This window comes from Histidinibacterium lentulum (assembly GCF_003789055.1).
GTDB lineage: Bacteria > Pseudomonadota > Alphaproteobacteria > Rhodobacterales > Rhodobacteraceae > Oceanicola > Oceanicola lentulus.
On record NZ_ML119082.1, the window covers coordinates 333,940 to 390,888 of the forward strand.

The following is a 56,949-nucleotide window of genomic DNA, read 5'->3' on the forward strand; positions in this document are numbered from 1 at the left end:
CTCTTCGGGCAGGCCCGGAACTTCGGCTCGCTGGCGCGGCGGCTGGCGGATCGGTTCGAGGTGACGGTGCCGGACCTGCGCAACCACGGCCGCAGCCCCTGGACCGAAAGCCACGGCTATCCCGACCTCGCCGCGGATCTGGAGCCGCTGGCGGGGGGTGCGGTGCTGGGGCATTCCATGGGCGGCAAGGCCGCGATGTGGCTCGCGCTGACCCGGCCCGAAGCGGTGGAGCGGCTGATCGTGGCCGACATGGCGCCGGTGGATTACGGCGGCACGACCCATCCGATGCTGGAGGCGATGGCGGCGCTTGACCCTGCCCAGCCCTCGCGCGCGGCGGCGCGGGAGAAGCTGGAGGCGCCGGAGGAGCTGAAGGATTTCCTGCTCCAGAGCCTGGATCTCGGCGCCGGGCAGTGGCTCGTGAACCTCGGGACGCTGCGGCGGGACATGCCGAAGATCCTGGGCTGGCCACCCATCGAGATGCGCTACGAAGGCCCTGCGCTGTTTCTGTCGGGCGCCGAGAGCGATTATGTCCGCCCCGAGCATCGGGAGGACATAACACGGCTGTTCCCGGCGGCGCGGTTTGCCCGGATCCCCGGAGCGGGGCATTTCCTTCACGCCGAGAAGCCGCGGGAGTTCGAGGCGGCGGTGCGGACCTTTCTCGACGGCTAGACCTCGCGGTGGTCCGGGTCGGGCACCCAGCCGTCGACCTCGTCCTTGCGCTTCTCGTTCCAGAACGGATCGTTGGCCTTGATCTTGCGCGAGATCCAGTAGGCCGCGGGCCAGCAGAGGATGAAGCCCACCGTCCAGGATCCGGCGAAGGCCCACCAGGTGTAGTAGCCGAACATCAGCAAAACGACGCCCACGGCGTAGGAAATCACGGCCGCGGTCATCAGGGTGAGTACGATCGACAATCGGTCCATGGCGGTCTCCTTTCGGAGGCTCAACGCCGAAGCAGGAGGGGCGTTCCCCGACAGGATGCCCGGTCAGCCGAGGATGCGCTTCGCCACGAGGAGGCTCGCCGGGATCGCAGCAAGAAAGCCCAAGGCCGCGGCGGCGAGGATCGGCGCCAGCGTGCCGTAGCCCGCCACGAGCACGGCCGTGACGAGGGAGCCGGCAAGCGTTGTCCCGATGAGGGAATGGAGCGTGACGGCAAGGCGGATCATGGCGTTCTCCGACAGTCGAGTTGCACCTGTGCCGCGTGACACGGGCGCCGGCCGCGCGCCTTGATGTCGCTCAAGCCCTCAGGCCGCGCCGCGGGCGCCCCGGTCCGGCAGGGCCCGGAGGCGCTGGCTGACCCAGACCACGTCGCAGGCCTCCTCCGCCTCCCCCTCGGCGCTGGCCGCGGCGCGGGCGAGGTCCGCAAAGGCCTGGCGGGCCCGGCAGAAGACCGGCAGGCCGCGGCCGCCCTGGTCGAGCCAGCCGGCGCAGATGTCGGTGTTGCCGCATTCGGCGCAGGCGAGAACGGTCGCCCGGATTTCCCGCGACAGCGCAACGGCCAGGTCCGGGTCCGGCGCGATGCCCATGCGGCCCATCATCCGGCGCCTGAGTTCGAACCGGTGCGAAACCCTTTGCGACACGTCCTGAAGCATCTGAACCACTTTCGCGCCCTCCCAAGCCTCTCCGCGACAGTTGGGGTTTTTACGGGGGGTGCAAGGGGATGGATCAAAAACTGTATCAGAAAGTTTACAGCGACACCTGTCGCCTGGACGTGACAGGGTGACGGTCACGTCGCACGGCGGGGTTAACGTCCCTGCCCCGCCGCGCGCTCAGTCCTTCAGGGGGTCGTGGCCCCAGTTCATCAGGCTGTAGCGCCAGCGGGTGTCGGTGACGTCGCCCTCGGGGCGCTGGGCGGTGTGGCGCCTGATGTAGCCGGTGACCTTGGCCATGTGGTCCCAGTCGTCGCCGGCGAGATCGTCCTTGCGGGTGCCGAGGAGGCGGAGGATGCGGCGGCCGGACCTGTGGCCGGTGGACTCGCCGTCGTCGGTATCTCCGACGGAGCGGCTTTCCCGGGTCTCGAGCCAGTCCTCCAGCTCCTTCGGGGTCATGTTCACGAGCGCCTGCCACTCGGACCAGATCTCGTCTCTCGATTTCGCCATGTCGGGGCCTCCGGTGTCGCCGGACCCCAACAGAAGCAGGGCTTCCGGGGTTCCGCGCCCCTTGACGCGGATCAAGGCGGGCGGGGCCGCGCCATGGCAATTTGACGCGATCGGGCGCCAGGGGGAGGAACCGGCATGATCAACATCGACGACATCGAGGACATGACCTGCCTCACGCGGGGCGAGATCGCGGCCATCGCGGAGCACGAGCATGTGGGCGAGCTGAACGCCGCCCTCCTGGGGGAGTACCTGATGCATGTCCATCACGGCGCGCACCGGGTCAACGAGATGATCTGCGAGGACATCCGCGCCGCCCTCCACCGGGGCGAGACGGGCCATGCGCGGGAGCTCTTCGCGGTGCTCCGGACCTTCATCGCGGACCATCCGGAGGCGGCGCGGGGCTAGCCCGAGACGTTACCGCAACGCCCGCCCCGGCGGCCGCGGCGCATCGCCGGACGGCGCGCCGGGCGGCACCCCGCCCGACCGGCAGTGATGCAGGGCGTGCACCGCGCGTGCACAGGACGGCGCGCAGGGGCCGTGTTAACCCCGTCCGGCGAGGATGTCCGCGCCTTCAGCGGAGTCCTGCGCCATGTCCGACCGTCCCCTCTCGAAAACCCAGCGCCGCCGGTTCGGCGAGCTGACCGACCTGATGATGTCGCTCGCCAACGACACGGTGCACCCGGACCTGCTGCGGGGCCGCCTGCCCATGGGCTGGGAGGACATCCGAAAGGAGCCGGACGGGGACCGCCTGCGGGTGACGCTTCGGGTGGACCGCGACGTGCTGAAGTTCTTCCGCTCCTACGGCAAGGGCTACCAGGAGATCGTGGCGAAGGTGCTGCGCAGCTACATGCTCTCGCGCCTCTGCGAGCTGTTGCCGGAGCCGGGGGACGACATCGAGCCGGTGACGGAGAAGCAGAGGGAGCAGGCCAAGGGCGAGCACCAGGCGATGCGGTATCTCCAGATGATGCGGAGCGACCGTCTGCCGATCCGCCGGCCCTTCCGCGACCCCGAGGAGGTGGAGCAGGAGCTGGCGGAGCGGGACCGGGCGCTGGCGCGGGAGGCGGACCGCGAGGCGCGGGAGCGGCGGGAGCTGCAGAAGGAGGCGCTGGGGGACAAGCCGCTGTGGGTGGTGGAGCGGCAGGAGCGGAAGAAGGCGGCGATGAAGCGGCTGAGGGCGGAGGTGGGGAAGAGGCTGCGGGGGGAGTTTTGAGGTCCTCGGGCCAGTTTGGCGGAGGCGGTGCGGCGGAGCTCCGCGCGGTTGGGGAGGAACTGGAAGCATGACGCTTCTCACGCTCGCGTGAGTGATCGGGGTGTGGCAGGTGTACGGCGGAACCAAGATTGCAGGGGCCTCGGCAGCCGACTGGACCCGCTAAAGACCACTAACGCGTCAGGCTGACGATGCAAGCATCGTCAGCCTGACGCGTTGTTTAGTCAAGCAAAAACAACTATAGCCACCCGAAGGTGGCTATAGGACTTGTCGCCTGCTACGCAGTTCGACTACTAGCGATTGCTACGCTCAGATATGATGAGCGAAGCCCGCAGTGTCAACGATCTTCCATAAGATTAGGTGAATCCCGAGTGAGAATCTGCTACATAGACGAGGCAGGGTGTACTGGGGCGCTTCCTAGCGCAACATCTAGTATCCAGCCTTCGCTCGTGGTCGTCGGTGTCTTCATCGACTACGGGTCGCTCCACCAGCTCACGAGTGATCTGATCGACCTCAAGCAGCGATTCTACCCTAAGTTGCTTCCAAGCACGGCAACGCACCTCGATTGGATTCGTGAAGAAATCAAGGGCTCCGATATCCGGAAGCGAGCCTGCAGCGGGAGCAGAAATGATCGACGTCATTCATTCGGCGTCTTGGACCAGGTCACGGTAACTGCAGATAAATCAGATATAAGAGTTGTCGGCAGAGTCTGGATCAAAGGAATCGGTCAACCTATGAAAGGAATGGCTGTTTATACATCGTCTATCCAATCCATCTATACGGACTTCCAACGATACCTCACCCAACACGATGACTACGGATTTGTTGTAGTTGACAGTCGTGTTCAACACCTCAACACGCAGGTAGCACATTCCGTTTTTACCCAAAAGTTCAAAGGCACGGGAGACGCATATGACCGTATAATAGAACTTCCAGCATTTTCCCACTCCAACAATCACGCGGGTCTTCAGCTAGCAGATCTCATCGCATCAGCCATTGTTACACCAATCGCGCTCTCAACGTACTGCGATGGCATCATAAAGTCCATTCACGTTCGGCCGAGATACCACGTCATCAAGGACAAGTATCGAACATGGCTGAAAGGTCGGCAGTTTCGATACAACGAGGCGAGCGGTCGCAGCCGTGGCGGTTTTGTAGTAAGCGATGGACTTACTAAACGCCCTGGCGGTGAACTCTTTCGGTCACGAAGGAATCACGAGGATGCCACCTCATAGGGCGCCAAACACAGGCTGAGGTGCTGTGCCCAATGGTGTGGGCACGCGATTGCGGGGCAATCGCTTTCGTCCACCGCCCTCATCAGCGCCGCGCGACCGTTCCGTGAGCGTCACCCCCGGCGCGATCCTTGCGGATCGCGCGTTCGAGCGCGAAATCGCTCCACTGGAGCGATTTGCGGTCGCTCTCACCCATCCATCTTCAGCGCGGAAATAAACGCCTCCTGAGGAATATCCACCTTGCCGAACTGGCGCATCTTCTTCTTGCCGGCCTTCTGCTTGTCGAGGAGCTTGCGCTTGCGGGTGGCGTCGCCGCCGTAGCATTTGGCGGTGACGTCCTTGCGGAGGGCCGACAGGGTCTCGCGGGCGATGACCTTGCCGCCGATGGCGGCCTGGATCGGGATCTTGAACATGTGGCGCGGGATCAGCTCCTTGAGCTTCTCGCACATGGCCCGGCCGCGCATCTCGGCGCGGTCGCGGTGGACCATCATGGAGAGCGCGTCCACCGGCTCGTCGTTCACGAGGATCTGCATCTTGACGAGGCTGTCCTGCCGGTAGCCGATCATCTGGTAGTCGAAGCTCGCATAGCCTTTGGTAACGCTCTTGAGCCTGTCGTAGAAGTCGAACACCACTTCGTTGAGGGGGAGGTCGTAGACGACGAGGGGGCGCGTGCCGGCATAGGTCAGCTCGAGCTGGATGCCGCGGCGGTCCTGGCAGAGTTTCAGCACGTCGCCCAGGTAGTCGTCGGGGACGAGGATCGTGGCCTTGATCCGCGGCTCCTCGATGTGGTCGACGATGGTCGGGTCGGGCATGTCGGCGGGGTTGTGCAGCTCGATCATCTCGCCCGAGCGCATGTGGACATGGTAGACCACCGAGGGGGCGGTGGTGATCAGCTCGATGTTGTACTCGCGCTCGATCCGGTCGCGGATCACCTCGAGGTGCAGAAGGCCGAGAAAGCCGCAGCGGAAGCCGAAACCCAGCGCGGCGGAGGTTTCCATCTCGAAGGAGAAGGAGGCGTCGTTCAGGGCGAGCTTCTCGATCGCGTCGCGCAGGTCCTCGAATTCGGAGCTGTCGACGGGAAAGAGCCCGCAGAAGACGACGGGAATGGAGGGCTTGAAACCGGGCAGCGGCGTCTCGGTGCCCTTCTTCTCGGTGGTGATCGTGTCGCCGACGCGGGTGTCGCGGACCTGCTTGATCTGGGCGGTGATGTAGCCGATCTCGCCGGGGCCGAGCTCCGCCACCTCCTGCATGGCGGGGCGGTAGACGCCGATCCGGTCGATGTCGTAGGTGCCGCCCGTCTTCATCATCTTGATGCGCTGGCCCTTCTTCAGCACGCCGTCGATGACCCGGACGATGACCACGACGCCGAGGTAGGGGTCGTATTTCGAATCGACCAGCATGGCCTTGAGCGGCGCCTCGCGGTCGCCCGAATGCGGGGGCGGCAGGCGGGTGACGATGGCCTCGAGCACGTCGGGGATGCCGAGGCCGGTCTTGGCGGAGATCAGGCAGGCCTCGGAGGCGTCGATGCCGATGATGTCCTCGATCTGCTCGCGGATGCGGTCGGGCTCGGCGGCGGGCAGGTCGATCTTGTTGAGGACGGGCACGATCTCGTGGTCGGCGTCGATGGCGGCGTAGACATTGGCCAGGGTCTGCGCCTCGACGCCCTGGGTGGCGTCCACCACGAGGAGCGAGCCCTCGACCGCCTGCATGGAGCGGGAGACCTCGTAGGCGAAATCGACGTGGCCGGGGGTGTCGATCAGGTTGAGGATGTAGGTGTGACCGTCCTTCGCCGGGTATTCGATGCGGACGGTGTTGGCCTTGATGGTGATGCCGCGCTCGCGCTCGATGTCCATGGCGTCGAGGAGCTGCTCCTTCATGTCGCGCTCGGCCACGGTGCCGGTGAGCTGGATCAGCCGGTCGGCGAGGGTCGACTTGCCGTGGTCGATATGGGCGACGATGGAGAAGTTGCGGATGCGGGCGAGGTCGGTCATGCGGCCAGTCCTGAAAGGGTCCGCGCTCACATATCCGAAAACGCGGCGGTTTCCAGTAGGCGCGGGGCCGCCGCGGACCGTGGCGGAGGGGATCCCGTGGAGTGCCTGCGGCACCCATGATGCGCCCGGCCCCGCCTGCGGCGGGCTCCGGGCAGGCCGGGGGGCGCTGCCCCCCATGGCGAAAGCCGCGGCTTTCGCCATTCCCCCCGGGATACTTCAGGCCAGAAAAGGGAGGGGGCCGGCAGAGAGGCCCGGGCCGGGGCGGCTGCGGGCAGGCGGAGGCAGTCGGGCGCCCCGGGGAGACCGGGACGCCCGAGGCGCTAGCGCAGGAGCGGGGTGATGTTGCGGACCACGGCCCGGCGGTTGGCCGGCTCGGCGGCCTCGGTCTCGATCCTGAGGCGGCTTTCGCCGTAGCCCTGGGTGATCAGGTTCTCGGGCGGCACGTCGAAATACTCGGTCAGCGCGAGGGCCACCGACTCGGCGCGGCGGTCCGAGAGGGCGAGGTTGTAGGCCGCATCGCCCACCGCATCCGTATGGCCCTCCACGAGGAAGACCGAGTCCGGATCCTCGTCGATGATCGCGGCGATGATCCGCCCGATCAGGGAGAGGTCCTCCGCCTCGGAGGGCGGGATCGCCGCCGAGCCGGTGCGGAAGTTGATCGCGTCGAGCTCGATCTCGGGCGCCAGGACCCGGACCTCGTAGATCTGCCGGATCTGCCGGAGGGAGAAGGCGCGGTCGATCCCCGGCGTGGTCCGCGTGGCGAGCGCCCGGCGCAGCGCCTCGGTATCCGTGGCGGTGAGCCTGCGGGCCTCGCCCGCGGGAGGCGCGGGAAGGGCCGAGACATCCACGGGCGGAACCTGGGCGGTGTCGTCGAAGATCACCGTGCGGGTGCCGTCCGGAAGGATCCGGACCCGGCGCAGCACGGTGCCGTCGGCGGCGCGGAGGGTCACCACCTCCACCCCGTCCGGGCGGGTGATGACGGTGCGGGTGGAGCCGTCCTCGTAGGTCTGGGTGCGGATCTCGCTGCCGGGCTGGCGCAGGATCACGTCGTCGTTCTTGAGCACATAGAGCTCGTCCCCCTCGCGCACCACGAGGCGGTCGCCGGTATTGGCCACGACCTCCTCGCCGGAACTGAGGATCGAGCCCACGGCCACGGCGCCGAGGCCGAGGATCACGGCGCGCTCGAAGGCGGAGAGGCCCGAGCGGTCGCCGCCGTCGGCCGCCGCGCCGGTTCCGGCGCTCTCGCCGGCGACGAGGTTCGGGAAATCCTCGGTGGAGTCGCGCGTATCGGCCTCGGTCACCTCCTCGGTGCCGACCTCCACCGGCTCTGCATCTTCGCGGGCGGCGGCGGGTGGAGGCGTCGGCCGGTCCGCGGCGCGGGGCGCGGCCGGCGGAGCGGCGGCGGGCGCTTCGGCCGCCGGGGGCCCGTCCGGCGCGGGGGCCTCGACCGGCTCGTCCGGCGCCGGAGGTTCGGGGGTGTCGCCGGGCGCGGGGACGTCAGGCGCGGCGGGCTCCGCCGTGTCGCCGGGGGGCTCGGTCGTATCGTCGGGAGCGGGGGGTTCCGCCGTCTCGCCGGGCAGCTCGGTCGTGTCGTCGGGCGCGGCGGGTTCCGCCGTGTCGCCGGATGCGGGGCGCTCGGGTGCGTCATCGGCCGCGGGGGCGTCTGTGGCGTCGTCCGGTGCGGGGATGTCGGGGGCGGGGTCCTCCGTCATCTCGGGCGCGGCCTCGGGGTCCGGCATGTCGGGGGGCGTCACCTCTCCGTCGGCGACGGGGTCCGCCGCCTCGGGAGCGGGGTCTTCGGCAGGGGCATCGGCGGAGGTCTCGGCGCCCTCTCCTGTCCCGTCTGCGGGGGCCTCGTCCGGGGCGGAGGGGTCCGGGAGATCGGCTTCGGGCGCGTCGTCGGGGGCCGCGAGCCCGGCGGGCGGTTCGGCGGGCTCCGGGGCGGGCGGCTCCTCTGCCTCGGGGGCGGGCTCCGCGGGCGGTTCGGGGGCGTCCGCGTCGGGCTCGTGTTCGGCAAGGTCGGCGGCTTCGGGTTCGGGATCGGGGGCTTCGGCCTCGGGCCCGGGGTCGGCAGGTCCGGCCTCGGGGGCTTCGGGCTGTGGTTCGGGGGTGTCAGCTTCGGGCTGCGGCTCGGGTTCGGCGGCCTCGGGCTCGGGGTCGGGGGCGTCGGTTTCGGCCGACCCGGCGGGCGGGGCGTCGGCGTCCTCGGCGGGCGGGGTGTCCCCGGCGTCGTCCGCGGGCGCGGCGGGCGGGTCTCCGGCCTCGTCGGCGGCCGCGGCGTCGTCCCCGGCGGGCGCCTCGGTCACGTTCCCCTCCGCGTCGAGGCAGGGGAAGGGGACGTCCTCGCCGCAGGGGGGCAGATCGGACTCCTGGGCGGAGAGGGACAGGGGCGCCATGCCGAGGGTCAGGGCCAGGGCAAGGGCGGTGCTCGAGCGGAGGGATGTGTCGGCCATGATGCTGTCCTGTGCTGTGAGCGCGCGGAGCGCCGGTCCGGGGGATTACGCGCGGGTTTCGCGGCTTGTTCCTGTGACGGCGCGTCCGCGGAGGGCGCGGGCGCGCGCGGGGTCGTGACCGCGGAAGGACGCCGGGCGGGCGGAGGCTTGTTGCCGCGCGGCGGGGTCTCGCCTAATCTGCGGCTCCGGAAGCCGATGGGAGCAGCTTGCATGAGACGCGCGATCAGACAGGCGCTGGGACCGGTGCTGTGCGCGGTGGCGCTGGCCGGTCCGGGCTGGGCGCAGACCGTCGAGACCAAGCAGTACGACGACGGCGGGATCTACGAGGGGACCTTTCTCAACGGGCGCCAGCACGGCCAGGGCACCTACCGTCTGCCCAACGGCTACGAATACTCCGGCCAGTGGTTCGAGGGCGAGATCCGCGGCGAGGGGGTCGCGCGATTCCCCAACGGCTCGGTCTACGAGGGCGAGTTCGCCGCAGGAAAGCCCCAGGGCGTGGGCGCGATCACCTTCGCCGACGGCGGCACCTACGAGGGCGAGTGGGACGACGGCAGGATCGTCGGCCAGGGCGTGGCGCGCTATGCCAACGGCGTGGTCTACGAGGGCGAGTTCCGCAACGCGATGCACCACGGGCGCGGCCGGATGGAGGCGCCCTCGGGCTATGTCTACGAGGGCGACTGGGTCAACGGCGTCAAGGAGGGGACGGGGCGGATCACCTATCCCGACGGCGCGGTCTACGAGGGCGCCATGATGGCGGGCGAGCGCGAGGGACAGGGCACGCTCACCCTGCCCGACGGCCTCGTCTACACGGGCGCCTGGGTGGACGGACAGATCGAGGGCGATGGCCGGCTGGAGCAGCCGGGCGGCGATGTCTACGAGGGCACGCTGGTGGCCGGCAAGCGCCAGGGCGAGGGCGTCGTGACCTATGCCAACGGCGATGTCTACCGGGGCGAGTTCATGGACGACCGGCGGCACGGCCGGGGCACCTTCACCGGGACGGACGGCTACCGCTACGTGGGCGACTGGGTCGAGGGCCGGATCGAGGGCGAGGGCCGGGTGACCTATCCGGACGGCTCGATCTACGAAGGCACGCTGCGGGCCGACCTGGCGGATACGCGCTGTGCGGAGACCGGCGAGGGCGGCGGCGAGGTCGCCCATTGCTCGGTGGGTCGGATCACCTATCCCGACGGCTCGACCTACGAGGGGCACTGGGTCGCGGGCGTCATCGACGGCGAGGGGACCGCCACCTATGCCAACGGGCTGGTCTACGAGGGCGGGTTCCGCAACGCGCGCAACCACGGCCAGGGCCGGATGACCTATGGCGACGGCTATACCTACGAAGGCGAATGGGTCGACGGGCAGCGCCATGGCGAGGGCGTCGCGACCTATTCGGACGGCACGGTCTACGAGGGCGCCTTCGTGGACGGCCAGCGCCACGGGATGGGGCGGATCACCATGCCGGACGGCTTCGTCTACGAGGGCGAATGGCGGGAGGGCGAGATCCACGGCATGGGCACCGCGCGCTACAGCAACGGCGACGTCTACGAGGGCGAGTTCGTGGACGGCCGCAGGCAGGGCAGCGGCACGATGCGCTATGCCACCGGCGAGGAGGCCACGGGGACATGGCGGGACGGCGATCTGGTGTCGCCGAGCCCGGCAGCGGCCGTGGTCGAGCCCGAGGCCGGCGCGGAGTGAGCAGGTCCGCGGAGGCGGCCCGGTTCGACGCGGTCCGGCTGCGGCCGGGGGAGGATCTGCGGCAGGCGCTCGAGGCGCGGTTCGCCCGGAGCGGCGCCGCGGCGGGCGCCGTGATCGCCTGCGCGGGGAGCCTGACGCGCGCCGTCCTGCGCTATGCGGACAGGGATGAGGGGACGGAGGTTCCGGGGCCGCTGGAGATCGTGAGCCTGTCGGGCACGCTCTCGCCGGACGGGCCGCACCTGCATCTGGCGGTGTCGGACCGGGACGGCGCGATGCGGGGCGGGCATCTGCTGGCCGGCTGCGAGGTGCGCACCACCGCGGAGGTGGTCCTGTGGCTGGGCGGGGACATGGTCTTTGCGCGGGAGCCGGATGAGGTGACGGGCGCGCGGGAGCTGGTGGTGACGCGGCCGGGGTAAGGGGCCGATCCTTCGCGAATGTTCGGCGCGGCTCAGACCGGCTCGCCGGAGTCGAGACGGGAGAGCCAGGCCGCGGCCTCGTTGCGGATCGTCGTTCGGCGGTCCTCGTCCATGCGGTCCCAGGTGCGGTACATCTGCGCCATGCGGGGGTTGCCCTCGAACCGGCTGCGGTGGCGGGCGAGGAAATCCCAGTAGAGCAGGTTGAAGGGGCAGGCCCCCTGCCCCGTCTTCGCCTTCACCGAATAGGCGCAGGATTTGCAGTAATCCGACATCCGGTCGATGTAGTTGCCCGAGGAGACATAGGGCTTCGAGGCGACCACGCCGCCGTCCGCGAATTGCGTCATGCCGATCGTGTTGCCCGCCATGACCCATTCGTAGGCGTCGGCATAGGCGGCCATGTACCAGTCGTGGATCTCGCGCGGCGCGATGCCCGCCAGAAGCGCGAAATTTCCCGTGACCATCAGGCGCTGGATGTGGTGGGCATAGGCCTCCTCCCGGGTCTGTTCGACGCATTCGGAGATGCAGCGCATGTCCGTTTTCCCGCCCCAGAACATCGCCGGCAGGGCGCGGTCGTGGCCCAGCGCGTTGCGGTCCAGGTAGTCGGGGCCGTGATGGAAGTAGATGCCGCGCATGTATTCGCGCCAGCCGATGATCTGGCGGATGAAGCCCTCGACGGCGTTGAGCGGCGCGTGACCGTCGCGCCAGGCCTGTTCGGCGGCGTCGCAGACCTCGCGCGGATCGAGGAGGCCCGCGTTGAGGTAGAGGCCGGTGACGGAGTGGTAGAGGAACCGCTCGCCCGAGAGCATCGCGTCCTGGTAGTCGCCGAAGGACGGCAGGGACCGGCGCACCCAGTGGGCGAGGTGGCGGCGGGCTTCGGCCCGGGTCGTGGCGAACCAGAACGGGCGCAGGGTGCCGAAATTGTCGCCGAAGCGGTCCTCGACCAGGGCCAGCACCTCCTCCACCGTCGCGTCGGGGGTGAACTGCATGGGGCCCGAGGCATCCAGGCCTTCGGGCGGCGGCTTGCGATTCTCGCTGTCGTAGTTCCACTTGCCGCCCGCGGGCTCGCCCTCCTCCATCAGGATACCCGTCCTGCGGCGCATCTCGCGGTAGAAATACTCCATCCGGAGCGTCTTGCGGTCCGTGGCCCAGTCGTCGAACGCCGCATGGCTGGCGAGAAAGCGGTCGTCCTCGAAGAGGTGGACCGGAACAGGACAATCCTCCAGCGCCGCGATCAGGCGGAACTCTCCGGGTTCGGTGGCGAGGACCTCCTCGGCGCCGGTGTCGTCGGCATGACGGAGTAGTTCGCCGGGGATGGAGCCCGTGTTCGCGGGATCGTCGAGGCGGGTGTAGCGGACGGTCCAGCCGTCGTCCTCGAGCTCGGCGGCGAACTTGCGCATGGCCGCGAAGAGGAAGGCGATCTTTTTCGGGTGGTGGGGAACGTAGGATGCCTCGTCCGCCACCTCGGCCATCACCACCGTGTCGCGGGCCTTGTCGGCCTCGCGGAGCGCGCGGATGCCGGGCGAGAGCTGGTCGCCGAGGATCAGGACGAGGCGGCTCACCAGGGAATCTCGCTGCCGTCCCAGGCGAAGAAGCGGCCGGTCTGCCCGGGGGTGAGCGAGGCGAGCACGTCGCAGAGGTTCCGCGCGGCCTCGTCGGCGGCGACCTTGCTGTGTCCGGGGTAGTCGGCGGTGAAGGGCGTGTCGACCGTGCCGGGGTGCAGGGCGACGATCGCGGCCTCCTTGCGCTTGCGGCCGATCTCGATGGCCGCGCCGCGGACGATCTGGTTCACCGCGGCCTTGGAGGCGCGGTAGGAATGCCAGCCGCCGATCCGGTTGTCACCGATGGAGCCGACGCGGGCCGACAGGACGCCGACGCGGGAGGGATCCCTGCGGGGCAGGAGCCGTTCGACCTCCGCGAGGACGAGGGCGGGGCCGAGGGTGTTGACGGCGAAGGTCCGGGCCATCTGCTCGGGCGAGACCTGCGACAGGGCCTTTTCCGGCCCCATGCCCTCGGGGGCGAGAATACCCGTGGCGAGGACGATCGTGTCGAAGGGTCCGGCGAGGGCGCCGAGATGGGTGGCGACGCTGTCGGGATCGGTCACGTCCAGCCCGTCCAGCTTGCGCGACAGCGCGGTGACGCGGGCGCCGCGGCGGTAGAGTTCGGCCGCGAGGGCGGCGCCGATGCCGCCCGAAGCGCCGATGACGAGGGCTTCCTTCATGGGGTGCTCCTTCCGGGTCTGGCGGGACGTAGGGCCGGGGCCGGATGTTGCGAGGGGGTGCGGGGTCCCCGGTAAGGAGGATGGGTGCGGGGGATGGGTTGGAAACCCATCCTACGGGGGAGGCATCTCTGGCGCGAAAGTCGATCCTCCCCCTTCCCAAACCCGGCGCAAGGCGTATAGTGCGGCGCCATGACGACCGAGCGCCATATCCCCTCGATCCGGGCCGCCGCGGCCCGGCTGCCGCTCGGCCTGCTTCTGCTTAGCCGCCTCTGAGCGTGCCCCCGGGCGCGAGCGCTCAGAGGTCAGCTTTCGCGCCGAGAAGCAGAAACACAGGATACCGACCATGACCGACAAGAACCGAGTGTTGATCTTCGACACCACGCTGCGCGACGGCGAGCAGAGCCCGGGCGCGACGATGACCCATGGCGAGAAGCTCGAGATCGCCACCATGCTCGACGAGATGGGCGTCGACATCATCGAGGCGGGCTTTCCCATCGCCTCGGAGGGCGACTTCCGGGCGGTGAAGGAGATCGCGGAGCGGGCGAAGGACGCCACGATCTGCGGGCTGGCGCGCGCCAATCTCAAGGATATCGACCGCTGCTGGGAGGCGGTGAAGCATGCGCGCTCCCCGCGCATCCACACCTTCATCGGCACCTCGCCGCTGCACCGCGCCATCCCGAACCTGACCATGGACGAGATGGCCGAGCGCATCCACGAGACGGTGACCCACGCGCGCAACCTCTGCGACAACGTGCAGTGGTCGCCGATGGACGCGACGCGGACGGAATGGGACTATCTGTGCCGGGTGGTGGAGATCGCCATTCGCGCCGGGGCCACCACGATCAACATTCCCGACACCGTGGGCTATACCGCGCCGCGGGAGAGCGCCGACCTGATCCGGCGGCTGATCGCGGCGGTGCCGGGGGCGGAGGACGTGGTCTTCGCCACGCACTGCCACAACGATCTGGGCATGGCGACGGCCAATGCGCTCGCCGCCGTCGAGGGCGGGGCGCGGCAGATCGAGTGCACGATCAACGGCCTCGGGGAGCGCGCGGGGAACACCGCGCTCGAGGAGGTGGTGATGGCGCTGAAGGTGCGCCACGACATCATGCCCTTCGACACCGGGATCGACACCCGCAAGATCATGGCGGTGAGCCGCCGGGTCGCCACGGTCTCGGGCTTCGCCGTGCAGTTCAACAAGGCGATCGTGGGCAAGAACGCCTTCGCCCACGAGAGCGGCATCCACCAGGACGGGATGCTGAAGAACGCCGAGACCTTCGAGATCATGCGGCCCGAGGACGTGGGTCTGTCGGAGACCTCGCTGGTCATGGGCAAGCATTCGGGGCGCGCGGCGCTGAGGGCGAAGCTGAAGGACCTCGGGATCGAGCTCGCGGACAACCAGCTCAACGATGTCTTCGTGCGGTTCAAGGATCTCGCCGACCGCAAGAAGGAGGTCTACGACGAGGATCTCGTGGCCCTCGTGGGTCAGAACGACGGGTCGGAGGACCAGGTGAAGCTGGTGTCCCTGCGCGTCGTCTGCGGCACCGGGGGGCCTGCGGAGGCTCGGATGGTGCTGTCGGTCGATGGCGCGGAGACGGAGGTCGAAACCACGGGCGACGGGCCGGTGGACGCTGCGTTCAACGCCGTGAAGGCACTCTTTCCCCATGGCGGGCGGCTCGAACTCTACCAGGTGCATGCGGTGACGGAAGGAACCGACGCTCAGGCCACGGTGAGCTGCCGGCTGCAGGAGGAGGGGCGGATCGCCACGGGAATGTCGTCCGACACCGACACGGTGGTGGCGAGCGTGCGCGCCTACGTGAACGCGCTTAACCGCCTGATCGTGCGGCGCCAGAAGACGGCGCCGGGGGCGGACGTCAAGGAGATCAGCTACAAGGACGCGGGGGAATGACCGGGCACGGGAGGGGGGCCGCGCAACCCTCCCGTGCGCTCCTCGGCGGGGCGCGGGTGGCGGATCTGCGCGGGGCTCGGCCCCAGACCCCGGGATGCTCCCGGGCAGAACAAGGCGGGGCGCGGGCGAAGGTGCGGGGCGCGCGGGGCCTCGATCTTCGGCGGGACGGGCAAGGCAGACGCGCGCGGACGCATTCAAGGGGGCGGGGGGCGCGGGGCGGGTCATGAGCCGCACCCGGGAGACCGACGCCATGTGGGACGCCTTCTGCGCGGCGACCGGTGCGGAGGGCGACTATACCGTCTTCGCCTTCGGGGACGGGCCGGAGCTGATGGACGAGCTTGCCGGTCTCGTCCTGCACGGGCCGAAGCGGGCGACGGCGAGCCTGCTGCGGGATTACGAGGCCGAGGGGGCGCCCCTGCCCCGGCCCGGCGACCATTCCGTCTTTCTGGGCGGCGACGGGCTGCCGCGGGGGATCATCCGCACCACCGAGATCCGCGTCGGGCCGCTGTCCTCCGTCGACGCGGCCTTCGCCTGGGACGAGGGCGAGGGCGACCGGACGCGGGCGGACTGGCTGGACATGCACACCCGCTTCTTCATGCGGCAGGCGGAGGCCGAGGGCTTCGCCTTTCACCCGGAGATCGAGACCGTCTTCGAAAGGTTCGACCTGGTCTGGCCCCGGCCCGGGGGCGGCTGACCCTTCCGCCGCCGCGCGGATTCTGGCACAGGCCGGCCATGCCCCGCTATGCGCTCAGGATCGAATATGACGGCGGGCCCTTCTCGGGCTGGCAGCGGCAGAGGGACGTGCCGAGCGTTCAGGGCGCGCTCGAGGCGGCGCTGGCGCGGCTGCAGCCGGGCGATGCCAAGGTCGCGGCGGCGGGCCGGACGGACGCGGGGGTCCATGGCCTCGGACAGGTGGCGCAGGCGGATCTGGAGAAGGACTGGACGCCGTTCCGGCTGATGGAGGCGCTGAACTACCATCTGAAACCGGCGCCGGTGGCGGTGACGGCCTGTGCCCGGGTGGCGGAGGACTGGCACGCGCGGTTCTCGGCGGTGGAGCGGCAGTATCTCTACCGGATCGTTGTCCGGCGGGCGCCCCTCGTGCTCGAGGCGGGGCGGGCCTGGCAGCTCGGACACGGGCTGGATGCGGGCGCCATGCGCGAAGGCGCGGCGGAGCTTCTCGGGCATCACGATTTCACCACCTTCCGGTCGGTGATCTGCCAGGCCGCGAGCCCCGTGAAGACGCTCGACCGGCTCGACGTGGAGGAGGTGGCGCGGGCCGACGGCTGCGCGGAACTGCGGTTTCACGTCCGGGCGCGGTCGTTCCTGCACAACCAGGTGCGCAGCATCGTCGGCACGCTGGAGCGGGTCGGCGCCGGGGCCTGGACGCCCGGGGACGTGGGGCTCGCGCTGGCGGCGCGGGACCGGGCGGCCTGCGGGCCGGTGGCGCCGCCGCAGGGGCTCTATCTTGCCCGTGTGGGCTATCCCGCGGACCCGTTCGAGGCACCCGGCGCCGCGCTGGCGGACGGGGTCCGGAGGGAGTGAGCCCGGGGCCGAGGGGGCGCGGGCGGGGTGCCTCCCCCGTCCGACGCCCCATTGAGGGAGCGGCAGCGGCGGGGCGGGTGACCTCACGATGCGGTGAGCGGGCGGCGCGCGGGAGGGTGCCGCCCGGGGACCGGACGCCCGACGGCCGCGGCAGACGGGCGGGCCTGCGCAGACGGGCCGGAACGAGCGCGACCGGTCTTCAGCCCTGCCCCGCCGGCGCCGGCGTGGGTGTTCCGCGGCGGCGTCCGCGGAAATCCCCCGGAGCGTTCGGCGGTTTGCGCCCCGCCGGCGATGCGCTACAGATTGGCGAGGGGTTCCAACGGGAACCGGAGACCTTGGGGGTCCGATACTTGAGCCGTTCTGCCACCACCCGCCTTGCGACCCTGCTTCTGGCCTGGAGCCTGGCCGGTTCGGCGGGCGCCGTGACCGTGAGCATCGAAGCCGGACCCGACGAGGAGCTGGAGGCGGCGCTGGCCGGCGCCTCGCTGGTCCGGGAATTGCAGAGCCAGGGGGATGCGACCGCGCAGGATCTCGTCGCCGCGGCCCAGGCGGATTACCGGCGGCTGCTGACCGCGCTCTACAACGAGGGATTCTACGGCCCGGTCGTCTCGATCCTGATCGACGGGCGCGAGGCGGCGACGATTCCGCCGGTGGGCGGGCCGACGCAGGTGCAGAGCATCGCCATCCGGGTGGAGCCCGGTCCGGCCTTCACCTTCGGCCGGACCGAGGTGGCGCCCGTTCCGCCGGGGACCGATCTGCCCGAGGAGTTCGCGGCGGGACAGCCCGCGCGGACCGCCGTGATCCGGCGCGCCGTGCGCACCGGCGTGAGCGGCTGGCGCGAGGCGGGCCATGCCCGCGCCGAGGTGGCGGGCGAGGATATCGTGGCGGTGCATCCGCAGGAGCGTCTGGACGTGGCGGTGGCGCTGGCGCCGGGGCGGCGCTACACCTTCGGCCCGCTGCTCGTGAGCGGCAACGAGGATGTTCGCACCCGGCGGATCGTGCAGATCGCGGGCCTGCCCACGGGCGAGATCTATGACCCCGACGCGGTGCAGCGGGCGACGGAGCGGCTGCGGCGGACGGGAGCCTTCTCTTCGGTGGTGCTGCGGGAGGCCGAGACCGACGGGCCGGGCGACACGTTGCCGGTCACCGCGGAGGTGGTGGAACAGGCGCCGCGGCGGATCGGCTTCGGCATCGAGGTGAGCTCGATCGACGGGCTCGGGGTCTCGGCCTTCTGGCTGCACCGCAACCTCCTCGGCGGCGCGGAGCGGTTCCGGGCGGAGCTCGAGGTCGACCAGATCGGGCTCGACGGGGACCGGCCCGATTTCGGTCTGAACCTGAGCTTCTCGCGGCCCGGGACCTTCGGCCTCGACCGGGATCTCTATGCGACGCTGGAACTGGAGGACGCGGTCGACCAGCTCGTGGAGGTCCGCGCGGCCGAGGCGGAGCTGGGGCTGACGCAGCTCGTGGGAGAGGACCTGACGCTGTCGGCAGGCCTTGGCCTGCGCTACGCCGAGGTCACGACGGGGTTCTTCGATGTCGAATACCTGCTCGTCACCCTGCCGCTGAGCGCGACGCTCGACCGGAGGGACGATGCGCTGGACCCGGCGTCCGGCTATTATCTCGACGCGGAGGTGACGCCCTTCGTGGGGATCGAGAATGCCGAGAACGGCGTGCGGCTCTTCACGGATGCGCGGGTCTACCGCAGTTTCGGGGCGGAGAGCCGGCTGACCTTCGCGGGCCGGCTGCAGATCGGGTCGCTGTCGGGGCCGGTGGGCGTGGATGCGCCCACTGATTTCCTGTTCTACTCGGGCGGCGGCGGCACGGTCCGGGGACAGCCCTTCGAATCGCTGGGCGTCGAGGTGCCCGGCGGCGAGATCGGGGGCAATTCCTTTCTCGGCACGCAGCTCGAGGCGCGGTACCGGATCCGCGACAATATCGAGGCCGTGGCCTTCTACGATTACGGCATGGTCGGCGCGGACACCTTCGTGGACGAGGACAGCCCGTCCCATGCCGGGGCCGGGATCGGGGCGCGCTACCTGACGGGCGTGGGGCCGATCCGGGTCGATATCGCGACGCCGGTGAGCGGCGACAACGCGGGCGAGAGCGTGGAACTCTACATCGGGATCGGACAGGCGTTTTGAGTCATCTGCTGCGGGCCTTCGCCCTTCTGCTTCTTCTGATCGCCCCCTTCACCGCCGCGGCCCAGGGCCGGTTCGAGCAGGCGGAGGGGGAGGACGATCCGGGATACCTGGCGCGGCTCCTGCAGGACAACCTGTCGGGCGCGGGGCGGGACGTGCGGATCACCGGGTTCCGGGGCGCGCTGTCGTCGCAGGCCACCATCGAGCGGCTGAGCATCGCCGATGCCGACGGGGTGTGGCTGGTGGCCGAGGATCTGCTGCTGGACTGGAACCGGAGTGCGCTTCTCCGGCGGCGGCTGGACGTGAACGCCTTGAGCGCGGGGCGGATCGCGATCCTGCGGCCGCCGGTGACCGAGGAGGCGCCGCGGACCGCCCCGTCACGCCAGGCGACGCCGTTCACGCTGCCGGAACTGCCGGTATCGGTGGAGATCGACGAGCTTGCGGTCGAGCGTATCGAGATCGGCGACCATTTCATCGGCGAGCCGGTGGCGCTGACGCTGAACGGCGAGGTGGCGCTGCAGGGGGGCGAGGGCTTTGCCAACATCACCGCGCGGCGGCTCGACGAGACCACGGGAGAGTTCCAGCTTGCCGGGGAATTCTCGAACGAGACGCGGATCCTGTCGCTCGACCTGAGGCTGGAAGAGGGTCCGGGGGGCATCGTGGCGACGCGGCTCGACATTCCGGGCGCGCCGGCGCTGGAGACGGAGATTTCCGGCACCGGCCCGCTCGACGATTTCGCGGCGGAGCTGTCCCTGTCCACGGACGGGGTGCAGCGGATCGGCGGGAGCTTCACCCTGACCGCGGAGCCGCAGCCGGGCAGCGAGGCGCCGGTACGGGTCATCGCGCTCGACGTGGCGGGGGATGTGGCCTCTCTGCTGGCACCGGACTACGGCGCCTTTTTCGGCCCGGACGTGTCGCTGGTGGCGCGGGTGCGGCAGGAGCCGGAGGGCGGGATCGTCGTGCCGGAGCTGTCGCTTCAGGCGCAGGCGGTGACGCTGGAGGGTTCGCTGGTCATCGCCGAGGACGGCTGGCCGGTGAACTTCGCCCTCGAGGGTGCGCTGCGCAGCGACGGCGAGCCGCTCCTGCTGCCGATCGGCGGGCCGCCCACCTTCGTGGACGGCGGGCAGATCTTTCTCGCCTACGACCAGGCCGAGGGAGAGGACTGGTCGGGCTATGCCTTCCTCGAGGGCTTCACCCGGCCGGGGATCGACCTGCCGTCGGTAACGATCTTCGCGGACGGGGTGATCCGGCCGGACAGCGCCGAGGACCCGGACGGGTTCGCCAATGCTGTGCTGGAATTCCAGGCCACGGATCTCGAGCTGGACGACCGGGGGCTGTCGGAGGCCCTGGGCAGCAACCCGGCGGGCCGCGCCACACTGGTCATCAACGACGGCGCGCCGCTGAAGGTGGAGGACGTCTCCATCGCGAGCGCGGGGCTCGTGCTCTCGGGCGGCGCCGTCGTGGAGCAGGAGCCGCTTGCTCTGGCCTTCGCCGTCGAGGCGGAGGCGGAGGATTTCGGCCGCTTCGCCACGCTGTCGGGGCTCGAGGACCTGGGCGGCGCGGGGCTGATCGCGGCCGAGGGGCGGGTCAGGCCGCTGTCGGGCATCTTCGACCTCGGCCTGACGGCCCAGACGCGGGACCTGGAACTGGGGAACGAGCGGGTGGACCCGCTCCTGACCGGGGAGAGCACGCTGCGACTGGAGGCCTCGCGCGACGAGGCCGGCACGCGGGTGGAGCTTTTCGAGCTGCGCGCGGACCAGCTCTCCGCGGACGGGCAGGCCTTCGCCGCCGAGGGCGTCATCGACGCGGAGGTCTCGGCGCGGCTGGCGGAGCTGTCGGTCCTGTCGCCGGAGCTGTCGGGTCCGGGCACGCTGACCGCGACGGTGACGGAGCGGGACGGCGAGACGGTGACCTTCGATCTGGCGCTCGACGCGGCCACGGCGGATCTCGACGTGACGGGCACGGCTCTGGCCTCGGAGGACTACGCCGCGGATGTGCGGATCGCGGCGGACGTGGCGGCGCTCGCGCCGTTCTCGGAGCTCGCCGGGCGGCCGCTTTCGGGAGCGGCCGACCTCGTGATCGAGGGGCGGGTGGAGCCGGAGACGCAGTTCTTCGACCTGACCGCGGCAGGGACGACGCAGGACCTCGGCCTCGGGCTGCCACAGGTCGATCCGCTGCTCGAGGGCGCGGGACGGCTGGAGCTGGCGGTGGCGCGGGATGCCGCGGGGCTGACCCTGTCGCGGCTCGACATCGCCACCGGAGAGGTCACGGCGAGCGGGTCGGCGGCGCTGACCGAGGACGAGACGCGCGCGGCGCTCGAGGCGCGGATCGAGGAGGTCGGGCTGGTCCTGGACGGGCTGAGCGGGCCGGCGACGCTGGTGCTCGATGCCGAGGAAGTGCCGGGAGGGTCCATCGACCTCGCGCTGAGGCTGGCCGCACCGGCGGCGACGGTCACCGCGGATGCGGTGGTGGCGCCCGAGGCGCAGGACTACGCCACGACGGGCACGCTCGAGGCCAGGGTCTCGTCGCTGCGGGCGTTCTCGCCGCTGGCGGGGCGCTCCTTGGGCGGATCCGTGGCGCTCGATGCGGCCTTCGACCTCCGGCCCCTGGCCGGGGCGGGAACGGTCGACCTGTCGGCGCGGACCACCGATCTCGCGGTGGGCATCCCGACGGTGGACCGGCTGCTGCGGGGCCCGGGGACCCTGGAGGCGACGGTCTCCCGCACGGAGGCGGGGACCGTCGTGATAAGGGCGCTCGACCTCGACCTGCCGAACCTGACGGCGGATGCGGAGGCGACGGTGGAGGGCGCCACGGGCCGCGCCACCTTCGACGCGCGGCTGGCGGATGCGTCGCTCCTGGCGCCGGACCTGTCGGGACCGGTGACGGTGGGAGGCTCGGCGAGCCTCGGGGCCTCCGGGGCATGGCGGGTGAACGCGGATGTTGCGGCCCTCGACGGCGCCACGGCGACGGTCAGCGGCACCGCGGGACCGGGGAGCGCGCTGGACCTCTCGGTCACCGGACAGGCGCCGCTGGGCCTCGTGAACCCGTTCCTCGGCACGCAGAGGCTGACCGGAGCGGCACGGTTCGATCTGAACGTGGGGGGACCGTCGCTCGCGGCGATCTCGGGGCAGGTGTCGGTGACCGATGCGCAGCTCTCGCTGCCGACGCTGGGGCAGAGCATCCCGGATATCGACGGCTCGATTTCCCTGTCGGGCGGACGGGCGCAGGTCGATCTGACGGCGGCGGGGCCGGAGGGGGGCGTGATCCGGATCGGCGGGCCGGTCGGCCTGTCCGCGCCCTTCGTGGCGGCGCTGGACGTGACGGTCTCCCGGCTCGTCCTGACCGATCCGCAGCTCTATTCGACGGTGCTGGACGGGTCGCTCGGCATCGACGGGCCGCTGACGGGAGGCGGCACGATCTCGGGCGACATCCTGCTGGGACGGACGGAGGTGCAGGTGCCCTCCTCGACGGTCGGCGCGCTGGGCGAGTTGCCGGAGGTGCGGCATGTCCGGCCCGAGGCCGGCGTGCGCAGGACGCTGGAGCGCGCGGGACTGACGGTGGAGGGCGTGCCTGCGGGCGACGGCGGGGGCGGTGGTGGCGGCGGCGGCGGTCGCGGCGGCTTCGGCCTCGACATCGACATCCGCGCGCCGTCTCAGATCTTCGTGCGGGGACGCGGGCTCGACGCGGAACTGGGCGGCGAGCTGACGCTCGGCGGCACCACCTCGGACGTGCGGCCGGTGGGGGCCTTCGAGCTCAGGCGCGGGCGGCTCGACGTGCTTCAGCAGAGGTTCGACCTGACCGAGGGCCAGGTGCAACTTGCGGGCGATTTCGTGCCGGTGCTGCGCTTCGTGGCGGAGACCACCGCGCGGGACGGGACCGTGGTCCGGATCGTGCTCACCGGACCCGCCTCGGACCCGACGCTGGTGCTGGAAAGCGAACCGGACCTGCCGGAGGACGAGGTTCTGGCGCGGCTCCTCTTCGGGCGGAACATCAGTGCGATCACGCCCCTGCAGGCGGTGCAGCTCGCCTCCGCCGCGGCGACCCTGGCGGGACGCGGGGGCGGGTTCGTCGGCTCGATCCGGGAAAGCCTCGGGGTGGACGATTTCGACCTCACCACGGACGAGAGCGGCAATGCGGCGGTGCGGGTCGGGACCTACATCACCGAGAACATCTATACGGATCTGGAGGTGAACTCCCGGGGGGAGACGCGGATCGACCTGAACCTCGACATCACCGGGAACCTGACGGCGCGCGGCAGCGTGGAAAGCTCGGGCGAGACCTCGCTGGGGGTCTATTTCGAGCGGGATTACTGAGGCGCGCGACGGCGCGGGCGGCGGGCCATGAGCCGCAGAGCCCCGGCAGCGGCCGGGAAGCCGCTCCCGGGCTGTCGGCGAATTCAGTGGGTCCAGGCGCCGCGGCGGTTGGTGGCGAAATTCTCGCCATAGCCGCCGGGGCGGATGTTGGCGGAGCGGTCCTGGGGGTCCTTCACCACGGCGTCGATGCCGTGTTCGCGGGCGTAGGCCACGGCCTCGTCCCTGGTGTCGAAGCTGAGGCGGACCTGGCTTTGCGTGTCGTCGGAAGAGGTCCAGCCCATCAGCGGATCGACGTCGCGGCCGGTCTGGTTGGGGAACTCGAGGACCCAGCGTTTCGTCCGCGCGGCGCCGGAGGACATCGCGGTCCGGGCGGGGCGGTAGATACGTGCGCGCATGGGGGCCTCCCTCTTCGGCTGCGGGGGCGGCGGATGCCGACCCTCCGCCGGTGTCCCGGCGGTTATGGGGACGCCACGGAGCCGATGCAAGGGGCGGAACCGCCGCGCCCCTGCCCCGTTCCGCCGGAGAGGACGAGGGCAGCCCCGAAAGGAGCCCAAGCGATGAGACCGATCCTTCCCGTTGCCGCCGCCCTGCTCGCCGCCGGTCCGGCGCTCGCCGAGAGCCACATGTCGCAAGGCGGCTGGATCGCCGAGGTGCAGGGCCGCGACGGCGCGGCCCATGGCACGGTCACGGTGGAGCCCACGGCCTCCGGCACGATGGTGGTGGAGCTCGATCTCGCCGGTCTGCCGACGGGCACGCTGGCGGTGCATCTGCACGAGACCGGCGACTGCTCGGCCGAGGACTTCTCCTCCGCCGGCGGCCATATCGCGGGTGATGCGAGCCACGGCGTCGAGAGCGCGGACGGCCCGCATCCGGGCGATCTGCCCAACGTCCTGCCCGAGGAGGGCGGCGCGGTCCAGGTCCAGTTCTTCAATGACCGGCTCACGGGGGAGATGATGACGGACGCGGACGGCGCCGCCTTCGTGGTGCATGCGGGCGCGGACGACTACGAGAGCCAGCCCGCGGGCGACGCGGGCGACCGGATCGCCTGCGGCGTGTTCGAACCGCGGGAGTGACGCCCGCGGGCCGGGGTCAGCCGCCCCGGCCCGTCCGCTCCTGCAGCGCGTCGATGCGGCGCGAGGCCTCGGCCTTGGTCAGGTCCGGCTCGAAGGGCTCTCCGGCTTCCTCGCAGAGCGTTTCGAGATAGCTCGCCTGAGCGCCGGTCATCGGCTCGTCGCCGGTGACCCACTTGTCCACGGGTTTGTCGGCATTTCCGGGCGCCTCGCGTTTCGGGGCCCTCGTCTCGCGCGGATCGTCCATGACACCTGCTCCGTCGTGGGGTAGAGTTCATGCAATGTTCCACGCGCCGTCCGGTTCCCTCCTTGAACCCCCTGCGCCGCATCGCAGATAGAGCGGAAGACAAGGACCCTGCCCCATGCACAACAACCGCCCCGACGCCCTGCCCGTCCTGCACGCCCCCGCGCCGGACGTGCGTGTCCGCGAAAAGCTTGAGGGCGGGCGGCGATTCGTCATGCAGACGGAATTCGCGGCAGCGGGCGACCAGCCCACCGCCATCGCGGAGCTGTCGGAGGGGGTGACGTCGGGCGAGCGCAACCAGGTTCTGCTGGGTGCCACGGGCACCGGCAAGACCTTCACCATGGCGAAGGTGATCGAGGAGACGCAGCGCCCGGCGATCATCCTCGCCCCGAACAAGACGCTGGCGGCGCAGCTCTACGGGGAATTCAAGGGCTTCTTCCCGGACAATGCCGTGGAGTACTTCGTCAGCTATTACGACTACTACCAGCCCGAGGCCTATGTGCCGCGGTCGGACACCTACATCGAGAAGGAATCCCAGATCAACGAGCAGATCGACCGGATGCGCCACTCGGCCACCCGGGCGTTGCTGGAGCGGGATGACGTGATCATCGTGGCCTCGGTGTCCTGCATCTACGGCATCGGCTCGGTCGAGACCTACGGGGCGATGACCCAGGACCTCCATGTCGGGAAGTCCTACGACCAGCGCAAGGTCATGGCGGATCTCATCGCGCAGCAGTACCGGCGCAACGACCAGGCCTTCCAGCGCGGCACCTTCCGGGTGCGCGGGGATACGCTCGAGGTCTTCCCGGCCCACCTCGAGGACCGGGCGTGGAAGCTGTCGTTCTTCGGCGAGGAACTGGAGGCGATCACCGAATTCGACCCGCTGACGGGCGAGAGGACGGACACGTTCGAGCGCATCCGCATCTACGCCAACAGCCATTACGTCACGCCGCGCCCGACGATGCAGCAGGCGATCATCGGCATAAAGAAGGAGCTGCGCCAGCGGCTCGACCAGCTTGTGGCCGAGGGCAAGCTCCTCGAGGCGCAGAGGCTGGAGCAGCGGACGAACTTCGACATCGAGATGCTGGAGGCCACGGGCGTCTGCAACGGGATCGAGAACTACTCGCGCTATCTCACGGGCCGCGCGCCCGGCGAGCCGCCGCCGACGCTGTTCGAGTTCATCCCGGACAACGCCATCGTCTTTGCCGACGAGAGCCACGTCTCGGTTCCGCAGATCGGCGGGATGTACAAGGGCGACTACCGGCGGAAGTTCACCCTGGCCGAGCACGGCTTCCGCCTGCCCTCCTGCATGGACAACCGCCCGCTCAAGTTCGAGGAATGGGACGCGATGCGCCCGCAGACGGTCTTCGTCTCGGCGACGCCCGCCGACTGGGAGCTCGAGCAGGCGGGCGGGGTCTTCACCGAGCAGGTGATCCGGCCCACGGGTCTTCTCGACCCGGAGGTGGAGATCCGCCCGGTGGAGATGCAGGTGGACGACCTCCTCGACGAGGTGCGCCGGGTGGCGGCGAAGGGCTTCCGGACGCTGGCCACGGTGCTGACGAAGCGGATGGCCGAGGACCTGACGGAATACATGCACGAGCAGGGCATCCGGGTGCGCTACATGCATTCCGATATCGACACGATCGAGCGGATCGAGATCCTGCGCGACCTGCGGCTCGGGGCCTTTGACGTGCTGGTGGGGATCAACCTCCTGCGCGAGGGGCTCGACATCCCCGAATGCGGACTGGTGGCGATTCTCGACGCGGACAAGGAGGGGTTTCTCAGGTCCGAGACCTCGCTCGTCCAGACCATCGGGCGGGCGGCGCGAAATGCCGAGGGCAAGGTCATCATGTATGCCGACCGGATCACCGGGTCGATGGAGCGCGCGATGCGCGAGACGGACCGCCGCCGCGCCAAGCAGATGGCCTACAACGAGGAGCACGGGATCACGCCGGAGACGGTCAGGAAGAACGTCGAGGACGTGCTCGCCGGGCTCTACAAGGGCGACGTGGATATGAGCCGGGTGACCGCGAAGGTGGACGTGCCCACGGGCGGCAACCTGCAGGCGGTGCTGGAGGGGCTGCGGGCGGACATGCGCAAGGCCGCGGAGAACCTGGAGTTCGAGGAGGCGGCGCGGCTGAGGGACGAGGTCAAGCGGCTGGAGACGGTGGATCTGGTGGTGTCCGACGATCCGCTGGCGCGGCAGCAGGCGGTGGACAAGGCCGTGGGCGAGGCGCGCAAGGCCGAGGGGCGCTCGACCGCGGGCCGCGCCGGGCAGCGGGGCGGGAACGTGCAGCGGCGGAAGAAGCGGTAGGGGCCGGGGGGCGGCTCCGGGTGCGGGGGTGCGGCGTGGGGCAAGGGCCAGCGCGCCTTCGACGACGGCAAACCTGCGCCCCGGCGCGGACTTGCGGCGAAGCCGCCGCGCCTCAGGCCGGCGCGAAGCCCCACTCCGGCGCAGACTCAAGGGGCGCCGCCCCTTGACCCCGGCCCGGCGCTGGGCCCCCCTGAGGCCATGCGCATCAAGGGGGGATGGTCATGCCGCTGACAGGGTTCGATCACGTCAATATCCGCACGACGAAACTCGCAGAGATGATCGCCTGGTACGGCGAGGTGCTGGACCTACATCCGGGGCGGCGGCCGCCGTTCGCCTTCGACGGCGCCTGGCTCTATCTCGGTGGCACGGCGGTGATCCACCTCGTCGAATGCGCCGATCCCTGCGCCCCCGGGACAGGCGCTGTCGCTCGAGCATTTCGCTTTCCGCGCCAAGGGGATGACGGAGATTCGCGGGCGGCTCGAGGCGAAGGGCGTGGCCTACTCGGTCGATCCGGTCCCGGGGTTCCCGGTGGTGCAGATCAACCTCCACGACCCCGAAGGCAACCATATCCACATCGATTTCGACGCGGCCGAGGCCGAGGCGGCGTGACCGCTCTGGGCGGGCGCGGGCCGGGCGCTATCTCACGCCCATGATCCGCCGCGCGCTTGCCATCGCTGCCCTTCTCGCCGCCGGACCCGCCCTCGCGTGGGAGTTCACGGCGACGCCGGTCTGCACCCTGTCCCACGAGGCCGAAGGGTCGGCCTGGGAGGTGACCTACGATCCGGCGGCGGAGCTTTACGCCATCGCGATCACGCTCTCCGAGGGCGGCTGGCCGGAGGCGGAGGTCTTCTCCATCGGCTTCGCGGGCGGGCGGTCGCTGGTCATCTCCACCGACCGGCATGTGCTGTCCGGGGGCGGGGCCACGCTGACGGTGACGGACCGGGGGTTCGGCAACGTGCTCGACGGGCTCGAGTTCAACGCCGCGGCGCGGGCCTTCGCGGGGGACGGAGAGGCGCTCGCGGCGCTCGATGGCGCCGCGCCCGAAGTACAGGCCTTCCGCGCCTGCGTGGCGGGCGGACTGGTCTGACCGCGCTCTAGCTCCGCCGGATCGCCGCGACGAGGGCGAGGACGACGACGGCCCCGACTGCCCCCATCGCGAGGATCACCAGGGCGCCGCCCGCGGCCAGGGCCGTCAGGCCGAGAGCCGCGAGGACGAAGGGCGTGGCCAGCGCCGCGACCACGCCGAGGGCAAGGTAGAGCGGCCGGTTGCCGCCCGTCACGAGGGACGCGATCCAGCCTGCGGCGAGACCCACGAGTATGAGCAGGATCAGGGCAACCGTGCCCAGCGCGTCCAGCAAACCTTCCATCCTTGACCTCTCCCCGGTGCGTTGCCCGGGGGAAACCCGGTTACCAGCCTTCGGTTCCCGGCCCGCCCTTGACGAGGCCGCGCAGGTTGGGCGTGACCCAGCCGCCGTAGAAATCCCCCGGCTGGGGCGTCACCTCCATGGAGCCCACGAAGCAGGCGTCCATGGCATGGGCGTAGATCGCGAGGTGATCCTTCAGGGCCGCGAAACCGGGGGCGGGATCGGGATAGTCCCAGGCGCAGCGGGGCGCGGTCCTGCCGCCCGCGGAGAGCGTCCAGTAGCGCGCCCGGCCCTTCCACTCGCAGAAGGACCGCCCCGGCGCGGGCGCAATGTCGGCGAGGATGGCCGCGCGCGGGAGATAATAGGTGGGCGCGTGGTGGGTTTCGAGCACCCGCAGCGCCTCCGCCGTATGGACGATCTCCTCTCCCCCGAGGATCACGCGCAGCACCGCGCCCGCGGGCTCGATCCGCGGCGGGCGGGGGTAGTCCTGCACGGTCTCCGGGGCAAGCGCCATGGGCGGGAGCTAGCCGGGGGGCGCGCTGCGGCAAGACGGGGCTTGCCGGGCGCGGCGGCGGCGCCAATCTGGGGGGCATGGCAGAGCAGAGACGCGATCCGGTCAACGAGACCGACGACGAGGCACGGGCGCTGGCCCGACGGCTGGTGGCGGAGGCCTCGTACGGCGCGCTCGCCGTGCAGGATCCCGAGGGCGGCGCGCCGCTGGTGAGCCGGGTGGCGGTGGCGGCCATGGGCGGCCTGCCGGTGCTGCTGGTGTCGGACCTGTCTGTGCATACGAGGGCTCTGGCGGTGAACCCGGCCTGCTCGATCCTGCTGGGCGAGCCGGGGCCGAAGGGCGATCCGCTGACCCATCCGCGCCTGACCTGGGTGGGGTGGGCCGAGCCGGTGGAGAAGGCCGCGCACCGGGAGGCGTGGCTGGCGCGCCACCCGAAGGCGCAGCTTTACATCGATTTCAGCGATTTCCGGATGCTGCGGCTGGCGCCGGTCCTCGGCCTGCTCAACGGCGGCTTCGGCAAGGCCTACCGGCTGGCGTCCGGGGACCTGGTCTCCTGACCGAGGGCCGCGACCAGCGCCCGCACGCGGGCCTCGGAGGTCTGCCGCAGGCCCGGAGGCGCAAGGCCGAGGGGCGCGGCGGCCGGCGCGGGTCCGGAGCAGGAGGCGTGAAGCTCGGTGACGCCGGTCTCTGCAACGAGGCGGCGCGCATGGTCCGGGCCGACGCCGGCACCGGCCATCACGATGATGCGGCCCGCGGCGCGGCTGACGAGCGCGGCAAGACGCTCCCGCCCGTCCCAGGCGGTGGCGGCGCCGCCGCTCGAGAGGAGGCGCGAGAAGCCGAGAGCGATGGCCGCATCGAGCGCCGCGAGAGGATCCGGGACGACGTCGATCACCCGGTGGAGCGTGAGGGAGAGAGGCCCCGCCTCTGCGGCGAGCCTCCCGAGAAGGGGGACGTCGAGACCGCCCGAGGCGTCCTGCGCGCCGATCACCACCCCCTCGAGACCGGCGGCGCGGGCGGCGCGGATGTCGGCGGCCATGATCTCCGCCTCGGCGGCATCGAAGCGAAAGAGGCCGGCGCGAGGGCGGATCATCGCGTGGACCGGGATCGGCAGGCGCGCGGCCTCGGCCATGAGGCCCGCCGAAGGGGTGAGACCGCCTTCGGACAGCGCGGCGCAGAGTTCGATCCGAGCCGCGCCCCCGGCATGGGCGGCGGCAAGGCCGGCGGCGGTGTCGACGGGAACTTCGAGCGGGATCATCGGGCGGCCTCGGCGGGGGTGCGACTGTGCGGGTGATCCTCCTTCTGGGCGCGGCTGTCCATATGGACGGCCCCTCGCCCGCCCTGCGGGACCGGGCCGTGCATGCCGCACGGCTCTGGCAGGCCGGAGAGGCGGCCATGGTGCTGGCCAGCGGCGGGGCGCGCGCGGGACGGATGGCGGAGGCCGAGGCGGCGGCGGGCGTGCTCGGCGGAATGGGCGTGCCGGAGTCGGCGATCCGGCTCGAATGCGCGGCGCGGAGCACCTGGGAGAACCTCCTGTTTTCGCGGCCGATCCTTCGGGAGATGGGGGCGGCGGAGGTGCTTCTGGTCACGGATCGCCTGCACATGCCGCGCGCCCTGATCGCGGCGCGGAAGACCGGGGTGCGGGTGCTGGCGCGGCCCGCGGTCGCGGGGGGCGACAGGCGGCTCTGGCGGCTTGCCCTGCGTGAGGCGGCGGCCTGCGCGGCCTATGCGCTGCGGCGGCGGGAACCCGGCCGGGGGGCGGGACCAGACGGCGCGGGGCGGACCGGGCGGCGTTAACCGCGCCTTAACTGCGGGCGGTCTATGCGGGGTGGACCCTGCGGAGGGCCGCGATGCTGCGCCTGTGCCTGATGATCCTGCTGACCTGCGCCGGCGACGCCGCGGCCGGGCCATGGATGCGCGGCGAGGGGGAGGTGTTTCTTTCCTTCGGCACGAACGTGGCGCTGTCGGATACGGCGCAACGGCCGGTGCACTGGGACCCGACGGTCTATCTGGAATACGGGCTGACCCCGCGGCTGACCCTCGGCGCCGATCTCTACATCGCCAATGGCGACGAGGAGGAGACGGGCTCCGTCTTCCTGCGCTTTCCCCTGCACGCGGCGGAGACGGGCCTGCCGGTCTCGGCCAGCCTCGCCTACGGGCTGCGGCATGACCGGCTTGCCGACGAGACGGAACGGATCGCGCGGGCGGGACTGCATGTCGGGCGGCCCTTGCCGCAGGGCTGGCTGTCGGCCGACGCCGCGGCGATCTTCGTGCTGGGCGGCGACCGGACGGAGGGCAAGCTCGACCTGACCTGGGGCCGGTCGATATCGGAGCGTTGGACCGGCGTGCTGCAGATGCAGACCGGCATCGGCACGGCGGGGGATTTCTACGCCAAGGCCGCGCCCTCGGCCCTGATCCGGGTGACCGACCGCACGCGGATCGAGATCGGGGTCGTCCATGCGCTGACCGGCGACCGGGGAACCGGCCTGCGGATCGCGACATGGTGGGACTTCTGAGGCGGCGGCGCCCGGCTTGACACCTCCGCGGACCCGGTCCATTTAGCGGCCATCGGGGCCGTAGCTCAGTTGGGAGAGCGCGTCGTTCGCAATGACGAGGTCAGGGGTTCGATCCCCCTCGGCTCCACCAGATCCTTCGACAGCTGACACGGCAACGGTTCCCCGCGCCCTTCGCCGCGGGGTATCCGCGGCGTCGGGTTCCTGTCCGGCACAGCGGCTGCCATGGCCCAGGGCCGGGGCGGTCCGGTTGCGGGGAACTCCCGCCCGGCAGATCGGCATCGCACGGCGCGCGACGCAAGGAGAGGCGGCATGGCCGGGGTCCGGCCGATGGTCCCGGGCGGCCGCACGGGGGCGACCGCGGGGGAGGGCCGGATGTCCGTCCCGCCGGACCCGGGGCCGGCGCGGATCGGGCCGGCGCACCGCGGGTCCTGGGCGGTCTGACCGGGGGCCGCGCAAGGGCCTGATTTCCGGGCATGAATTCCGAAGCGGCGCGCCGGAGCGCATCGCCCGGCGGTCGGTCGCGGCAGCAGGTTCCCGGCGACGGCGCGCCCGGAGCGAAAGAGACGCCACGTTTTTCGGGATCGGCGGGAACATGGCTGCGACCGACCGGTTCGCCGGGTGACCTTGAACGGACCAGACCTGCCCTGTTCCGGACCGAGCGTGACGGCCCGACGTCGCAAGCTTCGGGCCCGCGCGGAAGCGACGGTCTGCCAGCAATGGAGATGAGCCGAATGTCAGTGATCATCTACAACCTGGCGAGCACGCTGCTTGCCCGGACGATCTGCGAGATCCTGAGCTCCGCGGGGACGCGCGCCGCCGAGCCGGTGGCGGGGCCGCTCGAGAGGCTCTGGGCGTCCGATCCGCCGGGCGGTGTGGACGTGGTGCTGCTCGATCCCTGCCGGCTGTCGCTGCCGGTCGAGGAGTTCGAGGAGCGGACCTGCGCCGCCTTTCCGCAGTGCCGGACCATCGCCTATCTGCCGCCCGAAGCGCAGCCGGTCGCGAAACGCTGCATCGCGGCGGGCTTTGCAGGGGTCGTGTCCCAGTCGAGCGAATTCGAGGTGCTGCAGGAGGCGCTGCGGGCGGCGGAGGCGGACGGCGTCTTCGTCGACGAGGTCTTCGTGGACGGCGGACGGCGGCTCCAGGATCCCTGCGCGGAGCATCTGAGCCCGCGGGAAAGGTCCGTGCTGGAAAGCCTTGCGCGCGGTTACAGCAGCAAGGAGATCGCGGGACAATTGTCCATGAGCGCGAAGACCGTGGAGACCTACAAGGCGCGCGGATTCGACAAGCTTGGCTACAGCCGGCGGCACGAGATCGTCGAGCACGCGATCCAGAACGGCTGGCTCACCTGAGGGGATCGCCGCGGTGCGGCATGTAGGGGCCTGCCCCACAGGCCCGCGCACTTCCCGACTTATGGCGGCCGGGGCCCGCCCCTAGGGTGCGGGCGAGAGCGGCGCGGGGCCCCTGCCCCGGCATCCGCACGACCGGGCAGCCGCCCCGACCGAGATCCGAAGAGCGTCGGAGGACACCTTGCAACGCGCCACGGCCACCAGCCCGGAGCCCGGACTGATCGGCGTGATCGACGAGAATCCGATTCTCGCCGAAGCGCTCTGTCTGCGGCTGAGCGAAGTGTCGCGGTTCCGTGCCTACAGCGCGGGCTGGTCGGACCCGTCGGACCTGCTCGATCTCGACCTGAGCCTGCTGATCCTCGACCCGGCGCAGGCGCCCGGCCCCCTCCCGGAGGTGGTGCCCGCCCTGCGCGCCCTGAACCCGGGGCTGCGGCTGATCGCCTACAGCTCGCGCCCCTCGGTGGCCTGTGCGCGGGACTGCGTGCGCGAGGATTTCCGGGCGTTCCTGACCAAGACGTCGAATTTCGACCAGCTGCTGCAGGCGGCCAGCGCAGTGGCCGGCGGCGGGATGTATTTCGAGCGGCGCTATGCGCAGGCTCTGGTGACGGCGGAGACGCAGGACCCGGCCGGGGACGCGCGGGCCTCCGATGCGGCGGGGGCCGGGCGGCTGAGCGAGCGCGAAGTCGAGGTGCTGCGACGGATCTCGCTCGGCATGAGCCAGAAGCAGATCGCGGCGGATCTCGAGGTCAGCCACAAGACGGTCGATACATACCGGGCGCGGGGGATGCAGAAGCTCGGTCTGAAGGACCGGAGCGAGCTCGTCCGGCACGCCCTCGAAATGGGCTGGATCGAATAGCGATCCGGCCGCGGCGCGAATAGGGCATTTCCAACAGACCAGGACGATTTTCCGGCGCCCCCTGCAGGATGCGGGGGCGCTTTCGTCGTGGGTCACCGCCCTGCGGCTGTGGGGTGCTGCCCTACGGATGTCCGGAGACGCGCGAAAGGTCGGGGGGAATTACCTACGGATGCCCGACACAATCCCGACTGAATAGCCGGCCGGAAACCGCCTAGCTTCCCGGCAAGCCGCGACCATTGCCGCGGCACTGACATGAGAAGAGGACCCGATGGCAAAAATCAGCGTATTCGGAATCGGCTATGTGGGCATCGTTTCGGCCGCCTGCCTTGCGCGCGACGGGCACGAGGTGGTGGCGGTCGATCTCGACCCCGCGAAGGTCGGGATGGTGAACGGCGGCCGGTCGCCCATCGTGGAGCGGGGGCTTGACGCCCTTCTTGCCGAGGTCGTGGGCGAGGGTCGCCTGCGGGCGACCACGGATGCGGGGGAGGCGATGGCGGCGACGGACGCCTCGTTCGTCTGCGTCGGCACGCCCAGCGCGCCGGACGGATCGGTGGGCCTCGATTACGTCGAGGCGGTGTGCCGCACGATCGGCGAAGGAATTGCCGGCAAGGAGAGTTTCCATTCCGTCGTGATCCGCTCGACCATCGTTCCGGGCACCATGGCGCGGGTCTGCATTCCCGCCCTGGAATCGACCTCGGGCCGGACCGCCGGAGAAGGATTCGGCGTGGGCTATTTCCCCGAATTCCTGCGCGAAAGCACGGCGATCGAGGATTATTATGCGCCGGGGCTTATCGTTTTCGGGGCGCTCGATCAGGGAACCGCGGATTTCCTCGGGGAGATCAACGCGCATCTGCCCTGCGTGTCGCATGCCGTCGATCTGTCGACGGCGGAGATGGTGAAATACACCTCGAACGCCTGGCGGGCGATGAAGGTGAGTTTCGCCAACGAGATCGGCAACGTGGCCAAGGCCTCGGGCCTCGACGGGCAGCTCGTCATGCGGCTTCTGTGCAGCGACACCAAGGTGGCGATGTCGCCGCATTTCCTGCGCCCCGGCTTTGCCTTCGGCGGATCGTGCCTTCCGAAGGACGTGCGGGCGCTGCGGGCGCTGGCCGGACGCACGGGCGTGGAGACGCCGCTGCTCGACGCGGTGCTCGAGGCGAACGCAGCGCAGATCCGGCGCGCGGAGGAGATGGTGCGCGCCTCGGGCGACGGGCCGGTCGGCATCGTCGGCATCAGTTTCAAGGCCGGGACGGACGACCTGCGCGAAAGCCCGCTGGCGAGCCTTGCGGCCCGGCTGATCGAGGCCGGCAAGGACGTGCGGATCTACGACCCGTTCGTCTCGCAGGCCTTCCGCGAGAGCGAGGCTGCGGCGGGCCGGGGCGACGGCGTGGTGCCCGACCTCAGCGCGCGGATGCTGGGCAGCATCGACGAACTGATCGACAGCTCGGAAGTGATCCTTGTCGGCAACAGCTACGACGAGGCGCGCGAGCCCCTGCTGAAGGCGCGGGACAGCAAGCCGATGGTGGATCTCACGCGGCTCGACCGGGAGGTGGTCTCCACCGGGCCTTACCAGGGCATCTGCTGGTAATCCGCGATGCTGGGCCACGCCGTCTATATCCTGGGCTTCGTCGCGCTGGCGGCCGCCGTCTGGGCCAGGGACCTCTCGGAACTGGGGTCCCTGGTGGCGGTGCTGGGCGTGATCGGGCTCTGGCGCTACAGCTGGGCGGGGATCAACTTCGGCCGGGCGGCGCTCTTCATCCGGCGGGTCTATCCGCGGATGAAGGCGCGGGCGGAGGCGGCCTACGCCCAACGGGCCGTGCCCGCCCACGCCTATTTCATGGTCACGACCTACAAGATCGACCTTCGGACGACGACGCGCGTCTATCGCTCGATCTTCGAGGCGGCGGCGCGGTCGCGGGGCGGGGCGACCATCGTGGCCTCGGTCGTCGACGGCGCGGACCTGCGCATCATCCGGGACCTTTTCGCCCGGATGGAGGCGGACATGTCCGGCGTGAAGCTGCTGATCGACCAGATCCCCGGCAGCGGCAAGCGGGACGCCATCGCGCGGTCGCTCAGGCTCATCGCGCGGGAATGCCCTTCGGCGCGGGACGTGCTCGTGTTCGTCGACGGCGACAGCTGCGTGCCCGGGGATATCGTGGAACGGTCGGCCGCCTTCTTCACCGATCCGGACCTCGGCGCGCTGACCACGGACGAGGCGGTCGAGATCGAGGACACGCCGCTCTTCCGGCAGTGGTTCGACCTGCGCTTCACCCAGCGGCACATGATGATGTCGTCGATGGCCTTCGGAGGGCGGGTGCTGACGCTGACGGGGCGCATGTCGATCTTCCGGGCGGATCTGGCGACGGAGCCCTCGTTCATCGCGCAGGTGCAGCACGACCATATCGACCACTGGCGGCTCGGGCGGGTCAACTTCCTGACGGGCGACGACAAGTCGACCTGGTTCTGGCTCCTGAGCCGGGGCTACCGGATGACCTACCTGCCGGATCTGCGCTCTGTCTCGATGGAGACCCAGCCGCTGCCCGGCTTCTTCGAGAGCGCCATCGCCCTGATGCGGCGCTGGTTCGGGAACATGCTGCGCACGAACGGCCGGGCGGTGGCGCTGGGGCCGCGGCGGATCGGGGTGTTCACCTGGTGGTCGATCCTCGACCAGAGGGTGTCGATCTGGACCACGCTGACGGGGCCGACGGCGGCGGTGCTGACCGCCATCTTCATCACTCCCGTCGCCCTGCCCGCCTATGTCGCCTGGGTCATGTTCACCCGCTACGTCTTCTGCTCGGTGCTGTCGCTGTTCCGCGGAGGCGGCTTTCCGATCACCTATCCGCCGCTTCTCTACTTCGGGCAGGTGGTCGGCGCGGCGGTCAAGAGCTCCGCCCTGTTCCGGCTCGACCGGCAGAAATGGACCCGTCAGTCGAGTGCCGCGAAGCGTGCGCCGCTGAGCACGGGCCAGAGGCTGCGGGCGGCCTCCTCCACCTACATGCAGGGGCTGGCCTACGCCTGGTTCGGCCTCGGCATCCTCCTCCTGACCGGTCTGCTTTGAGAACGAAGGATTTTCCCATGTCGCACTCCGCGAACACTGACACTGGCCATTCCGGCTCCGCCGACAAGGAGCGCCTGCCGCTGTTGCAGACCTCCGGCGCCGAGAGCGCGGACCAGCCCTCTCCGCTTCATGGCGGCAACGAGCATCCGCTGGTGGACATCCCCTTCACGGTGACGCTGGACGGCCGGCCCTACCACGGGCGCGGGCTGTCGCTGGTGGAGGCCCATGTGCGGGGCCTGCCGGACCCGGCGCTGGACGGGCAGACCCGGCTTGTGCGGCTGTCGTTCGATTTCAACGGGTTCAGCGTATCTCTTCAGCCCAAGGTGCGGGTGATCCGGGGCGAGGACCAGCTCATCCTGCGGTTCACCGAGCCGACGGGCGATCACCTCCCGCAACTGCGCTACCTGCTCAACGAGTATATCTCGGGGGACCTCGTGTCGCTCGGGCAGATCATCCGGTCGGGCTCTCTCGGCGGGCCGTCCGGCGGCAAGGCCGGACAGCCGAAGCCGGGCTTTTTCGGCGTTCTGCGCCGGATCGCGGGCACGCTGGCGGTGCTGGCGCTCACGCTGGCGCTGGTGGGTCTTGCGGCGATGCTGCTGGAGCGGCGGCTGCTGGTCACCGAACTGGAGGCGCCGGGCCTCGTGACCACGTCGGGGGAGACCCTGCGCGCGGTGGCGGACGGCCAGATCAGCTATCTCGATCCCGAGGCGGCGGAGGGCGAGGTGGTCCTCGCGCTTGCCTCCACCCGGGGGGAGACGCTGTCGGTCGCCATGCCCTGCGACTGCACCGCGGTGCCGCTGGGCGTGTCGGAGGGCAGCACGGTCCTGGCCGGCGAGCCGGTCCTGAAGCTCGCCGGGGCCGGGGATGCCGTCGTGGTCGAGGCGCGGGTGAGTGCCGCGGATCTCTTTGCCATGCAGGAGAGCGGCGGCGCGGAGATCCGGCTGCCGGACGGCAGCGCGGTCTTCGGGGCGCTCGCGGGCGATCCGGTGCGCGCGGCCGCCGCCGCCGCGGACGGGCCCACCACGGTGACGCTGACGCCCGAGCCCGCGCTGGCCGGGGCGCGGGTCGGCGAGGTCGCGGCGCTGCGCGTGCACCGCGAGGCGGGCCGGCTGGCCGCGCCGCTGGCCGAGGTCTGGCAGGACGCACGCGACCGGGCCGGCGCGATCCGGGACGACTGGATCGTCCCCATTTTCAACCAGGGCTCGGAGGCCGTGTCCGGCTTTCTGGCCGCCCCTGACCCCGCGGACGCGGAATGAGGAAGACCATCATGCATTCGATCAATCCTGTCATCCTGTCGGGCGGAATGGGTTCGCGCCTGTGGCCCATGTCGCGTGTCCTTCAGCCCAAGCAGTTCCAGCCGGTGAACGGCGTGGACGGGCAGAGCTTCCTGCAGGCCACGGCCCTGCGCCATCGGGGCGCGCCGTTCAACGAACCCGTCGTGGTCGCCAATGCGCGGCAGGTCGGGCTGATCGCCTCGCAGCTGGACGAGGTGGGCGTCAGCCCCACGATCCTCGGCGAGCCAGTGGGACGCAACACCGGCCCCGCGGTTCTGGCGGCCGCGCTCAGGCTGCTCAGGGACGATCCCGACGCGCTGCTTCTGGTGCTGCCCTCGGACCATGTGATCGACGGCGATCTGAACGACGTCGTGGGACGGATGCGGCGCGGCGCCGAGGAGGGCCGGATCGTGACCTTCGGGATCACGCCGCGCTATCCCGAGACGGGCTTCGGCTACATCACCAGGGGCGAGGGCATTCCGGGCTGTCCGGGCCTTCACGCGGTCTCGGCCTTCGTGGAGAAGCCGGACCTCGAGCGGGCGCAGGCGCTGGTGGACGGCGGCAACGCGCACTGGGCCTCGGGCATCTCGCTGATGCGCGCGGACGTGATCGTCGAGGAGTTCCGCAGGCTGGAGCCCGAGACCTTTGCCGCCGTCGAGGCCGCTCTCGAGGACGGGACGGACGGCGAGGCGGGCTCCTGGCTGATGGACGAGGCGGCGTTTTCGAAGGCGCTGGACGAGCCCACCGAACGGGCCGTCTTCGAGCGGACCCAAAGCATCGCCGTGGCGCCGGTGGACGTGGCCTGGAACGATGTCGGCGCCTGGTCCGCGGTGCACAGCATCGGGCGGAAATGCGAGGGCGGCAATGTCCTCGGCCAGGAGGTCATGGCCATCGAGACCCGCAATTCGCTGGTACGCGGCTGCGGCAAGCTGATCGCGGTGATCGGGATGGAGGACGTGATCGTCGTCGATACGCCCGACGCGCTGCTGGTCACCAACCACGGCAATGCGCAGATGGTGAAGGACGCCGTGAAGCGTCTGAAGAACGACGGCCGGCAGGAAGTGGACCGCCATGCGGCGGTCGAAGCGGCGCGCGAGCAGGGGGCGGAACCGGAACCAGGGCCCGGGACGGCGGCGGACCGGACCCGGCGCCTCGAGGTCGCGCCGGGCCGGTTCGCCGAGGTCACCGGAACCGGCGAGGCGGGATCGGTCGTGACCGTCGCAGCGGGCATCGCGCTGCTGAAGGTGCAGGGCGAGCCGACCGAGGCGCGGGCCGGGCAGATCTTCTTCGTGCGGCCCGGAGAGACGGCGCGGATCGGCAACATCGGCAGCGAGGCGCTAACGTTGGTCTCCGTGGACATCGCCGATCCGGACGCGCAGGATCGGAGGCTCGCCCCGGCGCAGGTGAAGAGCGCCGACCAAACCGAACCCGGGCCAGCGGCCGCGAGGCGGCATGTGGCGTAAGGCGCGCCTTCTGCTGACGGGCCTCGCGCTCGGTCTTCTCGCGGGCACGGCCGGCGCACAGGAGACCGGCCGGGATCTCGTGGCGCAGTGGCTCTTCGAGCGCGACATGGCGCTGGGAGAGCCGCCCCGCGTGCGGGTGGAGTCCGAACGGCCTCCGGCGGGCATCACGCCCGCCGGCGAGGCGGTCGTCGAGGCGGGCGATATCCGCCTCGCGCTGGCCCAGATCGGGATCGGCGCGGGGAGCGACGGGCGCACGGCCATCGCGGCGGCGCAGCCGGTCTTCGGCCCGGGTGCGGTCTACCTGCGGCAGGGGCGCACGGACCTGGACGGGCTGGTGGACGCGGCCGCGGCGGCGGGTCTCGACGGCGTGCTCTTCCGCGAGGATGGCGCGGTGGTCGCGCGGGCGCCTGTCGTGGTGCTCGAGGGCGCGGCGCTGGCCCTCGGGCGCGGAGACCGGCTGACACTGGCCGGCGAGGCGGGAGCCTTCCTTCTGGCCTTCGGCGCACTCTCCATCGAGGGCGCCCGTGTGGCGGCGACGGGGTCGACGGAGGACGATGCGTTCCGACCCTTCGTGGCCAGCCTCGGGACCGGGACCATGCGCGTGTCGCGCAGTTCGTTCGAGGGTCTGGGGTTCGGCGCGGCGCCGCTGACGGCGGGCGTCGCCCATGTGGCAGAGGGGCTCTTTCGCCCGCCCGAACCGCCCTGGATCGGCGGCAGCCGTTTCGCCGACGTCCATGGCGTCGCGGCGGTGGGCGCGAACGGGTTGACGGTGACCGGGAATTCGTTCGTCAAGCCCCGGGGCTCGGCGCTCCGCATCGCGGAAAGTTCGGACGTGCGGGTGCTGCGCAACCTCGTGACGGACGCCCAGGGCACCCATGCGCTGCGGCTGTCGGGCCCCGGTGCGGGTGTGGAGGTGCGGGACAACGTCCTTGTCGGCGGGCATCACGCGGCGTTGCGGATCGACGACGGGCTGAGCGACGTGGTGCTCGGGGGCAATGTCGTCGCGGACTTCGCCGGGCCGGGCGCGATCCTCGCCGAGGGCACGGGCTGTGTCGCGGTGGACCGGAACCTCTTTCGCGGGAACGGCGGCGACGGGCTGTCGGCGATGGCGACCGGCTCGCTGCTGGTGGAGGGCAACGCGATCCTCGGGAACGGCGGCAACGGCGTGGTGCTGACGGCCCCGGAGGAGCATGGCGCGACGGTCCTCGCGGCGAACCGGGTTTCCGGCAACCGCGCGGGCCTCAGGGCGACCTCGCTGGGACGTCTGCGGCTGGCGGGGAACGACCTGACGGGCCAGTTGCCCCGGCTGATGACCGGCGATTTGGCGCAACTCGTGCCGTTCTACCTGCGCGAGGGCCGGGACGGGGCGGCGGACATCGTGGTGGAGCGGGTCAGCGCGCGGGCGGCGAAGACGCCGCCGGGCGCGGGGTTCGCCCTGGCCGATCTGCCGGGCTGCGGGCCGGAGGAGGGCGCCTGATGGTCTTTTCGTCCGAAACCTTCCTGTTCCTCTTCCTGCCGCTGTTCCTTGCGCTCTACTACCTGACGCCCGGGCGCTGGCGGTCGCTGACGCTGCTACTGGGCTCCTACGCCTTTTACGCCTGGTGGCGGGTGGATTTCCTTGCCCTGCTGATCCTGACCACGGTCTGGACCTATGCCACCGGCCGCATGATCCGCCGCAGCGCGGGGCGGCGCGCGAAGGTCTGGACCGGGATCGGGGTGGCGGGTTGCCTCGCCACGCTGGGGACGTTCAAGTATCTCGATTTCTTCGTGGACAGTTTCGCGGCGCTCCTCGGGACCGACGCGGCGGGGCTCGGCGTGCACTGGCGCATCCTTCTGCCCATCGGCATCTCGTTCTACATCTTCCAGTCGATCAGCTACCTCGTCGACACCTACAGGGGCGACGTGGAGGACGAGGTCCGGCTGATCGACTTCGCCGCCTTCATCGCGCTCTTTCCGCAGCTCATCGCGGGGCCGATCCTGCGCTACAAGGACCTTGCCGGGCAATTCCGCCACCGGGAGCATTCGGTCGATCTGTTCACCGACGGGATGATGCGCTTCTTCATCGGGCTGGCGAAGAAGGTGCTACTGGCCGACGCGGTGGCGCCTCTGGCGGACCTCGCCTTCTCGACGCCCGATCCGTCTCTGGCGCTCGCCTGGGCGGGGGCGCTGGCGTACATGCTGCAGCTCTACTTCGATTTCTCGGGCTATTCCGACATGGCGATCGGGCTCGGGATGATGATGGGCTTCCGCTTCATCGAGAACTTCAACGTGCCCTACGTCTCGCGCTCGATCACCGAGTTCTGGCGGCGCTGGCACATCAGCCTGTCCGTCTGGCTGCGCGATTACCTCTACATTCCGCTCGGCGGAAACCGGGTCGGCGCCGTTCGGACCTACGTCAACCTGATGGCCGTGATGGTGCTGGGCGGGCTCTGGCACGGGGCGGCCTGGACCTTTGTCGTCTGGGGCGCCTGGCATGGCGGATGGCTCGCCATGGAGCGGGCGACGGGGCTGGCCAATGCGCGGGGCGCTGCGGCGTGGCTGCGGACGATGCTGGCGGTGCTCGTCGGCTGGGTGGTGTTCCGGGCGGTCACGCTCGCCGAGGCGGGCGCGGTCTATGGCGGAATGCTGGGGCTCAACGGGCTCGGCCTGGCGCCCGAGGTCGCGCTGCGGGTCACCGCCGAGAGCGTGGCCGCGCTCGCGCTCTGCGCGGCGGTGGCGGCGCTGGAGCCCTGGCTGAAGCCGATTGCCGCCACGCGGATGGTGGCGCCGGGCCATGGCGGGGGCCGGGTGACGGCGCTGAACACCGTGGTGCCGACGGTGCTGGTCAGCGGTCTGGCCGCGCTCGCGGTGCTGCGCCTCGCCGAGCAGAGCTTCTCGCCGTTTCTCTACTTCCAGTTCTGAGAGGTCCCATGCGGGTTCTGATGTCACGATTCCGGCTGCTCCTGCCGCTCCTGTTCCTGGGCTACGCGGCCTATGCCAACTGGGCGGTGTTCACGGGCGCCGACCGGCCGAGGCTGGCCGCGGCGGAGGGCAGCGTCCTGCGCGGCGAGGCGACGGCGGCACTGGGCGGGCTCTATACCGACGCCCTGCCGCACCGGGAGGCCGCGGTCGGCTGGGTCGGCGCGGGGCGCTACCTGCTCGTCGGCGAGGGCCGGGCGGGGGTGACGGTGGGCGCCGACGGCTGGCTCTTCTCGGACGAGGAGATGGTTGTGGCTGCGCCGGGGCAGATCGCCCGCGCCGCGACGTGGATCGCGGGCGTGGAGCGGCGGCTGGCGGAGGACGGGGTGGACCTCGTGCTCCTGCCCCTGCCCGCCAAGGCGGACCTCTACCGCGAGCGGCAGCCGGGCCGCGCGGCGGGCGCGGCGATGGAGCGGCAATACACGCGCTTCCTCGCGTCCCTCGCCGAGGCGGGCGTGCCGGCGGTGGACATCCGACCCGCCATGGTCGCGGCGGCGGAGGAGGCGCCGGTCTTCCTGACCCGGGACACGCACTGGACGCCCGGCGGCGCGGCGGCGGCGGCGCACGCGGTGGCGGCCTCGGGCCTGGTGCCCGCGGGCGACACGGAATTCGTGGCCAGGGCGGCGCGGCCGGAGGAGTTCATCGGCGATCTGGTGTCCTTCGTGACGACGGAGCGCGTGGCGCCGAGGATCGGGCTCGGGCCGGAACGGGTGCGACCCTACGTCGCCGAGAAGGCCGATGCCGCGTCGGGCGGCATCTTCGCCGCCGATGCCGGGACGCCCGACGCGCTGCTCGTGGGCACGAGCTACAGCGCCAATCCCGACTGGAGCTTCGTTGCGGCGCTGAAGCTGGCGCTGGGGCGGGACATGCTGAACCTCGCCGAGGAAGGACAGGGGCCGGTGCGCCCGATGCAGGCGCTGCTGGACGAGCCGGGCATGCCGGACGACGGGACACGGATCATTCTGTGGGAGTTTCCCGTTCGCTACTTGGCGGATGACGGAATCTGGCCCGCGGAGGCGCGGGTCAGCGCTGGCCCTTCAGACGCGGAGACGATCGATGGATGACAGGATGATGCGCGCGGGACTCTGCCTTGTCCTGCTGGTTTCCGGCGCTCCGGCCGTGGCGGCAGTCGAGCGGCCGGAGAGCGGTCCGGCACCGGCACTGGTGCCGGTGCAGGACAACCGGGTGACGGAAACGCTGGATCTGCCGACCTGGCGGCTGCAACAGGCGCGACGGCGGATGCTGGCGGGGGAGACGATCTCCTTCGACGACATGCGCGAGCTGGCGGACCTGGGCGACGGGCTGGCCTCGTGGCGCTACGCGAACCGTCTGATGGCGCTCGACGATCCGGGGCTGGTGAGCGCGGCGGCGCTCTACTACGCGACCGCGGCCTATACCGGGCGGGACTATGCGGTGCGGCCGCTGGTGCGCATCCTCGAGGACCGGGAGACCGAGATCAGCGAGGCACGGCTGGGGCATCTCGAGAACGCGCTGCGGTCCTGGGCCCTGAGGGGCAACCGGGTGGCGCAGACGGCGCTGATCGACTTCTACGCGACGGGCCATCCCTTTGGCTTCCATCCGGAAAAGGCGCGGCAACTGCGGCTCGATCTGGCCGAGGCCGGCGAGACGGGCGCGGCGCTCGATTTCGCGGTTCGGGCGATGTCGGGGCGCGGCGAGGCCGAGGCGGAGACGGTGGTCTCGATGCTGGAGGCCGTGGCGGCCTCTGACGACCTGGGGAACCGGACCACGGCGGAGAACCTCCTGCGGATGATCGAGTCGAACCCCAAGGTCCTGGCATCCGGCGGGGCCGGGCCCGGACTTGCGGAAGAGACCGGGGAGGATCGGCCATGAGACTTCCGAGCCTGATCCTTGCGCCGCTGGCGCTCCTCGCCGCGACCGGAGCGGTCGCGCAGCAGCAGTCAGCCTTCGGGTGCCGCGCGCTTCAGCACGAGGCCTCGGTGCCCGTGCTGGAGGGAGCGGACGGGATCTTCTTCCGGCGCGACATCGACCTCAGGATGTATCATCCGATGAGTTCCGAGACCGTCGATCTGGTGGGGCGGCTGTCGGAGGCGCTGGCCGCGCGGGGCACCGTGCTGATCTATGTGCCGGTGCCCACCAAGAGCCTTTCCCTGCCGGAGGCCTTGCCGGCCCACGCGGCGGATTACGGGTTCGATCCCGGCATCGCGGCGGAGGTCTACGACGACATCGTCGCGCGGCTCCGGGCAGAGGGCGTGACAACGGTCGACGGGCGCGCGGCGCTGACCGGGGCGCAGGCGGATGAGCCGGTGTTCATTCCGACGGATTTCCACTGGTCCTCGTCGGGCGCGCGGGCGGTCGCGGAGGTCACGGCAGAGGCGATCCGGGAGACCGACATCTATGACGGGCTCGAGAAGACTGCGCACGAGACCGTGTCGCAGGGGGTCGAGCCGGTCTTTTCGGAGATCCGGCGGCAGATCCAGGCGCGCTGCAGGGAGACGGTGCCCCCCGCGCAGACGGAGGTGTTCGAGACCGGGACCACCGGGGACGCGGCAGGCGGCGGGCTGTTCGCGGGCGACGCGGGCGGGCCGGCCATCGCGCTGGTCGGCACGTCGATGTCGCGGACCGAGGAGTTCAATTTCGACGGGTTTCTCGCGCAGGCCAGCGGGCTCGAGGTGGCGAACTACGCGATCCGGGGCGGCAACCAGTACGGCTCGATCCTGTCCTACATGATGTCGGACGATTTCGCCGAGCGGCCGCCGGATTACCTCGTCTGGGAAAACCCGGTCTACAACAACCTCGGCGAATTCGGAGAGCTGCCGCTGCTGGAGCTGATCGCGGCCGCGACGGATGCCTGCACACTGCTCGAGGATACGCGGCCCGGTCCGCAGACCATGGCCGCCGAGGTTCCCGAAGGCCTGCTCGGCCGCGACGATTACCTGCGCGCAGATGCGGGCAGCACGCGCGGCGGCCGGGCCGTGGAGATGACCTTCGTCACCGAAGCGGGGCTCGAGGTCACCGCGAAGATCGAACGTGCGCAGCGGCTCGATCCGACCCGGCGCTTCTACCAGTATCTCGGCCCCTACTGGGAGGACGGGATCGCCACCGTGGTGGCCGAATTCGACCGTGCCATCCCCGAGGACGCAACCCTCGCCATCTGCAAGCAGGAGGACGACAGATCATGAACAGCCGCAGTTTCCGCAAGGATCTTCCCATTCTGGCTCTGGCCGCAACGGGGGCGCTGAGCGCCCTGCCCGCAGCGGCTCAGGACGAGGGTCTCTATCCCGAGCCGAGCGCGCCGGACGCGTCGTTTCTCCGGGTCTATGCGCCGGGGGGCGACAGGGTGACCATCGCCGGCGGCTCCCATGTGCCGGGCAAGAGCGGCCTGACCTCCTATGTGGAGATCGCGCCGGGCGAGGTGCCGGTGGAGGTGGGCGGCACCGAGACCGTGATCGAGGCCGGGCCGAACCTGCATTACTCGCTCCTGGCGCCCGAAGAGGGCACGCCGGAGACGGACGCCGTCACGGGCTCGCCCGCCCAGGGCGATCTGGTGTTCTACAACCTGACCGAACTGGAGGGCGTCGATCTCTACGTCCCGAGCGCCGAGGCGACGGCGGTCGGCGGCGTCGGGCCGATGTCGGGCGCGGGCGTCGCGCTGAACGCCCCGCTGACGCTGACCTTCGAGGTGCGGCACGAGGGCGAGACGCTGGCCGTGGTGGAGGGCGTCGAGATGCGCCGGGGCGGTGGCACGACCGTGCTCTTCGCCGGCGGGTCCGGAAACCGCACCGCCACGGCCGAGGCCAATACCTACGAATGACCCGAAGGAGCCTGACCATGCCGCGTCTCGCGCCTGCGGCCCTGGCCGCGATCCTGTCCCAGGGAATGCCGCTGCCCGCCGCGGCCGCCCCTCTCGACGTGCAGTTCGAACCGCCGGACGTGCAGCTTCAGCCGCTGTGCGATCCGCGGCCGCCCGACGACGAGATCGTGGCGGCCTGGTCGGGCTGGGACGGTGAAGGCTTCGGCGACCGCTCCACCAGCCTCGTGCGGCGCGACCTGCGGCGGCTGGCGGCGCTCGACCCGGAGCGCTGGGACACGGTGATCCTCGGCGCGATGGAGCGGCTGCGGGAGGCGGACCCGGACTATGACGCGCTGGACCATCTGGCGGACCGGATCGACTTCCTGGTGACCACGGAGCGGTTCGCGACGCTCGAGGCGGAAGGGCTGGTCGAGCGCTTCCTCGAAATGGAGATCCAGTCCTCGCCGCGGGCGCTGCACATGGCGGGCGAGCTTCTGCTGAACGGCTACGGCATCGGCGCGGACGTGCAGAGGGCCCAAGCCTTCATGGTCCAGTCGGCCTATGCCGGCAATCCCGAGGCGCTCCTCGATCTCGCGCAGATGACCTCGGACGGGAGCACCGTGCCGGGCTGGGACGTGGCGCCCGAGCTTGCCGTGACGCTGGCTTTCGGGGCGCTGGTGGGCGATCTCGACGCGCGGCTCTGCGACCGGATCAACCGCATCGGCTCGGCGTTCCGGGTCGGAGAGATCGTGGCGCAGGATCTGGCGCTCGCCGAGCGCTGGTACCGGCTCTCGGCGGATCTCGGGGACCACAATGCCGCCTGGCAGGTGGCGCGTCTGCATATGGAGGCGATCGGTCTCGAAAGGGACAACACGGCGGCGCTGACCTATCTCGAACAGGCGGCGGAGGCGGGCCTCGGGTTCGCGCAGGCGGAGCTGGGGCAGGTCTACGAGGTCGGCGCCCTGGCCCCGCAGGACATCGATGCGGCGCGCAGGCTCTACGAGGCGGCCGCGGAAAGGGGCGAGCGCGACGGGCTGGTGCGGCTCGTCGGGCTCGCGGACAGCATCGAGGAGCCTGGCCCGGAAGACCGCGCGCGGCAGGAAGACGCGCTGCGGCGGCTTGCGGAGATGCCCGATGCCCCCGCCTGGGTCCTCGCGCAGATGGGCGACATGATCCTGGAGAACCAGGGCCGCTGGGCCGGAGAGGCCGAGGCCGCCGCGTTCTTCCGGCGGGCGCTGGAGGCGGAGCCCGGGCATCCCACGGCGGTGACGCGGTTGGCGCGCATCGGCTTTCGCCATGCCCGGACCTTGCAGGAGTTCCTCGTGCTGACCTCGGACCTGCAGGAGGTCGTCGTCTCGGTCGGCACGGCGGCGGGGATGGAGCAGCTGCGCGACGCCTTCCACTGCCGCAGTCCGGAGGCGCCCCATGCGGATCACGCGCGCTACTGGGACCGGATGTACGGCGTTTCGGGCTATGACCGGATCGAACTCACGCCGCCCGAGATCGCCGCCCAGGCGGCCGATCCCGACCCGGTGCTGCTGGCGAAGGTGCAGACACAGGCGCTGACCGGACGGTCGCCCTCCTACGCGCTGCTCCGGGACCTGCCGCTGGAGGCGGACAGCGACGTGATGCGGCGGCTGTCGCGGGACGCCGCGAGCGGCCCCCTGACGGAGCGGGCGAAGGCGCTGCTCCGCCGGGCCGACCCGGACGCGGCCCCGCCCGGCCGGGCGCTGGAGCTGTTGCGCCAGGCGGTGGCGGAGGGCGAGAACGGCGCGCAGGCGGTGCTTCTGGAGGCGCTGACCTCCGCGGGCGCCATGTCCGACGAGGCCGAGCTGCGGCGTCTGGCCGAGGCCCTGGCGGCGCGCGGCGAGGGCCTCGGCCTGCGGACCCTCGCCGGGCTCGCGGAGGAGCCGCGCGACGTCTTCGACAGCTACGCGGAGGTCATCGAGGCGCGCGGCGATTTCGAGGCGCTGATCTTCGCGCTCGGGTTCCTCGAGGAGGAGGCGCGGGTGAGCGACTACCTCGGGCGGGCCCGCGCGGCGATGAACTGCAACCTGCCCCATGCTCTGGAGATGGTTGCCGCGGCGGACCGCCACGGACGCGCGGAGGCGGTGGAGCGCTGGCTCGACGTCTCCGCGGCGGTGGCCGAGAACGAGGGCTGGCAGATGGTGTCGCTGGCCGATGCGATGCTCGCCCGCGGCACGACGGACGGGAGCCGGGACCGGGCGCTCGCACTCTTGCGGCAGGCGCGGCAGGACGGGCATCGGCTCGCCATGCTGCGACTCCTGTCGCTGGCGGACGCCGAGGACAGCGGGCTGGAGATGGAGCCGGAGGAGGTCGCGGATCTTTTCGTGGACCTTGTCGCGGCCTCGGAGCTTGAGGATGTGCCGGGCCTTCTCGACAGGGTCGGCTTCGCGGCGCCGGACGTCCGGGCGAGCGTCCGGGAGCGGATCGACCCCGTGGCCCTCTACGAGGAGGCCGCCGCGGCGGGCGTGCCCGAGGCACAGCTCGAACTTGCAAGGATCGTGCGGGCGGATGCCGCGGGTCCGGAGGCGCTGACGGAGTATGTGCGGCTTCTGACCGGCGCCGCGGAAGGGGGCGAGCCCGAGGCCATGTTCCTGCTTTCCAACGCCTATTCCCTCGGTCTCGGCGTCGCGCCCTCTCTCGAGGAGTCGCGTCGGTGGCTGACCGCCGCCGCCGAGGCCGGACATCCCGAGGCGGCCGCCACGGTCCGGCTGCTTCAGACACAGGAGACACAGCAATGACGATGACGACACGCGCCCTGCCCCTTCTCGCGGTCGGCCTTGCCGCCATGCCGGCGGTGTTGCCCGCCCAGACCGGGGAGGCGCAGGCGGAGGCCTGCATCGACGTTCCGGAGCCGGTGATCTCGCTCGCCTACGGCAGCCGCTACACGGACGAGAGCGAGGACCGCTCGGATCTCGACGCGGAATCGAACGCCGCGGTGAACGAGGCGCTGGGGCCGATCGACGACTTCATCGTCGACCTTGCCTCCACGGCGAACGACGCCGTCGAGGGCGGCGCGGGATCGGTGGGAGACGCGAATTGCGTCGCCGAGGCGATCCTCGTCTGGGCGGAGGCCGATGCGCTGAGCGACCTGCAGACGATGAACGCGCAGATTTCCTCTCCCTCGCGGCTGGGCGGCATCGCGCTGGCCTATCTGCAGGTGGCGCCGCTGGCGACGGCCTTGAGCGCCGAGGACCGCGAGGTGATCGAGGGCTGGTTCCGGGAGCGCGCCGCGGCGAGCGCCGCCTATTTCGACGAGGAGGCCCCGCCAGGGGCCAGCCGCAACAACCTGCGCGCCTGGGCGGGTCTCGCGGCCGCCGCGGCCGGGCTGGCAGCCCGGGACGAGGATCTGCTCGACTGGGCCGCGGGCACGGTGGAGCTGGTCGCCTGCGAGGCCGACGCGGACGGCGCGCTGCCGCTGGAGATGGGCCGCGGGAACCGGGCGCTGCACTACCACCTGCACGCCGTCGCGCCGCTCGTCGTGACCTCGGCGCTGCTGCGTCCCGAGGGATACGACCTCTTCGAGGTCTGCGACGGAGCCGTGCGGCGCGTCGCGGAATTCGTGCCCGCGGCCTTTGCCGATCCGGACCTGGCCGAGGAGAAGGCAGGTGAACCCCAGACCTTCTTCGCGGGAGACGACGACCTGCAATCCTACGAGCTGGCCTGGGCGGAGGCCTATCTCTCGCTGTTCGAGGATGCGGACCTGGCGGCCTTCGTCGAGGAGTTCCGCCCGCTCGGCCATTCGAAGCTGGGGGGAAGCCAGGACATCCTCTGGTAGCGCCCGTGCCGGCGGAGCGGTTTCGGCGCCTCCGGCGCCGATCCGCCGGGGGGCTCCGCCCCCCGGACCCCCCGGGAGTATTTCCGGCCAGATGAGGAGGGGGCGGGGGCGCCGGACGGCCGGCCGTGGCACGGGCGCCGGAGGAGCCGCGGCCCGGGGAGCGGCGGGCGACCCCCTGCCGATGACGGAGCGGACGACCGGCAGGATTTCACCGTGACACCGCGTGCCCGCGGGCGGGGGGCTTTCGCCGGACCGGGAACTTTGCTCTGAGGGTCCTGCCCGGCCCGACACCCGTGTCCCTGGACCGGGTCCGCCCATGGACAGGGGCGGTCATCCGGAACGCGCCGCCCCGGGGCGGCGTCTGGGACATGGGACCCATCAGACATGACCTTTGCGCTGACTTCCCTTCCGGGGAAGGTTTGGAATGACGGCTTCGTGGCCGACATCGTCGTGACGAACACGGGATCGGAGCGGCGCGACGCCGCCACGTTCGACATCGGAGTGCCCGGAGAGATCGAGAGCCTCTGGCGGGCGACCTCCTGGACCCCGACCGAGGCCGGCGCCCGGGTGACGCTCGAGAGCCTCGACCTCGCGCCCGGCGAGAGCGCCACGATCCGGTTCAAGGGCGCGGGGCCGGCGGAGATCTCGCTGACCGGCGGGAGTGAAGAGGACGATGGGAGCGCGGTGCCGGTGCCGGTGCCGGTGCCGGAGAGCTGGGCGCCGGAACGCCAGGGGCCCGCAAGCGGGGGCGAGGTGGTCGAGGTCGGCCCGGGCATCGGCGCGCGCGCGCTCCAGGAGCTGATCGACGGCAGCGAGGCGGGGACGGTGATCCGGCTCGGGGCCGGGCGCTACAGCTTCGACCGGACCATCGTGCTCGATGAGGACGGCGTGTCGGTCGTGGGCGCGGGCGCGGGCGTGACGGTGATCCGGATGGCGTCGGGCCTCGGGCAGGAGGCCTTCGCGGTCGGTGACGGCGGGACGAGCGGCCGCTTCACCCTGGCCGACGCGGCGGACGAGGGCGCGACGCGGATCACCCTGACCGGCGCACACGACTTCCGGCCAGGGGATTTCGTCTACCTGGCGCGCGAGAGCACCGATGCCTTCTACGACGAGATCGGCGACCGGACGTGGCGCAAGGACGTGCCGCTGCGGACCTCCATCGTCGAGGTGGCGGAGGTCGACGGGCGGACCATCACGCTGGCATCGGGGCTGCACTTCGACTTCGTCCCGGGCGAGACCCGGGTGTCGGAGATCGCGCTGGCGCGGGACATCGCGCTGGGCGGCTTCGCCGTGGACTACGGGCTGGGCAAGGCCGATCCCTCGCGATTCGACAATACGCTGAGCGCCTACGACCGGAACGCGGTGGTGCAGGTCGAGGGCACGGCCGGCCTCAGGCTCTTCGACATCGAGGCCCGCGACGTGCCCTCGCTCGGCGTCAACATGGCGCTGAGCCGGGAGGCGCAGGCGGACGGGATCGGGATCACAGGCGCCCATAACAAGGGCCCGGGGGGCAATGGCTATGCGCTGCAGATCCGGGATGTCTACGACAGTTCCTTCGTGAACCTCAGCGATCTCGACATGCGGCATTCGGTGGTCTTCGCCTCCTGGCGCTCGGCGGTCGGGAACAAGGTCCATGTCACGAGCACCGACCGGGACATCAACTTTCACGGCGGGCGCGATCACGGCAATACCGTGCGGGTGGACGCCTCGGTCCGGGACGCCAATTCCGACATCATCTCGCCCACGCTCTTCGTGAACACCGAAGGGACGCATTACGGATCGGTCACCGATGCGGAGGCCAATACGGTGCGGTTCGGCAAGGTGGTGGGCACCCGGCTGGCCGACGACGTGCACGGCCGTGACGGCGGCGCATGGCTCGACGGCCGGGGCGGCCACGACACGCTCACCGGGGGCGACGGCAACGACGTGCTGATCGGCGGCGCGGGGCGCGATGTCCTGCGCGGCGGAGCGGGCGAGGACATGGCCGTCTATACCGGCGACAGGTCGGATTTCCGCCTGGCGCGCCTGTCCGGTGGCGGCTGGGAGGTCGACGACCGGCAGGGCGGACAGGACCGGGATGCGGTCCACGGGGTCGAGTGGCTGGTCTTCGACGACGGCGCGCTGCGGCTGTCGGACCAGGCGTTCCTTGCGCTCGATGCCATCGAGGACGTGTTCAAGGGGATCGGCGGGGCGTCCGACTCCGCTCCGGCCCCTGCCCCGGCGCCGGTCGAAACCGACCCCGCGCCGGCGGACGGAACGGGCGGTCCGACCCTGACGGGGACGGACGGCAAGGACCGCTTCGACGTTACCGAGGAGGGCACGGTCGTGCACGGGCTCGGCAACTGGGACGAGGTGCGCGCGTCGGTCGATTTCGCCATGTCGGCCGATGTCGAACGGCTGGAGCTTGTCGGCGGCAGGGCCATCGACGGGACCGGGACAGCTTCGAACGACCTCATTCTCGGGAACGACGCGGCGAACGTCATTCTCGGCCGGAGCGGCGACGACCGGATCTGGGCGCGGGGCGGCGACGACCGGGTCGACGGCGGCGGCGGCAAGGACCGGCTCGACGGCGGCGGCGGGGACGACGTGATCCTCGGCGGTCTCGGCGCAGACGTGCTGCGCGGCGGCGGCGGCGCGGATCGCTTCGTGTTCCGGTCCGTCGAAGAGAGCGCACGGGGCGCCCACGACCGTATCCTCGACTTCGAGAGCGGCGCGGACGTGATCGAGCTTGCACGGATCGACGCCGATACGACGCGCCCGGGCCATCAGTCCTTCGCGTGGAACGGCACGGGCCCGGGGAGGTTCGTCTTCGAGAACGGGTCTCTCAGGGGCGACACGGACGGCGACGGCCGGGCCGATCTGGTGATCGAGATCGGCCCGATCCCTCTCGGGATCGACGACCTGCTGCTGTGATCCGCAGGGGAGCGCCCGCAGGCCGGGCGCTCCCCTCGACCCGGCCTGCGCGTCAAAAGACACCTACCCTTGACATTTGTCGCCCTCTTGGCGATTGCTGGGGCGAAACAAGGGGGTCCCATGCGCAACGCCAGACGCACCGACGAGATCGCCGAGGGCATCCGCAAGCGGGTCTTCGTCCATGCCATGCGCAACAACGGCGGCTACCTCAGCCAGGCCTGTTCCGCGGCGGAGCAGCTCGCGTTTCTCTACAACGAGGCGCTGACCCTGGGCGCCCCCACCCTGCCCGCCGTCCCCCGGCCCTTCGCGGGCGTGCCGAGCGCGGACAACCCCGATTACGTCACCGGCGCTGGCTACAACGGTCCCGCCGCGCCCGAGTTCGACCGGCTCTTCATCGCCCCCGCCCATTACGCGCTCGTGGCCTATGCCGCGCTGATCGAGACCGGGCGGATGGACGAGGCGGGGCTCGAGATGTTCAACAAGGACGGCTCGTCGGTCGAGATGATCGGGGCGGAGCATTCGCCCGGCATGGAGGTGCACAACGGCACGCTCGGGATCGGGCTGTCCACCGCCGCCGGCCTTGCCTTCGGGCGCAAGCGGCGGGGCGAGCCGGGCGAGGTCTGCGTCTTCATGTCGGACGGCGAGGTGCAGGAGGGCCAGACCTGGGAAGCGGTGCAGGCCGCCGCCCATCACCGGATCGACAATCTCTGGGCGCTGATGGACGTGAACGACCAGCAATGCGACGGGGCCATGTCGAGCGTCATGGAGGTGGGCGATCTCGTCGCCAAGTTCCGGGAGTTCGGCGCGGTCTGCGTCGAGGTCGACGCCCATGACCTGGACGCGCTCCGGGAGGCGAAGGCGACACCGCACGAGGGCTGCCCGCTGATCGTGCTCGCGCGGTCCTCGCCGACGCAAGGGATGTCGTTCCTGCAGCGGCGGTTCCCGCGGCTGCACTATGTGCGCTTCAAGTCCGAGGAGGAGCGCGCGGAGATGAACGCGTCGATCGCCGCAGAGCTGGGGATCGACCCCGTGGACCTGTCGGAAGGGGCGCACTGATGGCCGAGATGGTGAACCGCCCCTATGCGGCGGCGTTCGAGACGCACGCGCTGGCCAATCCGGACGTGCTCTGCCTGTCGGCGGACCTGACCTCCTCCTGCGAGATCGACGGGTTCCGCGACCGGCATCCGGACCGGTTCGTGTCGCTGGGCATGGCGGAGCAGAACATGATGAGCTTCGCGGGCGGGCTCGGGCTCGCCGGCTACCGGCCGTTCCTCCATTCCTTCGGCGTCTTTCTCTACCGGCGGCCCTATGACCAGCTCATCGCCTCCGTGGCCTATCCGCGGCGGAAGGTGCGGCTGATGGGGTTCCTGCCGGGGATCACCACGCCGGGCGGCATGACCCACCAGGCGATCGAGGACGTGGCGGTGATGCGCTCGATCCCCAACATGACGGTGCTGGAGACCGGCGACGCGACGGAGGTGGAGAGCATCTGCGCCGCGGCGGATTCCATCGACGGGCCGGTCTACTGCCGGGTGCTGCGCGGGTCGGTGCCGCGCCTCTTCGACACGCCCATCAAGGTGGGCGAGATGCGGGAGCTGGCGACGGGGCAGGACGTGCTCGTCGTCACCTCGGGCATCGCCACGGAGGAGGCGTTGCGCTGCCGGGCGGCGCTGGAGGGCGCGGGCGTGTCGGTGCGGCACCTGCACATCCACACGATCAAGCCCTTCGACCGGGCGGCGTTCCTCGACCATGTGAACGCGGTGTCGAAGGGCGTCGTCGTGCTGGAGAACCACGTGATCGACGGCGGGCTCGGGTCTCTGGCCGCAGAGATCATGGCGGAGGCGGGCGCCGGGAAAAGGCTGGTGCGGCTGGGGCTGCGGGACACCTTCGCCCACGGCGGCTCGCGCGGCTACCTGATGAAGCATTACGGCCTCGATGCCACCGCGCTTCTGCGCGGGATCGAGGACCTGCTGGGAGAGAAGACCGGTATCACCGAAGAGGACCTTGCCGGGGCGCGGGTCGAGGCGGTGCATTCCGAGGTCAAGGCAGAGGCGCTCTGAGGTGGCGCGGTTCCGCGTCACCTACCGCATCCTTGCCGCCACCCCCGAAGAGGCGCGGGAGCGGGCCGAGGGCATCGCGCTCGAACAGACGGTGGAGGTGCCTTGGGACGTGGTGCCCGAGGGGCCGATCCGCGACCGCATCGTGGGACAGGTGGAGAGCCTGGAGCCCGCGGGCGGGGCCTTCGAGGCGGTCATCTCCTACGATCCCGACAGCGCGGGGCACGAGATCCTTCAGCTCGTCAACGTGATCTTCGGCAATTCGTCCATGCAGGCGGGAATCCGGGTCATGGGCTTCGCCCCCGGCGCAGAGATCGCCCGCCGCTTTGCCGGCCCGCGCTTCGGCATCGCGGGGCTGCGGGCGCTGACCGGGCGCGCCACCGGCGGCCTCATCGCGCCGGTGATCAAGCCGCAGGGGTCCTCGCCCGCCGCCCTCGCGCGGATCGCCGCGCTGTGCGTCGAGGGCGGGGCGGACATCATCAAGGAGGACCACGGCCTCGCCGATCAGCCGATGGCGCCCTTCGAGGCGCGGGTGCGCGCCGTGGCGGAGGCGGTGGCGGAGGCCAATGCCCGGACCGGCGGGCGTGCGGTCTACATCGCCAACGTCACCGGCGCGGGCGGCGATCCGGTGGCGCAGGCGCACCGGGCGAAGGAGCTTGGCGCCACGGGCGTCCTGCTGATGCCGGGGCTCATGGGCTTCGGGCCGGTCCATGCGCTGTCGCGGGACGAGGGCTTCGGCCTGCCGATCATGACGCATCCGTCCTTCACGGGCGCCTTCGTGCTGTCGCCCGAGTTCGGGATCGCGCACGGGGTCATGTACGGCGTGCTACAGCGGCTCGCGGGGTCGGACATCTCGGTCTTTCCGAACGTCGGCGGAAGGTTCGGGTTCTCGGCGGCGGAGTGCCTCGAGATCGCGGCGGCCTGCCGGGGCGAGGGCCCCGGGCGTCCGATGCTCCCCTCGCCGGGCGGCGGCATGAGCGTCGAGCGCGCGGCCGACATGGCAACGATGTACGGGCAGGACGTGGTCTATCTCCTGGGCGGGAGCCTTCTGCGCGCCGGGGAGAGGATCGGCGAGGCCGTCCGGGCGATGCGCGGCAGCCTCGAGGCGGCGGGGGGCTGAGGCCGGGGGGCGCCGACGCGCGTCGTCTGTCCACGTCGGGCTGGAGCGGATAGGCGCGCCATCGGCGGGCCGTGGTGCGGCGATCCCCGGGTTGATCTGCGCGCTTTATGGTGACGTGACATGGCTCCGAATGAGCGAAGCGCTGGCGTCACCCAATCGCCGGGCGGTCCGGGCGGCCCGTCGATGGCGCGGCGGCCTGCGGCCTTGATTCCGCGCCGGGGCGGAGAATGACGGTTGGATTTGGCGTGATATTGGCCGGAACGCACTTCGGCTTGCAGCCCCCCTCCTAGGAGAACCCCCTATTCGTCCTCCGGGAACACCACGCCCATCCGCAGGATGAAGCAGCCGTAGGGCCGGTCCTCGGAACAGGCCACCACGGCGAAGCAGCGTTTCGCATGGGCGTAGAACTCCTGCCGCTCGAGGCTCTTGAGCCCGGTCCCCTCGGGGGCCACGCGGCGCAGGACGTCGAAGGTCTCGGCATGGGCCTCGTTCACGAGGTCGGGCTGGCCGTCCACCTCCATCCGCAGCGCGCCGTAGTCGGTGAAATTGTCGATGGGCATGAGCCGCGTGATCAGCGCCACGGCCTCGGGAGCCGAAAAGCCCGGCAGGCGGATCACCTCGGGCATCACGCACTCGGCAGCGGTGGAGGCGGCGGGAAAGTTGCGGTCGGCGATCACGATCTCGTCGCCGTGTCCGAGCCGGATCAGGCAATCCATCAGCTCGGGCGTGATGCTGGGGTCGATGGTCTTGAGCATGATAGCCTCCGGGAAAGCGGGGCCGCACCCGGCGGCACGGCCCCATACACGCCTCAGCGCGGCGGCAGCGGCATCCACTCGGTCATGGCGACATCGGCATGGGCGAACTGCGGCATGTTGGCCGAGAGATCCTCCATGTTCGAGATGTCCGCTTCGTTCAGGAAGTCCTGGGTGATCAGCGTGGGCGGCACGATGACCTGGTTGCCCGGGTCCTCTCCGGCCAGCATCATGGCGAGCGCCCGGACCGAGACCTCGCCCACCACGGCGGGGTTCGTGGCCACGGTGGCCTTCCACGCAGAATCAGGCTCGCGCATGGCGGCGATGTCGGCGGTGGAGACGTCCGCCGAGT

General features: G+C 70.9%; 51 protein-coding genes and 1 tRNA gene (2 of these 52 cut by a window edge). 37 read left to right on the top strand and 15 right to left on the bottom strand.

What is annotated here, in order from left to right; all coding sequences use genetic code 11:
• Positions 1–669 carry the 3' portion of an alpha/beta fold hydrolase gene (locus tag EAT49_RS04630; RefSeq protein WP_123641120.1) on the top strand. 66 nt of this gene lie to the left of the window's left edge, so 669 of the gene's 735 nt are visible here — the last part of the coding sequence; its start codon lies beyond the left edge, outside the window; the stop codon is at positions 667–669.
• Here the strand turns inward: EAT49_RS04630 and EAT49_RS04635 are convergent.
• The 4 genes from EAT49_RS04635 to EAT49_RS04650 all read right to left on the bottom strand — a co-directional run bounded on the left by EAT49_RS04635 (position 666) and on the right by EAT49_RS04650 (position 2,096).
• Positions 666–920, bottom strand: coding sequence for a hypothetical protein (locus EAT49_RS04635; protein WP_123641121.1), 255 nt, complete (start codon positions 918–920; stop codon positions 666–668). The genes EAT49_RS04630 and EAT49_RS04635 overlap by 4 nt on opposite strands.
• Positions 921–983: 63 nt before the next feature.
• Positions 984–1,163 (bottom strand): CTP synthetase, encoded by a 180-nt coding sequence (locus EAT49_RS04640; RefSeq protein ID WP_123641122.1) that lies wholly within the window; start codon positions 1,161–1,163, stop codon positions 984–986.
• Between the two features lie 78 nt (positions 1,164–1,241).
• The gene (locus tag EAT49_RS04645) at positions 1,242–1,589 is read right to left on the bottom strand and encodes a DUF6455 family protein (RefSeq protein WP_123641123.1); all 348 of its coding nucleotides are present in this window, start codon (positions 1,587–1,589) and stop codon (positions 1,242–1,244) included.
• 177 nt (positions 1,590–1,766) lie between these two features.
• Complete coding sequence (locus EAT49_RS04650) at positions 1,767–2,096, bottom strand: DUF3140 domain-containing protein (RefSeq protein WP_123641124.1); 330 nt, start codon at positions 2,094–2,096, stop codon at positions 1,767–1,769.
• A 135-nt stretch (positions 2,097–2,231) separates the two neighbouring features.
• Here EAT49_RS04650 and EAT49_RS04655 point away from each other — a divergent pair, with 135 nt between their 5' ends.
• From EAT49_RS04655 to EAT49_RS04665, 3 genes are all read left to right on the top strand, one after another.
• Positions 2,232–2,501: a hypothetical protein gene (locus EAT49_RS04655; RefSeq protein ID WP_123641125.1), complete on the top strand. Its 270-nt coding sequence runs from the start codon at positions 2,232–2,234 to the stop codon at positions 2,499–2,501.
• Between the two features lie 184 nt (positions 2,502–2,685).
• On the top strand, positions 2,686–3,306 hold the full coding sequence (locus tag EAT49_RS21405; RefSeq protein ID WP_221181430.1) for a BrnA antitoxin family protein: 621 nt from the start codon (positions 2,686–2,688) through the stop codon (positions 3,304–3,306).
• Positions 3,307–3,674: 368 nt separating this feature from the next.
• Positions 3,675–4,538: a DUF3800 domain-containing protein gene (locus EAT49_RS04665; protein ID WP_123641126.1), complete on the top strand. Its 864-nt coding sequence runs from the start codon at positions 3,675–3,677 to the stop codon at positions 4,536–4,538.
• Between the two features lie 185 nt (positions 4,539–4,723).
• On the opposite strand, the gene lepA is transcribed toward EAT49_RS04665, so the two are convergent.
• Positions 4,724–6,526, bottom strand: coding sequence for a translation elongation factor 4 (gene lepA, locus EAT49_RS04670; RefSeq protein WP_123641127.1), 1,803 nt, complete (start codon positions 6,524–6,526; stop codon positions 4,724–4,726).
• Positions 6,527–6,846: 320 nt separating this feature from the next.
• Positions 6,847–8,979, bottom strand: coding sequence for an OmpA family protein (locus EAT49_RS04675; protein ID WP_123641128.1), 2,133 nt, complete (start codon positions 8,977–8,979; stop codon positions 6,847–6,849).
• Positions 8,980–9,189: 210 nt separating this feature from the next.
• Between EAT49_RS04675 and EAT49_RS04680 the strand changes: the two genes are divergently transcribed.
• A complete protein-coding gene (locus EAT49_RS04680) occupies positions 9,190–10,674 on the top strand; it encodes an MORN repeat-containing protein (protein WP_123641129.1) in 1,485 nt (494 codons plus the stop codon).
• Positions 10,671–11,090, top strand: a complete 420-nt coding sequence (locus EAT49_RS04685; RefSeq protein WP_246003761.1) for a PPC domain-containing DNA-binding protein — start codon at positions 10,671–10,673, stop codon at positions 11,088–11,090. Before EAT49_RS04680 ends, EAT49_RS04685 begins: the two co-directional genes overlap by 4 nt.
• Positions 11,091–11,122: 32 nt before the next feature.
• On the opposite strand, the gene EAT49_RS04690 is transcribed toward EAT49_RS04685, so the two are convergent.
• Together EAT49_RS04690 and EAT49_RS04695 are read right to left on the bottom strand one after the other, a co-directional pair.
• Positions 11,123–12,649, bottom strand: coding sequence for a cryptochrome/photolyase family protein (locus EAT49_RS04690; protein WP_185020642.1), 1,527 nt, complete (start codon positions 12,647–12,649; stop codon positions 11,123–11,125).
• Positions 12,646–13,308 (bottom strand): SDR family NAD(P)-dependent oxidoreductase, encoded by a 663-nt coding sequence (locus EAT49_RS04695; RefSeq protein ID WP_123641132.1) that lies wholly within the window; start codon positions 13,306–13,308, stop codon positions 12,646–12,648. Before EAT49_RS04695 ends, EAT49_RS04690 begins: the two co-directional genes overlap by 4 nt.
• 343 nt (positions 13,309–13,651) lie before the next feature.
• On the opposite strand from EAT49_RS04695, the gene EAT49_RS04700 reads away from it, so the two are divergent.
• From EAT49_RS04700 to EAT49_RS04720, 5 genes are all read left to right on the top strand, one after another.
• Complete coding sequence (locus EAT49_RS04700) at positions 13,652–15,217, top strand: 2-isopropylmalate synthase (RefSeq protein ID WP_123641133.1); 1,566 nt, start codon at positions 13,652–13,654, stop codon at positions 15,215–15,217.
• 223 nt (positions 15,218–15,440) lie between these two features.
• A complete protein-coding gene (locus EAT49_RS04705) occupies positions 15,441–15,911 on the top strand; it encodes an ASCH domain-containing protein (RefSeq protein ID WP_123641134.1) in 471 nt (156 codons plus the stop codon).
• 38 nt (positions 15,912–15,949) lie between these two features.
• The gene (gene truA / locus EAT49_RS04710; RefSeq protein ID WP_123641135.1) at positions 15,950–16,759 is read left to right on the top strand and encodes a tRNA pseudouridine(38-40) synthase TruA; all 810 of its coding nucleotides are present in this window, start codon (positions 15,950–15,952) and stop codon (positions 16,757–16,759) included.
• A 350-nt stretch (positions 16,760–17,109) separates the two neighbouring features.
• Complete coding sequence (locus tag EAT49_RS04715; protein WP_123641136.1) at positions 17,110–18,900, top strand: autotransporter assembly complex protein TamA; 1,791 nt, start codon at positions 17,110–17,112, stop codon at positions 18,898–18,900.
• The gene (locus EAT49_RS04720) at positions 18,897–23,210 is read left to right on the top strand and encodes a translocation/assembly module TamB domain-containing protein (protein ID WP_123641137.1); all 4,314 of its coding nucleotides are present in this window, start codon (positions 18,897–18,899) and stop codon (positions 23,208–23,210) included. The genes EAT49_RS04715 and EAT49_RS04720 overlap by 4 nt, the downstream gene beginning before the upstream one ends.
• Positions 23,211–23,293: 83 nt before the next feature.
• Here EAT49_RS04720 and EAT49_RS04725 read toward each other — a convergent pair whose 3' ends face one another.
• The gene (locus EAT49_RS04725; RefSeq protein WP_123641138.1) at positions 23,294–23,605 is read right to left on the bottom strand and encodes an ETC complex I subunit; all 312 of its coding nucleotides are present in this window, start codon (positions 23,603–23,605) and stop codon (positions 23,294–23,296) included.
• A 162-nt stretch (positions 23,606–23,767) separates the two neighbouring features.
• Here EAT49_RS04725 and EAT49_RS04730 point away from each other — a divergent pair, with 162 nt between their 5' ends.
• Entirely contained in the window at positions 23,768–24,283 is a 516-nt protein-coding gene (locus EAT49_RS04730) for a superoxide dismutase family protein (RefSeq protein WP_185020643.1), read from the top strand.
• A 16-nt stretch (positions 24,284–24,299) separates the two neighbouring features.
• On the opposite strand, the gene EAT49_RS04735 is transcribed toward EAT49_RS04730, so the two are convergent.
• Positions 24,300–24,527 (bottom strand): DUF3072 domain-containing protein, encoded by a 228-nt coding sequence (locus tag EAT49_RS04735; protein WP_123641140.1) that lies wholly within the window; start codon positions 24,525–24,527, stop codon positions 24,300–24,302.
• A gap of 115 nt (positions 24,528–24,642) precedes the next feature.
• Between EAT49_RS04735 and uvrB the strand changes: the two genes are divergently transcribed.
• The 3 genes from uvrB to EAT49_RS04745 all read left to right on the top strand — a co-directional run bounded on the left by uvrB (position 24,643) and on the right by EAT49_RS04745 (position 27,925).
• Positions 24,643–26,838, top strand: a complete 2,196-nt coding sequence (gene uvrB, locus EAT49_RS04740; RefSeq protein ID WP_123641141.1) for an excinuclease ABC subunit UvrB — start codon at positions 24,643–24,645, stop codon at positions 26,836–26,838.
• A 456-nt stretch (positions 26,839–27,294) separates the two neighbouring features.
• The gene (locus EAT49_RS21060) at positions 27,295–27,447 is read left to right on the top strand and encodes a hypothetical protein (protein ID WP_185020644.1); all 153 of its coding nucleotides are present in this window, start codon (positions 27,295–27,297) and stop codon (positions 27,445–27,447) included.
• A 40-nt stretch (positions 27,448–27,487) separates the two neighbouring features.
• Complete coding sequence (locus EAT49_RS04745; RefSeq protein WP_123641142.1) at positions 27,488–27,925, top strand: excinuclease ABC subunit B; 438 nt, start codon at positions 27,488–27,490, stop codon at positions 27,923–27,925.
• Between the two features lie 7 nt (positions 27,926–27,932).
• On the opposite strand, the gene EAT49_RS04750 is transcribed toward EAT49_RS04745, so the two are convergent.
• Complete coding sequence (locus EAT49_RS04750) at positions 27,933–28,205, bottom strand: GlsB/YeaQ/YmgE family stress response membrane protein (RefSeq protein ID WP_123641143.1); 273 nt, start codon at positions 28,203–28,205, stop codon at positions 27,933–27,935.
• A 40-nt stretch (positions 28,206–28,245) separates the two neighbouring features.
• On the bottom strand, positions 28,246–28,716 hold the full coding sequence (locus EAT49_RS04755) for a DUF427 domain-containing protein (RefSeq protein ID WP_123641144.1): 471 nt from the start codon (positions 28,714–28,716) through the stop codon (positions 28,246–28,248).
• A gap of 77 nt (positions 28,717–28,793) precedes the next feature.
• On the opposite strand from EAT49_RS04755, the gene EAT49_RS04760 reads away from it, so the two are divergent.
• Entirely contained in the window at positions 28,794–29,270 is a 477-nt protein-coding gene (locus EAT49_RS04760) for a HugZ family pyridoxamine 5'-phosphate oxidase (protein WP_123641145.1), read from the top strand.
• On the opposite strand, the gene EAT49_RS04765 is transcribed toward EAT49_RS04760, so the two are convergent.
• Positions 29,237–29,968 (bottom strand): copper homeostasis protein CutC, encoded by a 732-nt coding sequence (locus tag EAT49_RS04765; RefSeq protein WP_123641146.1) that lies wholly within the window; start codon positions 29,966–29,968, stop codon positions 29,237–29,239. The two genes, EAT49_RS04760 and EAT49_RS04765, sit on opposite strands and share 34 nt — an antisense overlap.
• 26 nt (positions 29,969–29,994) lie before the next feature.
• Between EAT49_RS04765 and EAT49_RS04770 the strand changes: the two genes are divergently transcribed.
• The 21 genes from EAT49_RS04770 (at position 29,995) to EAT49_RS04870 (ending at position 55,845) form a co-directional block, all read left to right on the top strand.
• Positions 29,995–30,507, top strand: coding sequence for a YdcF family protein (locus tag EAT49_RS04770; protein WP_148078727.1), 513 nt, complete (start codon positions 29,995–29,997; stop codon positions 30,505–30,507).
• A 53-nt stretch (positions 30,508–30,560) separates the two neighbouring features.
• Entirely contained in the window at positions 30,561–31,226 is a 666-nt protein-coding gene (locus EAT49_RS04775) for a hypothetical protein (protein ID WP_123641148.1), read from the top strand.
• 54 nt (positions 31,227–31,280) lie between these two features.
• A tRNA-Ala gene (locus EAT49_RS04780) sits at positions 31,281–31,356 on the top strand.
• 601 nt (positions 31,357–31,957) lie between these two features.
• A complete protein-coding gene (locus EAT49_RS04785) occupies positions 31,958–32,575 on the top strand; it encodes a response regulator transcription factor (protein WP_185020646.1) in 618 nt (205 codons plus the stop codon).
• 178 nt (positions 32,576–32,753) lie between these two features.
• Positions 32,754–33,428, top strand: coding sequence for a response regulator transcription factor (locus tag EAT49_RS04790; RefSeq protein ID WP_123641150.1), 675 nt, complete (start codon positions 32,754–32,756; stop codon positions 33,426–33,428).
• Between the two features lie 268 nt (positions 33,429–33,696).
• On the top strand, positions 33,697–35,016 hold the full coding sequence (locus EAT49_RS04795; protein ID WP_123641151.1) for a nucleotide sugar dehydrogenase: 1,320 nt from the start codon (positions 33,697–33,699) through the stop codon (positions 35,014–35,016).
• Between the two features lie 6 nt (positions 35,017–35,022).
• Complete coding sequence (locus tag EAT49_RS04800; RefSeq protein WP_123641152.1) at positions 35,023–36,486, top strand: glycosyltransferase; 1,464 nt, start codon at positions 35,023–35,025, stop codon at positions 36,484–36,486.
• A 17-nt stretch (positions 36,487–36,503) separates the two neighbouring features.
• On the top strand, positions 36,504–37,742 hold the full coding sequence (locus EAT49_RS04805; RefSeq protein ID WP_123641153.1) for a hypothetical protein: 1,239 nt from the start codon (positions 36,504–36,506) through the stop codon (positions 37,740–37,742).
• Positions 37,739–39,223 (top strand): mannose-1-phosphate guanylyltransferase, encoded by a 1,485-nt coding sequence (locus EAT49_RS04810; RefSeq protein ID WP_123641154.1) that lies wholly within the window; start codon positions 37,739–37,741, stop codon positions 39,221–39,223. The genes EAT49_RS04805 and EAT49_RS04810 overlap by 4 nt, the downstream gene beginning before the upstream one ends.
• Positions 39,213–40,700 carry a right-handed parallel beta-helix repeat-containing protein gene (locus EAT49_RS04815; RefSeq protein ID WP_123641155.1) on the top strand — a complete coding sequence of 496 codons (1,488 nt, stop codon included), beginning with the start codon at positions 39,213–39,215 and terminating at the stop codon, positions 40,698–40,700. The genes EAT49_RS04810 and EAT49_RS04815 overlap by 11 nt, the downstream gene beginning before the upstream one ends.
• Complete coding sequence (locus tag EAT49_RS04820; protein WP_123641156.1) at positions 40,700–42,124, top strand: MBOAT family O-acyltransferase; 1,425 nt, start codon at positions 40,700–40,702, stop codon at positions 42,122–42,124. The genes EAT49_RS04815 and EAT49_RS04820 overlap by 1 nt, the downstream gene beginning before the upstream one ends.
• Positions 42,125–42,132: 8 nt before the next feature.
• Positions 42,133–43,245, top strand: coding sequence for an alginate O-acetyltransferase AlgX-related protein (locus EAT49_RS04825; protein WP_123641157.1), 1,113 nt, complete (start codon positions 42,133–42,135; stop codon positions 43,243–43,245).
• Positions 43,238–44,032, top strand: a complete 795-nt coding sequence (locus EAT49_RS04830) for a hypothetical protein (protein WP_123641158.1) — start codon at positions 43,238–43,240, stop codon at positions 44,030–44,032. Before EAT49_RS04825 ends, EAT49_RS04830 begins: the two co-directional genes overlap by 8 nt.
• On the top strand, positions 44,029–45,342 hold the full coding sequence (locus EAT49_RS04835) for an alginate O-acetyltransferase AlgX-related protein (protein WP_123641159.1): 1,314 nt from the start codon (positions 44,029–44,031) through the stop codon (positions 45,340–45,342). Before EAT49_RS04830 ends, EAT49_RS04835 begins: the two co-directional genes overlap by 4 nt.
• A complete protein-coding gene (locus tag EAT49_RS04840; protein ID WP_123641160.1) occupies positions 45,339–45,974 on the top strand; it encodes a hypothetical protein in 636 nt (211 codons plus the stop codon). The genes EAT49_RS04835 and EAT49_RS04840 overlap by 4 nt, the downstream gene beginning before the upstream one ends.
• Before the next feature lie 17 nt (positions 45,975–45,991).
• Positions 45,992–48,718 (top strand): tetratricopeptide repeat protein, encoded by a 2,727-nt coding sequence (locus EAT49_RS04845; protein ID WP_185020648.1) that lies wholly within the window; start codon positions 45,992–45,994, stop codon positions 48,716–48,718.
• On the top strand, positions 48,715–49,755 hold the full coding sequence (locus EAT49_RS04850) for an alginate lyase family protein (protein ID WP_123641162.1): 1,041 nt from the start codon (positions 48,715–48,717) through the stop codon (positions 49,753–49,755). The genes EAT49_RS04845 and EAT49_RS04850 overlap by 4 nt, the downstream gene beginning before the upstream one ends.
• Positions 49,756–50,190: 435 nt before the next feature.
• Positions 50,191–52,668, top strand: a complete 2,478-nt coding sequence (locus tag EAT49_RS04855) for a M10 family metallopeptidase C-terminal domain-containing protein (protein WP_185020649.1) — start codon at positions 50,191–50,193, stop codon at positions 52,666–52,668.
• Positions 52,669–52,788: 120 nt separating this feature from the next.
• Positions 52,789–53,724 carry a transketolase gene (locus EAT49_RS04860; protein ID WP_123641164.1) on the top strand — a complete coding sequence of 312 codons (936 nt, stop codon included), beginning with the start codon at positions 52,789–52,791 and terminating at the stop codon, positions 53,722–53,724.
• Complete coding sequence (locus EAT49_RS04865) at positions 53,724–54,728, top strand: transketolase family protein (RefSeq protein WP_123641165.1); 1,005 nt, start codon at positions 53,724–53,726, stop codon at positions 54,726–54,728. Before EAT49_RS04860 ends, EAT49_RS04865 begins: the two co-directional genes overlap by 1 nt.
• A gap of 1 nt (position 54,729) precedes the next feature.
• On the top strand, positions 54,730–55,845 hold the full coding sequence (locus EAT49_RS04870; RefSeq protein ID WP_123641166.1) for a RuBisCO large subunit C-terminal-like domain-containing protein: 1,116 nt from the start codon (positions 54,730–54,732) through the stop codon (positions 55,843–55,845).
• A gap of 299 nt (positions 55,846–56,144) precedes the next feature.
• Here EAT49_RS04870 and EAT49_RS04875 read toward each other — a convergent pair whose 3' ends face one another.
• Positions 56,145–56,600 carry an RbsD/FucU family protein gene (locus EAT49_RS04875; protein ID WP_123641167.1) on the bottom strand — a complete coding sequence of 152 codons (456 nt, stop codon included), beginning with the start codon at positions 56,598–56,600 and terminating at the stop codon, positions 56,145–56,147.
• 53 nt (positions 56,601–56,653) lie between these two features.
• Positions 56,654–56,949: the final stretch of a substrate-binding domain-containing protein gene (locus EAT49_RS04880; protein ID WP_123641168.1), read on the bottom strand. The gene runs 754 nt beyond the window's last position; only the last 296 of its 1,050 coding nucleotides appear in the window; the start codon falls outside the window, past its right edge; the stop codon is at positions 56,654–56,656.

Coding starts and splice junctions, on each gene's coding strand:
- EAT49_RS04635 (WP_123641121.1), bottom strand. CDS start 920: ATGGACCGATTGTCGATCGTACTCACCCTGATGACCGCGGCCGTGATT.
- EAT49_RS04640 (WP_123641122.1), bottom strand. CDS start 1,163: ATGATCCGCCTTGCCGTCACGCTCCATTCCCTCATCGGGACAACGCTT.
- EAT49_RS04645 (WP_123641123.1), bottom strand. CDS start 1,589: ATGCTTCAGGACGTGTCGCAAAGGGTTTCGCACCGGTTCGAACTCAGG.
- EAT49_RS04650 (WP_123641124.1), bottom strand. CDS start 2,096: ATGGCGAAATCGAGAGACGAGATCTGGTCCGAGTGGCAGGCGCTCGTG.
- EAT49_RS04655 (WP_123641125.1), top strand. CDS start 2,232: ATGATCAACATCGACGACATCGAGGACATGACCTGCCTCACGCGGGGC.
- EAT49_RS21405 (WP_221181430.1), top strand. CDS start 2,686: ATGTCCGACCGTCCCCTCTCGAAAACCCAGCGCCGCCGGTTCGGCGAG.
- lepA (WP_123641127.1), bottom strand. CDS start 6,526: ATGACCGACCTCGCCCGCATCCGCAACTTCTCCATCGTCGCCCATATC.
- EAT49_RS04675 (WP_123641128.1), bottom strand. CDS start 8,979: ATGGCCGACACATCCCTCCGCTCGAGCACCGCCCTTGCCCTGGCCCTG.
- EAT49_RS04680 (WP_123641129.1), top strand. CDS start 9,190: ATGAGACGCGCGATCAGACAGGCGCTGGGACCGGTGCTGTGCGCGGTG.
- EAT49_RS04695 (WP_123641132.1), bottom strand. CDS start 13,308: ATGAAGGAAGCCCTCGTCATCGGCGCTTCGGGCGGCATCGGCGCCGCC.
- EAT49_RS04700 (WP_123641133.1), top strand. CDS start 13,652: ATGACCGACAAGAACCGAGTGTTGATCTTCGACACCACGCTGCGCGAC.
- EAT49_RS04705 (WP_123641134.1), top strand. CDS start 15,441: ATGAGCCGCACCCGGGAGACCGACGCCATGTGGGACGCCTTCTGCGCG.
- truA (WP_123641135.1), top strand. CDS start 15,950: ATGCCCCGCTATGCGCTCAGGATCGAATATGACGGCGGGCCCTTCTCG.
- EAT49_RS04725 (WP_123641138.1), bottom strand. CDS start 23,605: ATGCGCGCACGTATCTACCGCCCCGCCCGGACCGCGATGTCCTCCGGC.
- EAT49_RS04730 (WP_185020643.1), top strand. CDS start 23,768: ATGAGACCGATCCTTCCCGTTGCCGCCGCCCTGCTCGCCGCCGGTCCG.
- EAT49_RS04735 (WP_123641140.1), bottom strand. CDS start 24,527: ATGGACGATCCGCGCGAGACGAGGGCCCCGAAACGCGAGGCGCCCGGA.
- uvrB (WP_123641141.1), top strand. CDS start 24,643: ATGCACAACAACCGCCCCGACGCCCTGCCCGTCCTGCACGCCCCCGCG.
- EAT49_RS21060 (WP_185020644.1), top strand. CDS start 27,295: ATGACGGAGATTCGCGGGCGGCTCGAGGCGAAGGGCGTGGCCTACTCG.
- EAT49_RS04745 (WP_123641142.1), top strand. CDS start 27,488: ATGATCCGCCGCGCGCTTGCCATCGCTGCCCTTCTCGCCGCCGGACCC.
- EAT49_RS04750 (WP_123641143.1), bottom strand. CDS start 28,205: ATGGAAGGTTTGCTGGACGCGCTGGGCACGGTTGCCCTGATCCTGCTC.
- EAT49_RS04755 (WP_123641144.1), bottom strand. CDS start 28,716: ATGGCGCTTGCCCCGGAGACCGTGCAGGACTACCCCCGCCCGCCGCGG.
- EAT49_RS04760 (WP_123641145.1), top strand. CDS start 28,794: ATGGCAGAGCAGAGACGCGATCCGGTCAACGAGACCGACGACGAGGCA.
- EAT49_RS04765 (WP_123641146.1), bottom strand. CDS start 29,968: ATGATCCCGCTCGAAGTTCCCGTCGACACCGCCGCCGGCCTTGCCGCC.
- EAT49_RS04775 (WP_123641148.1), top strand. CDS start 30,561: ATGCTGCGCCTGTGCCTGATGATCCTGCTGACCTGCGCCGGCGACGCC.
- EAT49_RS04785 (WP_185020646.1), top strand. CDS start 31,958: ATGTCAGTGATCATCTACAACCTGGCGAGCACGCTGCTTGCCCGGACG.
- EAT49_RS04795 (WP_123641151.1), top strand. CDS start 33,697: ATGGCAAAAATCAGCGTATTCGGAATCGGCTATGTGGGCATCGTTTCG.
- EAT49_RS04800 (WP_123641152.1), top strand. CDS start 35,023: ATGCTGGGCCACGCCGTCTATATCCTGGGCTTCGTCGCGCTGGCGGCC.
- EAT49_RS04805 (WP_123641153.1), top strand. CDS start 36,504: ATGTCGCACTCCGCGAACACTGACACTGGCCATTCCGGCTCCGCCGAC.
- EAT49_RS04810 (WP_123641154.1), top strand. CDS start 37,739: ATGAGGAAGACCATCATGCATTCGATCAATCCTGTCATCCTGTCGGGC.
- EAT49_RS04815 (WP_123641155.1), top strand. CDS start 39,213: ATGTGGCGTAAGGCGCGCCTTCTGCTGACGGGCCTCGCGCTCGGTCTT.
- EAT49_RS04820 (WP_123641156.1), top strand. CDS start 40,700: ATGGTCTTTTCGTCCGAAACCTTCCTGTTCCTCTTCCTGCCGCTGTTC.
- EAT49_RS04825 (WP_123641157.1), top strand. CDS start 42,133: ATGCGGGTTCTGATGTCACGATTCCGGCTGCTCCTGCCGCTCCTGTTC.
- EAT49_RS04830 (WP_123641158.1), top strand. CDS start 43,238: ATGGATGACAGGATGATGCGCGCGGGACTCTGCCTTGTCCTGCTGGTT.
- EAT49_RS04835 (WP_123641159.1), top strand. CDS start 44,029: ATGAGACTTCCGAGCCTGATCCTTGCGCCGCTGGCGCTCCTCGCCGCG.
- EAT49_RS04840 (WP_123641160.1), top strand. CDS start 45,339: ATGAACAGCCGCAGTTTCCGCAAGGATCTTCCCATTCTGGCTCTGGCC.
- EAT49_RS04845 (WP_185020648.1), top strand. CDS start 45,992: ATGCCGCGTCTCGCGCCTGCGGCCCTGGCCGCGATCCTGTCCCAGGGA.
- EAT49_RS04850 (WP_123641162.1), top strand. CDS start 48,715: ATGACGATGACGACACGCGCCCTGCCCCTTCTCGCGGTCGGCCTTGCC.
- EAT49_RS04860 (WP_123641164.1), top strand. CDS start 52,789: ATGCGCAACGCCAGACGCACCGACGAGATCGCCGAGGGCATCCGCAAG.
- EAT49_RS04865 (WP_123641165.1), top strand. CDS start 53,724: ATGGCCGAGATGGTGAACCGCCCCTATGCGGCGGCGTTCGAGACGCAC.
- EAT49_RS04875 (WP_123641167.1), bottom strand. CDS start 56,600: ATGCTCAAGACCATCGACCCCAGCATCACGCCCGAGCTGATGGATTGC.